Here is a 57671-nt window from a genome sequence, read left to right as displayed (position 1 = left end):
GGGCGAGGGTGGGCGCGGCCGCCACTCGTTCGTCGTCGACGGGTCTCTCGCCGACCGGCTCCGCGCCGCCGGCCTCTCGCCGTTCGCCTACCGAGCCACCATGTTCGGCATCTGGCTGACACGGCTGCACCGCACCGAGGAGGTGGTCCTCGGCATCCCCTTCCTCAACCGGCCGGCGGACCACCACAAGGACATCCTCGGCCAGTTCGCCAACACCCTGCCGCTGCGGTTCGCGGCACCCGGTGAGCGGACGGTGCGGGAACTGGTCACCGCGACCCAGGACGCGATCCGTGCGCTCCGGCCACACGAACGGCTCTCGCTGGGCGACGTCCTGCGCGAACTGCCCACGCCGGCCGAGGGCCCCCGCCAGCTCTTCGACGTGACGGTCTCCTACCTGCGCTGGCCGCGGCCGGCACCGATACCGGGCGTCGAACGGCAGACGGCCATGATGGCCCCCTCGCACGAACAGGACGCCCTGGGCGTCATGGTGTCCGACTTCGACGACACGACCGACGTCCGCATCGACCTGGACTACGCCCTCGACGTCTTCGACGAGGACCTGCCCATCGCCTCGGTCGCCGGCCACCTCTCGACGCTGATGGAACACGGCGTGGACATGCTGGACCGGCCCGCATCGGCCGTCCCGATGCTGCCGCCCGCCGAACACCGGGACCTCACCGCGGTGCGCAGCCACGGTCCGCAGGTGCCCTACGCGGACCAGGCCACGCTCCACGGCCTCTTCGAGGAGCAGGCGGCCCGCCGCCCCGGGCAGACCGCCGTCGTCGGCTCCACGGGCGAGACCCTGACCTACGCCGAACTGGACGAGCGGGCCAACCGGGTGGCCCGGGCCCTGCGCGACGAGGGCGTCGGCCCTGACGACCGGGTCGCGGTGATGATGGAGCGGGGGCCGCTGCTGCTGGTGGCGCTCCTCGGCACGCTGAAGTCCGGCGGCGCCTACGTACCGGTGGACCGCGGCTACCCGGCCGAACGCGTGCGGTTCCTGCTGGAGGACAGCCGCGCCAAGGTGGTGATCGTGGACGGCGACGGACCCACCGCCGGCGCGCCCGCAGGTGCGAAGGTGCGGCACGTCGAGGAGCTGCTGCGGGGCAGCGGCGCCCCGCTCGCACCGCTCGCCGGCCCGCGCGATCTGGCCTACGTCATCTACACCTCCGGCTCGACCGGCCGGCCCAAGGGCGTGATGGTGGAGCACCACAGCGTCGTCAACCGCCTCGCGTGGATGCAGCGCCGCTATCCTCTCGGCGACGGCGACGTCCTGTTGCAGAAGACGCCGGTCTCGTTCGACGTCTCGGTGTGGGAGCTGTTCTGGTGGGCCGTCGAGGGAGCCGCGGTGGCCCTGCTGCCGCCCGGCGGCCAGCACGATCCATGGGAGATCCTGCGGACCGTCCGCGAACGGCGGGTCAGCGTCGTGCACTTCGTGCCCTCGATGCTCGGCCCGTTCCTCGACCTGCTCCAGGCGTCACCGGAACCGCGCGAGGGCTTGCGCTCCCTGCGGTACGTCTTCTGCAGCGGCGAGGCCCTGCCGCCGGAGCGGGTCGAGCAGTTCAACGGCATCTTCGGCGTATCCGGGATATCCGGCGCGGAGTCTCCCGTACGGCTGGTGAACCTGTACGGACCGACCGAGGCCACGGTCGACGTCTCGTACCACGACTGCCCGGGCGATCCCGCCCTCGGCGTCACGCGGGTCCCGATCGGCCGGCCGATCGACAACACCCGACTGTACGTTCTGGGCCCCGGCGATCTGCCCCAGCCGGTGGGCGTCGCCGGTGAGTTGTGCATAGGCGGGGTCGGTGTCGCCCGGGGGTACCTGGACCGCCCGGAACTGACCGCCGAGAAGTTCGTCCCCGACCCGTTCGTACCGGGCGGCCGTCTCTACCGCACCGGCGACCTCGCGCGATGGCTGGCGGACGGCACTCTGGAGTACCTCGGGCGGATCGACGGCCAGGTCAAGATCCGGGGCAACCGCGTGGAGCTGGGCGAGGTGGCGGGCGCCCTGCGCGCGGTCCCCGGCGTCCGCGACGCCCTCGTCGTGGACCACACCACCGCCGCTCGCGGCACCCACCTCGCCGGCTACTACGTCGCCGACGCCGCCATCGACCACGCGCGGCTGCGCGAGCTGGTCGGGCGGACGCTGCCGGCGTTCATGGTCCCGACCCACTTCGTACGGATCGACGCCGTTCCGCTGACCCCCAACGGAAAGGCCGACCGGCGCGCCCTGCCCCCGCTCCAGGACACCGCGGACCCGGCCACCGGCCGGCGGCCGCGCAACCGCACCGAGGCCGCCCTGGCCGAGATCTGGGCCAGGGTGCTGGACCGGGAGACCGTCGGCGTCCACGACGACTACTTCACGCTCGGCGGCGACTCGATCCTCATGCTCAAGGTGCGCGCCGAGGCCGAGGCACGGGGCCTGCGCTTCTCCCTCACCGATCTGCTCCGCAACCCGACGGTGGCGGGGCTGGCCACCTGTGTCGAGAGCCGGACCGCGCCCGGGAGCGACGGCGCCCCCGCCCCGTTCGCCCTCGTGTCCGGCGTGGACCGGGCCCGCCTGGAAGGCGCCGAGGACGCCTGGCCACTCACCCGGCTCCAGCTCGGCCTGCTCTACCACAGCCGCCGGCACGAGACCTCCGCCACCTACAAGGACGTCTTCCAGTACACCCTCGAACTCCCCTGGGACGAGGGCGCGTTCCGTCGCTCGTTCGACAGGCTGGTGGCACGCCACCCGGTGCTGCGCTCCGCCTTCGACCTGGCGGGCTGCTCCGAGCCGTTGCAGATCGTCCGGACGCAGGCGCCCGGTGGCCTGGACGTCGTCGATCTGCGCACGCTGGACACCGCCGCGGCCGACGCCGACGTGCGCGCGCACGTCGAGGAACGCCGCCGCCACGCCTACGCCTTCGAACGCGCGCCGCTGTACCTCCTCCGGGCACACGTCCGGCCCGAGGCCGTCGACCTGGTCCTCAGCTTCCACCACGCACTGCTCGACGGCGGCAGCGTGGCGAACCTCGTCCGGGAACTCCTCCAGGACTACGCGCACGACCTGGGGTTGGGCATCGACCCCGTCGACGGCACGGCGTCGCCCTCGGCGGCGGCCTACGCACAGGAGGAGCGGGCCGCCCTGGGGTCCGCGGAGGCGCGGCAGTACTGGAAGGAGAAGTTGGCCGGCTGCGAACCCCTCCATATCGAGGCGTTCCGGGCGCACCTGCCCGGCACCGACCACGGTCCGGCTTCGCACCGCGTCGACCTGCCCGACGAACTGGTCGCTCAGGTACGGCAGTTCGCCGCCACGCACAAGCTGCCCGTGAAGTCCGTGCTCTTCGCGGCGCACTGCCTGACGCTGGCCGTGTTCGCGGGGGGTGCCGGGACCGCCGGGTCTGCCGACCCCCGCGACGTGACCACCGGACTGGTCACCCACGGCCGGCCCGAGCTCGCCCACGCGGAACGCACCGCCGGACTCTTCCTGAACACGGTGCCGCTGCGTCTCCCCCTCGCGCAGGCCACCTGGCTGGACGTGGCGCGCGAGGCCTTCCGGCAGGAACAGGACGTCCACCCCCACCGCCGCTACCCGCTGAGCGCCATCCAGGAGGACCACGGCGGCTCCGTCCTGGACACCGCCTTCAACTACGTGCACTTCCACCAGCTGTCCGAGGTCTTCCGCCTGCCGGGCGTGCGGCTGCGGGACTTCCGCACCTGGGAGGAGACCAACTTCCGGCTCCTGGTGAACGCGGTCACCGAACCGGACGGCGGACGTGTGTGGCTGCGGATCGACTGTGACGGCGACGGGTTCTCCGCCGACCAGGCCCGCCTCTTCGGCGACGGGTACCGGAGGATCCTACGGAGGATGGTGGAGGACCCGGACGCCGAGCCCGACGTGGCCTTCCTCGCCGACCGGCCGGTCCTCGCCCGGTCCACGCCGCATCCCACCGTCGTCGAACTCTTCACGCGGCAGGCCACCCGCACCCCGGACGCCACGGCCCTGGCGAGCGGGGAGGAGCGGTGGAGCTACGCACGGCTCGCCGAGGCGGCCGACCGGGTGGCCCGGCGGCTGTGCGCGCTCGGCGCCCCGCCCCGGGCCCGCATCGGGATCGCCATGGACCGCTCACCGCAGACGATCGCCGTGATCCTGGGCGTCCTGCGGGCCGGGTGCGCCGTGGTGCCGCTGGACGTCGGCTACCCCGCCCAGCGGCTGGCCACGATGCTGGAGGTGGCCCGGCCGTTCCGCGTCATCGCCCACGCTCCGCACGCCCACCTCGTCGACGACCCGTCGCTGCTGCTGCCCGCCGAGCCGGTCAATGAGCCCATCACCGGGCCGTTCAGCGGATCGATCAACGAGTCGATCACCGGACCGGTCGTGGAGCTTCCGGCGGAGATCCCCGCCGACAGCACCGCCTACGTGCTGTTCACCTCCGGCTCCACCGGCCGGCCCAAGGGCGTGGCCATGCCGCACCGCTCCCTGGCCGGCCTGGTCGCCTGGCAGACACGCGCCATCAGCGGTGCCCCGGGCGGCGCCACCCTCCAGTACGCGCCGCTGAGCTTCGACGTCTCCTTCCAGGAGATCTTCTCCACGCTGTGCTCCGGCGGCACGCTGCACCTGGTGGGCGACGCCGAACGCCGCGACATGCCGTCGCTGCTGCGGCTGATCGACCGCGAGGGCATCGAACGGGTCTTCCTCCCCTATGTGGCGCTCCAGCAACTGGCGGAGACCGCACAGGCGTTGGGCATCACCCCCGGTGCCCTCCGGGTGCTGATCTCCTCCGGTGAACAGCTGCGCGTCACCCGGGAGATCCGCCGGCTGTGCGCCGCGCTCCCGGGCGCCGTTCTGGAGAACCAGTACGGTCCGACGGAGACCCATGTCGCCACCGCCCACACCATGACCGGGGACCCGGCCGCGTTCCCCACGCTGCCCCCGATCGGGCGCCCCGTCGACGGCGCCGAGGCACACGTGCTGGACGACCGGCTGCGCCCGGTGCCCGCCGGAGCCCGCGGCACCATCCACCTCGGCGGCAGCTGCCTGGCCGACGGCTACGAAGGCCGGCCGGACCTCACCAAGGAGCGCTTCGTCCCGCACCCCTTCGCGGACCAGGGCCGGATGCTCTACGACACCGGGGATCTCGGCGTGGTGCTGCCCGACGGGACGATCGCATACGCCGGCCGGGCCGACACCCAGGTCAAGGTGCGCGGCTTCCGCGTCGAACTCGCCGAGGTGGAGCTGGCCGTCACCGACCTCGCCGGGCAGTACCCGTGCCTGCGCGACGCCGCGGTGGTGGCCCGGCAGCACGAGAACGGCGAGTGCTTCCTCGCGGCCTTCCTCGTGGGCGAAGGCACCGGCACGGAGCTGACCGGCATCCGCGAGCGGCTGCGCACCGCGCTGCCCGACCACATGGTGCCCTCCCACCTGCAATGGGTGACGCACCTGCCGCTGACCCCCAGCGGGAAGCGGGACGACGCCGCCCTGCGCCGGGTCCCGCTCACCGCCACCGCCACCGCCGGCGCCGAGGCCACCGGAGCCGAGCCGCGCGACGCCTATGAACGCGTGCTGTCCGAGATGCTGGCGGACCTGCTGCGGCGGCCCGCCGTCGGCGTGCACGACAGCCTCTTCGACCTGGGCGGCACCTCACTCACCGCGATGCGCCTGGTGGTCCGGATCGAGCAGCGCTACGGCGTCAACATCCCGCTGTCGGAGTTCATCGCGGCCCCCACCGTGGCCGGTCTCGCGGCGCGGCTGCGCACGGGCGACGCGGTCGCCGCGTTCGACCCCCTGGTGCCGATCCGGCCGGAGGGCACCCGCCCGCCGCTGTTCATGGTCCACCCCATGGGCGGCAACGTGCTGTGCTACGTGCGCTTCGCCCGGCACCTCCCGGACGACCAGCCGCTGTACGCGCTCCAGGCGGCCGGGGCCGACCCCGGCACCACGCCGCTGGGCACCGTCGAGGAGATCGCGGAGAGCTACCTCGCGGCGCTGCGGAAGGTGCAGCCGCACGGTCCGTACGCCATCGGCGGGTGGTCCTTCGGCGGCTTCGTCGCCTTCGAGATGGCCCGCCGGCTGCGGGCGTCGGGCGAGCAGGTGGCGCACCTGGTGCTGCTGGACACCACCGCACTGACCCAGGGGCAGCGCCAACGCCACGACGACGACGCGCTGTTGGGGTGGTTCTTCTGGGAACTGCTCTGGTTGGAGCGGGGCGGCGACTCCCCGATGGAGGTCATACCCGACGAACTGTCCACGCTGGAGGAGAAGTTCGACTTCATCGCCCGTCTCGCGACCGACGCGGGCGTGCTGCCGGCCGGTAGTTCGGGGGCCGTCATCCGCCGGCTGTTCCGCGTCTACCGGGCGAACTGGCGGGCCGCACTGGACTATCGGCCCGAGGTCGGGGACCAGGGGCTCACCCTGATCCGCGCCGCGGAACCGCTGCCGGACGTCCTCGCCGCGATGCACGGCGCGGCCGGCAGCCGCCACGCGGACAGCACCAACGGCTGGCGCGAGATGACCGACGGCCCGCTCCAGGTCATCGGTGTGCCCGGCGACCACCTCACGATCATGGAGGAACCGTACGTGGAGCATGTGGCGAGGACGGTCGCGGACCTGCTCGGCTCCGGCCCGGACGGATCCCTCAAGGAGAACTGACCGCATGTCAAGCATGTCGAGTACATCCAGCACGTCGAGTACGTCCAGCACTTCCAGGGAGCAGCCCGTGAAGGCGATCGTCATCGGAGCCGGTATCGGCGGACTGACCTGCGCCGTCGCACTCCGGCGGGTCGGGATCGAGGTGGCGGTGTACGAGCGTGCCACCGAGCTGCGGGCCGCCGGTTCCGGGCTGTCGGTGATGAGCAACGCCGTCGCCGCGCTCGCCACGCTGGACATCGACCTCGGCCTGGAGAAGCGCGGCCAGGTCGTCACCTCCTTCACGGTCATGGACCACCGCGGCCGGGAGATCAGGGACCTGCCCTTCAAGGAGGTCTGCGAGGAGGTCGGCGCGCCCAGCGTCTGCCTGAGCCGCTCGGACCTCCACGAGGCCCTGCTGGAGGCGGCCGGGGACTGCCCGGTCCACCTGGGCGCCGCCGCGACCGGCTTCGAGACCGACGACACGGGCGTCACCGTCCGGTTCGCGGACGGGCGTACGGCGCACGGCGACCTGCTCGTCGGTGCCGACGGCTTCCACTCGGCCGTGCGCGGCCAACTCGTCGGGCCGGAGACGTCCGAGGACAGCGGCTACGTCTGCTGGCTCGGCATCGTCCCGTTCCGCCACCCCGGTCTCGCCCCGGGCAGCGTGCGTCACTACTGGGGCAGCGGACAGCGCTTCGGTCTCGTCGACATCGGCCACGGCCGCTACTACTGGTGGGGCACCCAGAACATGCCCGCCGCCCGCTCGCACGCCTGGGACGGCACCAAGGACGAGATCGCCGGGGCCTACGCGGGCTGGGCCGACGAGGTGCGGGCGGTGATCGAAGCCACCCCACCCGAGGACATCCTCGCCGTGCCCTCGCGCGACCGCACGTTCCTGGAGCGTTGGGGAGAGGGCCCGGTCACTCTGCTCGGCGACGCCGCACACCCCATGCTGACCACCCTCGGCCAGGGTTCGGCCATGGCGATCGAGGACGCCGTGGTCCTGGCGCACACCCTGGCCGAGCCCGGGGCGTGCGACGACCTGCCGCTCGCCCTCCGGACGTACGAGGACCGCCGCCGCGACCGGACCCGGGCCATGGTCGGCGCGTCCCGTTCGATGAGCGACCTCGAACAGGCCGACACCCCCGAACAGCGGCAGGTCCGGGACGACTTCTTCCGGCTGACGCCCCGGGAGGAGCTCGCCCGCCAGAACGCCGAAGCCCTCACCTTCCCCGGCGTCCCGGACCCCGAACCCCGCGTCCGTCGGAACCTCAGCCCCCTGGAGCGCTGGTACTGGATCGCGGACCGGACCTCACCGCTCAACGGAGTCGTCCGGGCCCGGCTCCACGGCCCCCTGGAACTGCCGCTGCTGCGCCGCGCCCTGGACGTCCTCCAGGCCCGGCACCCCTTGCTGCGCGTCGCGATCAGTGGCGACGAGGAGGGAGCGGCCGCCGCGTTCCGTCCGGTGGGCGGGCGGCCGATCCCGCTGCGGCACGTCCGGGTGCCGGCCGCGGACCCGGCGGCCGACGCGCGGTGGGAGCGCGAGGTCGACGAGCACGAGCTCGCCGAGGGCGTCGACTGGCGCACCGGCCCGCTGGTGCGGGCCGCCGTGATCACGCGGGAGGGCGTCGAGCGCGGGGCGGCCGTGCACGACCTGCTCCTCACGGCGACGCACTGCATAGCCGACGGCATGACGGGGCTGTCCCTGCTCAGGGAGTGGATTGACATCGCCGCCCGACTCAGCGCCGGTGAGCAGCCGTCACATACGTCGCACCGGGCGCTGCCCGCCGCGGAGGACCTGCTTCCGCACCACCACCGGGGCGAGGCCGGTGCCGCCGGTCTCACGGCCCTGATGGAGCGTGACGAGGAGGAGGCTCGCCGGCTGCGGCCACGGCGGGTCGTCCCCAGCCGTCCGGTCCCCTTCGACCGGCGACGCACCCGGATGGTGCACCGGTCCCTCACCGCCGGGGAACTGGAGCTGCTGGTGGGCGCCTGCAAGCGGCACGAGGCCACGGTGCACGGCGCCCTCGCCGCCGCCATGGTGACCGCCGTCGCCCAGGAGGCGGGGACGGCGGAACCCGCCCACTTCTCCATCGGCTCCCCGCTCGACTTCCGCGCCGAGCTGGAACCGGCCGTCTCCCACGACGAGGCCGGCACCTACGCGGCCACCCTGCCCTCCCGCGTCCTGTACCAGCCCGGTACGCCCCTGTGGCCCATGGCCCGCGCCATCAGCCGGGACCTGGCGGACCGCCGGAAGCGTGCGGAACACCTGTCCCTGGTCAACCTGCTGGATCGGGCGGGGCCCAGGACGTCGGCCGACGGTGAGGCGTTCATGCGCTACCTGGACGAGCAGGGTCCGCTCAACCTGTGCCTCTCCAACCTGGGCCGCTACGACGTCCCCGACCAGGTGGGCCCGTGGCGCGTCTCCGACACCCAGATCATCGCGGGCATCTCGGTGACCGGCGCCCTCGTGGCAACCGCCCTCACCAGCCACGGCCGACTCGCCTGGAACTTCAGCTACATCGAGGGAGTCGTCCCGGCACCGCGCGCCCACCACATCGCCGACGCGTCCGTACGCACCCTGCTGTCCGCCGTGTCGGACTAGGCGGATGGGGGAGTGCCTCCTGTGCCTCCCCCGTCTCCTGCGTCTCCTATATCTCCTGCGTCTCCTCCGTCTCCAGCGTCTGCTGCCGACCGGCGGCAGCCGCGCACCCCACCACAGATCCACAGAAAGAGAAGGAATTGTTAAACCGTCAGCCCAAGCCCCTGCCTCCGGCCGGACGCGCCGTCGTCATCACCGGTGCCTCCTCCGGGCTCGGAAAGGAGTGCGCCATCCGGCTGGGACAGCGCGGCTTCCGCGTCTTCGCCGGAGTGCGCACGGTGGAGGACGGCGAGAGGCTGTGCGCCGAGGCGCCCTCCGCGCGGCTGCGGCCGGTACGTCTGGACGTGACCGACGAGGAGTCCCTGCGGGCGGCCGCCGCCGAGGTCGCCGGGTCCGTGGGCGAGCAGGGTGTGTGGGGGCTGGTGAACAACGCCGGTACGTGCCTCTCGGCACCCCTGGAGTGCGTACCGCCCGAACGGCTGCGAGCGCAGTTGGACACCAATGTCGTCGGTGCCCTCGCCGTCAGCCAGGCGTTCCTGCCGCAGCTGCGCCGGAGCCGCGGGCGCATCGTCAACATCTCCTCGGGGCTGGGCAGCATGGCGATCCCCTACCTCGGCGTCTATGCCACGGGGCAGTTCGCCAAGGAGGGACTGAGCGATGCGCTCCGCCGCGAGCTGCGGCCCTTCGGCGTCTCGGTCTGCGTCGTGAAGCCGGGCGCCATCGCGACCCCCATCTGGGGCAAGGTGCGGGAGGCCGGCGAGGAGTTCCTGAACGGGGCCCCCGAGGACGTCGCCGGCCGCTACCGCGCCTCCTTCGAACGGTTCCTGCGGATGAACGAGCAGCGGGCGCAGTCGAGCACCACACGGCCGGAGGACTACGCACGCACCGTCTTCCGCGCACTGACCGCCCACCGGCCGCGTACCCGCTACTGCGTCGGCACCGATGCGCGGGCGGCCGCAGCGCTGTCGCGGCTGCTGCCGGACGCCGCCCTGGACCGCGTCCTCGGCGCGGTCACCAAGGCCCAATAGGGCGGGGCGCATCCCCCGGCCACGCCGGCCTCTTCAGCCACGCCGTCCCGTCAGGCACGCCGTCCCCGCCAGCCACGCCGTCCCGTCAGGCACCCCGTCCCGTCAGGCCGGCATGACGATCGCCGTCACCACCAATCCCGCCTCGACCAACCACCCGCCGCTGAACTCGGTGAGCTCGCCGCCCTTGACCCGGGGGCCGGGCACGAGGAGGCGGGCGGTGAAGGTGGCGTCCGTGGGGTCGAGCGTGAGCAGTGCGTCCTCGAAGCCGAGCCAGCGGCGGGCGAGCGGGTACCACGCCTTGTAGACGCTCTCCTTGGCGCTGAACACCAGACGGTCCCAGCAGATCTCGGGCTCCAGGGTCGCCAGGTGGCGGAGCTGGGCGCGCTCCTCGGGGAGGGTGACGAGGTCTATCACCCCGGGGTCCTCGATGGGCTGGTTGGGCTCCGCGTCCAGGCCGACGGTCAGCACGTCCCGCGCCGGGGCCACCGCGGCGGCGCGGTAGCCGGTGCAGTGCGTCATGGCGCCGACGACGCCGTCCGGCCACTGCGGCGCCCGGTCGGTCCCCGGGAGCAGCGGCCCGGGGGCGATGCCCAGCCGGGACAGCGCGGCGCGGGCGCAGCCGCGTACGGTGCCGAACTCCCGCTGGCGTTTGGGCACCGCGTTCTCCACCAGTGCCCACTCCTCCGGGTACATGTCGGACAGCGGGGCGTCCTCGAAGGCCTCGGCGGTCACCACCGGCGCGGGCAGCAGCTTGTCGATCATGCGCGGGTCCCGGCGGCGTCGGAGGGGACCGCGGCCGGCGCCGGCAGGATCTGTACCGGCCGTCCGGGTGCGCCGGAGCGGCGCCGCCACTCCCGCGGGTAGCCGAGCGACACCTCCTGGTGCGGCACGCCGTCGCACACCAGCAGCCGGGGGATGTGCAGATGACCGTAGACCACGGTGGCGGCGCGGAACCGACGCGGCCAGTCGGCGGTGGCCTCCGTACCGCACCACAGGGCGAACTCCGGGTACCACAACGGTCGGGTGGGTTCGCGGACCACCGGCCAGTGGTTGACGAGCACCGTGGGCAGCTCCTCCGGTACGGCGGCGAGCCGGGCCTCGGTGGCCGCCACCCGGGCCCGGCACCACTCCTCCCGCGTCGGGAAGGGGTCCGGGTGCAGATGGAACTCGTCGGTGCACACCACCCCGGCCTGCTCGGCGTCGGCGAGCGCCTCGTCCTTGGAGGTCAGCCCCGGCTTGCGGAAGGTGTAGTCGTAGAGGAGGAAGAGCGGGGCGATGACCGCCGGGCCGCCCGTGCCCTCCCAGACCGGGTACGGGTCCTCCGGGGTGAGCACGCCCAACTCCCGGCAGATGTCCACCAGATGGTCGTAGCGGGCCACCCCGCGCAGCTGCACCGGGTCGTCCGGTGGCGTCCACAGCTCATGATTGCCCGGCACCCACACCACCTTGGCGAACCGGCTGCTGAGCAGGGTGAGCGCCCAGCGGATGTCGGAGACGTACTCACCGACGTCACCGGCGATCAGCAACCAGTCGTCGGCGGACTCCGGCTTTAACCCCTCGACGATCTCCCGGTTCTCCGCATAGCGGATGTGCAGATCGCTGACGGCCACCAAGGTGCCGCCCGCGCCGCTCCGTCCGGTGTCGGGAGCGGGAGCGGGGGCGGTGGTGGGCAGCGGGGCGGGGCCGGCGGCGCCGGGCGCGAGGGTGCGGATCTCGTAGGTCACCCTCGCAGTAAAGACGGTGCGCGGGTGAGAGTGAAGGGTGGGGCCGCGGGCGTGGGCGTACGTCACCGCCCTGGTGGCGTCGACCTCGGCGCGCCGCCGCGCCGGATCCGGGCGGCCAGCCACAGGTCGAACCGGTCGTCGGGGTCGTCGAGGCGGCGGCCGGTGAGGTCCATGGCCTTGTCGAGGCGGTTGCGCACGGTGTGCCGGTGGACGCCGAGGCGCCGGCTGGTGGCGTCCCAGGCGCCGCCGGTCTCCAGCCAGGCCGCCAGGGTGGCGATCAACTCCTCGCCGTTGTCCGCGAGATCGAGCGGGCCCAGCACGGTGTCGGCGTAGCCCTGAAGCGTGCGGCGGTCGGCGAGGTCGAGCAGCAGCCGGCTGGCCTGGCTCTGCCGGGCCTCGGCCGGCTCGCCGCCGGCCCGGCTGACGGCGAGCAGCCCGGCCGCCTGGCGCAGTGAGACCCGTACCGCCTCGGGAGCGATGGCCGGGCCGATGCCGGCCGGAGCGCCCGGCGCGAAGCGGGCCAGTACATCGCGGACGTCCAGGTCCTCACCGACCACCGCCTCGATGAGCCCGCCGGCCGCGCCGCCGGCGCCCGCGTCCGTGACCCGGACCAGTCCGCCGGGCATCGCCAGCGCCAGATCGGCGGCCATCTCCTGCGCGGCTGCGGCGGCTGCGGCGGCTGCGGCGTCGGGGGTGTCCGGGACGTCCGAGGCGTGCGCGGCGGCTGCGGTGTCCGCGGTGCCCGGGGCGCCGGCCGCCGGCTCCACCACGACCCCCCGTACCCGTTCGCTGGTCAGCCCCGCCGAACGCAGCAGGTCCCGGGCCCGGGCGGGGGTCGGGGCCTCCTCGGCCAGCAGGTCCGACAACAGGGCTGACCTGCGGCGACGCTCAGGCTCATCACGCAGGTGACGGCGCTCCAGCTCCAGCGAGAGCAGTGAGACCAGACCGGGGACGACCGAGCGGGCGGCGTCGTCCGGGCGTCCGGTGAGCAGCAGCAGGCCGCGCAGCCGCCGCGCGCCCAGCGGCTGCACCTCCCACTGCTGCCCCCCGATCGTGCCGGACGCGCTGCCGCGCAGCCCGCGGGCGGCGACCCGCTCGATCAGATCGTGCGCCCGCTCCAGCGGAGGGTGCGGCTCCGGCCGGCCCGCCGCCAGCAGCCGCCCCAGTGGATCGAGCACCGCGGCGCCCACACCGGTGGCGGCCGTCCACTCCGCCAGCATCGGCCGCAGCCCGTCACCGGCGGCCGCGGCGGTGAGCCGCCGCTGGGTGGCGAAGGCACGGTGCAGCACCGCGCGCTGTTCGTCGGCCCGTGCGTCGAAGACGGCCTTGGTGACGGCGATGAACGGCACCTCGTCCGGCACCGTCAGCAGTGGCAGGCCCGCCTCCTCGGCCGCCGTCACCAGCGGCTCCGGGGCCTGCTGGTAAGGCAGCCCGTGCCCCAGCCCGAGCGCCAGACAGGCCGCCCCGCCCTCGGCCACGTCCCGGACGTACGCCCGGCAGGCGGACGGCTCCATCGGCAGCAACAGGCCGATGGTCATCAGGAGTTCGCCGCCCTGAAGCCACTTGCCCGGCACCAGCAGGTCCGAGACGGTCGCCGCCTCGATCGTGCGGGCCAGCAGCGGTGGTGGCACGTCGTAGGTGACCGACAGACGGAGATCGGGCCGGGCGAGGAGGTCGGAGATACGCAGCGGCATAGACACAGTGTCCATCACCTCTCCACGGGATGGACGATCAGGCGATCGAACCGCCGCGAGGGCGCCCGCCGCATGGGCGACGGTCGTAAGACGCGCCGGAGAGGTGCGCGCCGCTATGGTCGAGAAGGAGGGGCACGGCGGTAAAGAGGGGTAGGTACGGAGGTAGAGGGCGGATACGGCGGGCACGAGGAGGATCGGATCGATCCCGCTCCCGGACGTTCGGGTCCGAGGGAGGTGAGCGCGGTATGCGGGTGGCGTTTCTGGTGGCCCCTCGGGGTGCCGAACAGCGCGAGCTGACCCGGCCGTGGAAGGCGGTGACCGCGGCGGGCGGCAACCCCACGCTGGTCTCCACTTCAGCCGGGAGGATCCAGGCGTACCACCACCTGGACAGGGCGGACACCTTCCCCGTCGACCTGACCGTGGACGAGGCGACCGCCACGGACTTCGACGGCCTGGTGCTGCCCGGTGGGTTGGCCAATCCGGATGCGCTGCGCCTGGACAGCCGGGCCGTGGCGTTCATCAGGTCGTTCTTCGACGCCGGAAAGCCGGTGGCCGCCATCTGCCATGCGCCGTGGACGCTGGTCGAGGCCGATGTGGTGCGCGGCCGCACGCTCACCTCCTGGCCGAGCCTGCGGACCGACATCCGCAACGCGGGCGGCACCTGGGTCGACGAACAGGTCGCGATCTGCACCAACGGTCCCAACACGCTGATCACCAGCCGCAGACCGGGCGACCTGGACGCCTTCTGCGCGGCGTTCCTCGCGGAGTTCTCCCCTTAGGGGACGCCTCCTCCCGGTGCGGGGACGCCTCCTGGGAGCCGCACGGTATCCCCGGCCGGACACCCGACACCCGACACCCGACACCCGACACCCGCTACGGCCCGAGGACCACAACCGACTCCGGTGGCAGCCGCAGCACGCCGTCCGCACCGGGCAGCCGGGCCTCGGGCCAGCCGGCCAGCGCCTCCAGTCCGGTGGCCGGCGTGCCGAGCGGAATCGCGGCCGTGGCCCGACGCCCGAGGTTGACCGCCACCCGCACCGGCCCGCGCCGCAGCAGCAGCCAGCGGCCGTCCTCGTCGTGGCGCACCTCGGTGTGGCGGGGGTCGGGGTCGGTCAGCACCGGCAGCTCATGGCGGAGTGTCAGCAGCGTGCGGTACCAGGCCAGCAGCGAGCCATGGGGTTCGCGAGCCGGTTCGGTCCAGTCCAGGACGGAGCGGTCGCGGGTGGCCGGGTCCTGCGGATCCGGCCAGTCGGCGCTGTCGCCTGCCCACTCGTGCGCGGCGAACTCCCGCCGCCGCCCGGCCCGTACCGCCTCCGCCAGCTCCGGATCGGTGTGATCGGTGAAGTACTGCCAGGGCGTGGTCGCCCCCCACTCCTCGCCCATGAACAGCATCGGCGTGAACGGCGAGCACAGCACCAGCGCGGCGGCGCAGGCGAGCAGCCCGGGGGAGAGGCCCGCGGCGAGCCGGTCGCCGAGTGCCCGGTTGCCGACCTGGTCGTGCGTCTGGGCGTAGGCCAGCAGTCGGTACGCGGGTGTGGTCCGCAGGTCGAGCGGCGCGCCGTGCACCCGGCCGCGGAAGCTGGAGTACGTACCGTCGTGGAAGAAGCCGCCGGTCAGCGTCTTGGCGAGGGCGGCGAGCGGGGCGCGGGCGAAGTCGGCGTAGTAGCCCTGGGATTCTCCGGTGAGAGCGGAGTGCAGGGCGTGGTGGAAGTCGTCGTTCCACTGGGCGTGCAGGCCGTACCCGCCGCTCTCCCGCGGCGCGGTGGTGCGGGGGTCGTTCTGATCGGACTCCGCGATCAGGAACAGCGGGCGCCCCAGCCGGCCGGCCAGTGCGTCCACCGCCGCGGACAGCTTGGCGAGAAAGTGCGGGGTGCGGTCGTCGTGCAGCGCGTGGACGGCGTCCAGCCGCAGACCGTCGAGCCGGTAGTCGCGCAGCCAGGCCAGCGCGCTCCCGATGAAGTAGCCGCGCACCTCGTCGGAGCCCGGGGCGTCCAGGTTGACCGACGCGCCCCAGGGCGTGTGGTGGGTCTCGGTGAAGTACGGCCCGAAGTCCGGCAGGTGGTTTCCGGACGGGCCGAGGTGGTTGTGCACCACGTCGAGGACGACGCCCAGACCGAGGCCGTGCGCCGCGTCCACGAACCGCTTCAGCCCGTCGGGCCCGCCGTACGGCTCGTGCACCGCCCACGGTGCCACCCCGTCGTACCCCCACCCGTGGGTGCCGGGGAACGGGCAGACCGGCATCAGCGAAACATGGGTGACGCCCAGGTCGGCGAGGTGGCGCAGCCGTGCGGCCGCGGCGTCGAAGGTGCCCTCCGGCGTGTACGTGCCGACGTGCAGCTCGTAGAGGACCGCGCCGGGCAGGGGCCGGCCCGGCCACGGATGCCGCCACTCGAAGAGCTCGTGCTCGACGACCGCGGCGGGGCCGCCGGGGCCGTCCGGCAGCCGGGCGGCCCGCGGATCGGGCAGCGGAGGACCGTCGTCGAGCCGGAAGGCGTAGCGGTCGCCGTCGCGGGCCGGAGCCCGCGCGCACCACCAGCCCGCGCGGTCGCCGTCGGGCTCCATCGGGACCGGCGGTTCGCCGGCCCGAGGCCCCGCCCCTCCCTTCGCCCACTTGAGAGCAACCCGCCCGGCCCTCGGTGCCCACACCTCGAACAGCACGGCCGTCCTCCTCCGTCGGCTCCCGGTCCAGACGACCCAAGCATGCCGTCCCTCCGCCGCACAGCCCGACGTGGCGACACGGGCCCACAACGCGCCACCCCGCTGCGCCGTTCAGGCCGGCCGCAGATGGCGGCCCGATCGGCGTGTCCCACGCGACGGCGCCGCGCGCACACCTCGCCTGGACAGCGGCTCGCGGCAGCCGGACAATCACGGCATGACTTCGCTGGAGTTCCCTGCGCACGCGGCGCGTCCGTCGGACGCCGACCGGGACCGCGCCCTCGACCTGCTGCGCGACGGCGCGGCGCAGGGACGCCTGTCCCAGGACACCTTCCTGCGCCGCCTGGAACTCGTCCTCGGTGCTCAACAGCAAGTCGAACTCGACCTGGCCACTGCCGACTTGGCCAGTCGAGGCAAGGTCCAGGGGATGCTGCTGCGGATGGTCGGCCGGGCGTCGGCCTTCCACATCCGGGTGCGCCGCGCCTGGCGGACGGAACGCTTGCCCAAGCTGCTGCTGCCCGAACCCGGCCCGCTCCCGCTGCTGATAGGGCGCGCCCCCGGCGTGGGCCTGCGCCTCAACCACGAGACGGTCTCCCGCGCCCACGCCGAACTGCGCAGCGCCGGCAAGGGCTGGGTGCTGCGCGACCTCGGCTCCACCAACGGCACCTGCGTCAACGGCCGCCGGGTGGTCGGCGAGGTCCCGGTCGGCCCCGGCGACCACATCACCTTCGGCCACGTCGACTACGTCCTGACGGAGCGCTAGGCGCGACTGAGGCGACAGAGGCGACTGAGGCGACAGAGGCACAGAGGCACAGAGGCGACTGAGGCGGCGGGGCGACAGACGCGCCGGGGCGCCAGGGAGACCGCTCGCTCAGCGGGACGCCGGCGAGCCGGGGGACGTCGCCGACGGTGTGCCGGAAGCGCGCCCCGAACCAGGACCCCGGACCGGCGCCGTCGCCGCCTCCGCCCGCACCGGCCGATCCCCCGACGGATACGACAGCCACACCCCCTCACCGTGCGTCAGGCCCGGCAACAGCCCCTCCATCCACTGCACATGACGGGCCGGTAGTACGCCGCTGACCAGCCATGACCGCTGTCCTCCGGAGGGCTCGGCCAGTTCCGCGCCGAGCGTCGCGAGGCGGGCGGTCACCGGCGCCAGTGTGGCCGGCGGGACCTCGGCCTCGAAGGCGTGGTACGGCTCGTAGACCCGGGTCCCGGCCCGTTCCAGGGCCTGCCGCAGCACGACGGGGGTGACCGTGCGGAAGTGGCCGGCGGTGCTGACCGGGCCGATGAAGCCGGAGCGGGTCAGCACCACCCGGCAGTCCGTCACCGCCATACCGTCCGGGCCCCGCTCCAGGGTCGCCAGGACGGTCTCCTCGACGGCCTGGTGGAAGCCGTGCGGCAGGGCGCCCAGCTCGGTCTCGTAGGCGAAGACCGGGCCGGAGCCGCGGGCGCCCGGCTCGACGCGCAGCCCCACCGTGGCCCAGGGGCCGGTGTGGCCGCGCCGGGCGATCTCGTGGCACGCCTCGCCGACGCCGCACGGCCGCACCACGCACACCACCCGGCTCGGCGCGAACGTGGCCTCGATGCCGTGGTCCCGGCGCAGGGTCTCCGCGAGGACCTCCTTCTGCACCTCGCCGTGCAGCAGCACCGAGGTCGCGCCGTCCGCTGCCGGGCGGACCTGGAGCAGCGGATCCTGGTCGGCGAGCGCCAGCAGGGCACCGCGCAGGGCGGCGGCGCGCGCCCGGTCCTGGGCGTGGACGAGGGTTTCCAGGGTGGGGGAGGGAAAGAGGACGGTGTCGGCGGGAGTCCCGTCGGGCAGGCCGATGCGGTCGCCGGTACGGACGCCGGGCAGCCCGCGGAGCACCGCGATGTTGCCCGGGGTGAGCGGCCCGCCGACGCCGGGCGGCCGGCCGATCACATCGAGCGAGGCGATCCGGCCGCTGAGCGGTGCACCGGTGTTCCGCGCGGCGCCGGGCCGGTACAGCTCGATCCGCTGGCGGGGCCGCAACTCGCCCGCGTAGAGCCGGACATGGGCGGTGCGCTCGCCGTGCGGCGGCTGGTGGACGGCGAAGACGGTGCCCCGCGGCTCGGCGCCCGGTCCGGCCGGGGCCGGCGGGATCAGGTGGACCATGCCGTCGACGAGCGCGCCGACCCCCTGCCCGCCCAGTGCGGAACCGAAGTACACGGGGTGCAGCGAGGCGTCGGCGGTGCGGGCGGCCAGCGCGGCCCGCACCTCCTCCGCGGTCGGCGGTGGCCCGTCGACCAGCCGGGCGAGGATGCCCTCGTCCGCCTCGGCCACCGCTTCCGCGAGCCGCTCGCGGACCCGCGGGTCCGCAAGGGCGTACGGCGCCGAGCGCGCCCGCGCGGTGCCGAGGCCCGTCACGGACGTCATCGGTACGGCGACCGGGGTCAGCAGCCTGCCGATGTCCGCCAGCAGCGCCTCGCCCCGGGCGCCGACCCGGTCGATCTTGTTGACGAAGAGCAGCGTCGGCAGCCGCAGCCGATGCAGCGTCCTCATCAGCACCCGGGTCCTGGCCTGGACGCCCTCCACCGCGGAGAGCAGCAGCACGGCGCCGTCGAGCACCCCCAGGGCGCGCTCGACCTCGGCGATGAAGTCGGAGTGACCAGGGGTGTCGATCAGATTGACCTGGACCCCGCCGACGGTGAAGGAGGCCACCGCGGAACGGATCGTGATGCCGCGCTGCCGCTCCAGCTCGCCGGTGTCGGTACGGGTGTCGCCGGCGCCCACGCTGCCGAGCCGGTCGATGGCACCGGTGTCGAACAGCAGCCGCTCGGTGAGGCTGGTCTTACCCGCGTCGACGTGCGCAAGGATGCCGATGTTCAGGGTGTGACGGATGTGCATATGTGGTCGAGTCCTCGAAAACTGACGTCCGGTGGGGGCGTTGAGTAGTTCCGAGGAATCGGCGCATTCCGTGCTCCTGAGTGGGGGTGTGCGTACGGCGCCATGCTCGCAGACCCGTGCGGGACCGCAACCGAATAAATCGGCGCCGCTCAGTGCTGGTGCAGCCCCCGGCCCGCCAGGGTCAGGAACGTCTCGCCCACCGCCTCCGAGAGCGTCGGATGGGCGTGGATCTGCTGGGCGACGTCCGAGGGCTCGGCGTCCCAGGCGACCAGCAGCTGGCTCTCGGCGATCATCTCCGAGACGTTCGGCCCCACCATGTGCACGCCCAGGACGGCCCCGGTGGCCTCCCCGCCGGCACCGTCCGCCGCCACCACGACCTTCACCACCCCGCCCTGCCCGTACACCATTCCCTTCGCGAGGGCGGTCAGCGGCAGGGAGTTGACCTTGACCTCCAGGCCGCGGGCCCGCGCCTCGGCCTCGGTCAGCCCGACCGAGGCGGTCTGCGGCGAGGAGTACGTCACCCGGGGCACCGTCGCGTAGTCCACCGGCCGGGACGGGATCCCGGCGAGCGTCTCGGCGACCAACAGGCCCTCCGCGAAGGACGCGTGCGCCAGGCCCAGCGACGGGGGCGGCAGCAGGTCGCCGACCACGTGGATGCCGGGGACGGCGGTCTCCAGCCGGGACCAGTCGGCCGGCGGCACGAAGCCCCGCTCGTCGGTGGCGAGCCCGGCGGCCGCCGGCTCCAGCCCCTCGGTCACCGGCACCCGGCCCACCGCGACCAACAGTCGCTCGGCCTCGACCACCACGTCCTCGCCCTTTGCGGTCCGGACGGTGGCCCGCACCCCGTCGTCCAGCAACGTGGTCCCGGTGAGCGTGGCGCCGGTACGGACCGTGATGCCGCGCCGCTTCAGCCCGCGCGCCAGATGGCGGCTGACGGCCTCGTCCTCCAACGGAAGCAGCCGGTCCGCGGCCTCGACGAGGGTGACCTGGGCACCCATCGAGCGGTGGAACGAGGCGTACTCGACGCCGATCGCACCTCCGCCCAACACCAGGACGGATCGCGGGAGTTCGGCCGCGAACAGCGCGTCGTCGCTGGTGACCACCCGGCGCCCGTCGGCGGTGAGCCCCGGCAGCATCCGCGGTCGGGAGCCGGTGGCCAGCACGATGCCGCGCCGGGCGGTGAACCGGCCGGCGCCCTCGACGACGACCGCACGGGGACCGGCCAGGCGCGCGCTGCCGTGGACGACCCGTACGCCCGCCGCGGCCAAGTGGCCCACCACGCCCTGGTGGTTGCGGGCGACGATGGTGTCGCGGGTGGCCACCAGCGCGGACCAGTCGACGGAGTCCACGGTGGCCCGCAGGCCCCACCGCTCCCGTGCCTCGGCGACCCCGTCCACCAACTCGCCGGCGTGCAGCATGGCCTTGCTCGGGATGCAGCCGCGGTGCAGACAGGTGCCGCCGACCAGATCGCGTTCGGCGAGGACCACCCGCAGACCGAGCGAGGCGGCGCGGAGCGCCGTGCTGTAGCCGCCGGTGCCGCCCCCGATGATGATCACGTCTGTTTCGCTCATATCGGCAAGCCTGGTCCCACCTGCGGTGATGAGTCCAAGGCAATGTTTCTATGGAGGTCATGAGCGCTGTGCATCACGCGCCGGAGGAGGGCGGGGAATGAGCCTGCGGCAGATGGAGTACCTGGTGGCGGTCGTCGAGGAGGAGTCCTTCACCCGCGCCGCCGAGGCGCTGCACGTCACCCAGTCCGCGCTCTCGCACCAGATCAAGGCGCTGGAGCGGGAGGTCGGCGGCCCGCTGCTGGAGCGGCTGACCCGCGGCGTGCGGCTGACCGCGATGGGCCGGGCCTACTTCCCGCACGCCGAACTCGCGGTCCGCAGCGCCCGGCAGGCCCGCCGCGCCGCGCTGGCCGCGGGCGGCGCGGAGACCGGCGAGCTGCACATCGCGGCCGTGCACGCGCAGGCCGTCGGGGTCCTGCCGGCGGTCTGCGCACGCTGGGCCGAGGAGCACCCCGGCGTTCAGCTGGTGCTCCACGAGTACGCCACCACCGAGGAGCTCTACGAGCACATGGCGCGCGGCGTCGCCGACATGGCGCTCGGCCCGCGCCCCGAGGGCTGGCCGGGGCCGGTCACGGTCGTGGGGCGGGAGCGGATCGTGCTGGTCGTCCCGCACGGCGACCCGCTCGCCGCCAGGGAGTCGGTGCGCCTGGCGGAGCTGGCGGACCGGCCGTGGGTGCGCTGTAGCCTGGAACCGGTGCTGGACGGGCGGCGCTGGCTGGACCTGGAGTGCGAACGGGCCGGCTTCACCCCCCGTACCGCCGTCCGCACCCAGCACAGCTCGACCGCGGTCAGGATGGCCGTCGCGGGCGTGGGCGTCCTGCTCACCGCGGCCCATGAACTCACCGGTATGGACTGTGCGCAGGTGCCCACCGACCCACCGTGGCGCCGGGACATCACGGTCTTCTCGCGGGTCGAACTGACCGGTGCCGCCGCGGAGTTCGTGGCACTGCTGGGCGAGTTCGCGGAGCGCGGCGAGCAGTGACGGTCCACAACGTCCGTGTTGGGGACGGGAACTGACGAGATATCACTCACGCACCAGCAGCGCCACCGGATACGTCGCCAGCAGCTCGCTCAGCCCCACCGCCTCGTCGCCCGGCAGCGTGCGCCCGGTCAGCAGCTCGCGCCAGGGGCTGCCCGAGGGCAGCCGCAGCCTCGTGTCCCACCACCCGCCGGTCTCCGCCAGGCGCAGCGACAAGCGGGTCACCGCGGTCAGCACCCGCCCGCTGCGGCAGAACGCCACGCAGTGCTCGGCCGCCGGCCCCTCGGCGTGCACCGGCTCGTACGTCGCCGCGGCACCGAACCACTGCGGATGGTCGCGGCGCAGCCGCAGCGCCGCGGCCGTCAGCCGCAGCTTCTCCGCTGACAGGTCGTCGGGCGCCGCGCACGGTGCCGTCCCGCCGTCCAGCGCGGCCAGCAGCTCCGGCCGGAAGCGGGCGGGCCGCCGATTGTCCGGGTCGACCAGCGCCGCGTAACCGACTTCGGTGCCCTGGTAGAGATCGGGGACGCCCGGCATGGTCAGGTGCAGCAGCGCCGCGCCCAGCACGTTCGCGCGGACGAACGGGGTGAGGTCCGTGCCCAGCTCCGCCAGCGGAGCGGCCGGGGGACCGCACGGCCCACCGCGGACGAACTCCGCCACCGCCTCCTCGTAGTCTGCGTTCCGCTCCGTCCACGAGGTGCGCAACCCGGCCTCCCGGACGGCCTTGAGCACCGCGGGCTCCACCCGCTCCCAGCCGACTGCCCCCGCCGCCGGGCCGTCCGTCGTCCCGCCCAGGCCGAACACCGTCTGCCAGGCCGTCCAGGACACCATCGGATCCGCCGGGCCGACACCGTCCACCCCGCCGGCGCCGGCCCCGCACACCGCCTCGTCGGCCAGCCCACCGAGCACGTCCCGCCACCGGTCGGGGCACTCCGACAGCACCGCGATCCGCGCCCGGACGTCGGCGCTGCGCTTGGTGTCGTGCGTGGAGAGCACTGTCCCGGTCACCGGCCAGTCCCGCTGGATGCGGGCGCAGAACGCATGGAACGCCTCCGGGTCGAGCGCCGGCTCCCCGGGGTCGCCGCCGACCTCGCAGGCCGACAGCAGCACGGGGTAGCGGTAGAAGGCGGTGTCCTCCACCGACTTGGCGTGCAGCGCGGAGGCGGTCTGGGCGAACCGTGCGGCGAAGTCGGCGCGGTCCGCGGCGCCCAGGGCGCCGTCGGCCGGGGTGGCGCCGTCCGCCGGCAGGCCGAGCGCAAGGGCGTGGACCACGTCCACCGCCCGCGCCTCCTCGGGCACCCGGAACGTGCCGCGCGCCCGCTCCGCGGCCCGGCCCAGCATCACCGCGTCCACCGTTGCCCGAGAGTCGTCGGCGGCGTACGGCCGGTACACCGGCAGCCGCACCAGCAGCTCACGGATCGCCTGCCGCAGCGCCCAGGGGGCATGGTCACCCGGCAGCGGGTCGCGCCCGGTGATCCGGACCGCGGTCCGCACCAGGCGCTCCACCTCCGCGGCCAGATCGTGGGTGACGACCTCGTACGCGGCCCGGCGCACCGTCTCCTCCCAGTCGCCGCCCTCGTCGGCCAGTGGGGTGACGAAGTCCCGGTAGTGGGAGAAGAGCCGTCCGACGCCCTGCGGGCAGACGAACAGCCCGTCGACGTGCCGGAGGGCGTCATAGCCCGTGGTGCCCGCGCAGGCCCAGCTCTCGGGGAGGTGCTCGTCACCGGTGAGGACCTTCTCGACGACGGTCCAGCGGCCGCCGGTCGCCTCGTGCAGCCGGGTCAGATAGCCGCCGGGGTCCGCCAGACCGTCCGGGTGGTCGACGCGCAGCCCGTCGATGACGCCCTCGTCCATCAGCCGCAGCACCGTGCCGTGCGTCGCCGAGAAGACCTCGGGGTCCTCGACGCGCACCCCGATGAGCTCCGAAATCGTGAAGAAGCGCCGGTAGTTGAGCTCGCTGCGGGCCAGCCGCCACCAGGCGAGGCGGTACCACTGGGCCGCCAGGAGGAGCGGCAGCGGCAGCTCCTCGGTACCGGGACGCAGCGGGAAGGCGTGTGCGTGGTAGCGCAGCAGCCCCTCCCCGGGGTCGACGACGAAGTGCTGCGCCTCGTCGCCGAGCCGCCCGTGGAGCACCGGCAGCAGCACCCGCCCGCTGTGCCCGCCGTCCCAGTCGACGTCGAACCACCGCGCGTACGGGGACGTCGGCCCGTTGCGCAGCACGTCCCACAGCGGCCCGTTCAGCGCCACCGGCTCCGGCACGGCCATGTGGTTCGGCACGATGTCGACGACCAGCCCGAGGCCGTGCGCCCGGGCCGTCGCGGCCAGCGCCCGCAGCCCCTGCTCGCCGCCCAGCTCGGCCCGGACCGCCGTGTGGTCGACCACGTCGTAGCCGTGCGTGGACCCGGGCACCGCCTCCAGCACCGGCGAGAGGTGCAGATGGGAGACGCCCAGTGCGGCCAGATGGGGGACCGCCCGTTCGGCGGCGGCGAACGGGAAGTCCGGCTGGAGTTGCAGCCGGTAGGTGGCGGTAGGCGGCGGACTCGATGGCTGCGTCATGGGAACACCCGTACCCCGCGGGGAGCCCGTTGTGTCATCGGCCGCGTACCGAAACTCCGCATCGCCCGCACCGCCCCGGGCCGCGCCGCCGCCACCGTCACGCCGGCCGTTGCAGCACCAGCAGGCTCCGGTCGGTCAGCGTCAGCCGGTCGCCGGCCTTGACCTTGGCGCCGCCGCCGTCCGCCGCCCCCCGCGGCCGGTCGGTGTCCACGACGACCTGCCACTGCCGGCCGAGGTGTTCGGGAACCATGAACTCCTGCTCCTGGTCGTGGGCGTTGAACATCAGCAGGAACGAGTCGTCGGTGATCGGCTCACCGCGCGGACCCGGCTCGGAGATCGAGCTGCCGTTGAGGAAGACCGTCAGCGACTTGGCGTGCACCGACTGCCAGTCGCGCGGACCCATCTCCCGGCCGCCGGCCGTGAACCACGCGATGTCGGACAGCTCGTCGCTGGTGCCGTCCAGGGGGTGGCCCTGGAAGAACCGCCGCCGTCGGAAGACCGGGTGGTCGCGCCGCAACCACACCATCCGGCGGACGAACTCCAGCAGTTCCAACCGTTCCTCGTCGCCCCAGCGGGTGCCCCCCGCCCCGCCCGTCCCGTCGGAATCCGTCACCTCGTCAGACTCGTCGGCCTCGGCAGTCTCGTCCGCCTCGGCCGTCCCGGACACGTCTGCCGCCCCGTCCGGCTCGTAGGACGCGTGCGACGCGCCGCCCGCGCCCTGCCCGGGTTCCGGCCAGCGCACCCACGACAGCTCGGAGTCCTGGCAGTAGGCGTTGTTGTTGCCGTCCTGGCTGCGCCCGAACTCGTCCCCGTGGCTGAGCATCGGCACGCCCTGCGACAGCATCAGCGTGGCGAGGAAGTTCCGCATCTGGCGGGCCCGCAGCCGGCGCACCCCGGGGTCGTCGGTGGGGCCCTCGACGCCGCAGTTCCAGGACCGGTTGTGGCGCTCCCCGTCCCGGTTGTCCTCGCCGTTGGCCTCGTTGTGCTTGTCGTTGTACGCGACCAGGTCGTGCAGGGTGAAGCCGTCGTGGCAGGTCACGAAGTTCACCGAGGCCAGCGGTCGCCGGCCGTCCTCCTGGTAGAGGTCCGAGGAGCCGGCCAGCCGGGAGCCGAACTCCGCCAGGGTGCGCGGCTCGCCCCGCCACAGGTCCCGCACGGTGTCCCGGTACATCCCGTTCCACTCGGTCCACAGCGGCGGGAAGTTCCCCACCTGATAGCCGCCCTCACCGACGTCCCACGGCTCGGCGATCAGCTTCACCTGGCTGACGACCGGGTCCTGGTGCACCAGGTCGAAGAACGACGACAGCCGGTCCACCTCGTGGAACTGCCGGGCCAGCGTGGCCGCCAGATCGAAGCGGAAGCCGTCCACGTGCATCTCCTGCACCCAGTAGCGCAGCGAGTCCATCACCAGCTGGAGCACGTGCGGGCTGCGCATCAGCAGCGAGTTCCCGGTGCCGGTGGTGTCCATGTAGTACTGCCGGTCCTCCGACAGCCGGTAGTAGGAGGCGTTGTCCAGCCCCCGGAAGGACAGCGTCGGGCCGAGGTGGCTGCCCTCGGCCGTGTGGTTGTAGACCACGTCGAGGATCACCTCGATGCCCGCCTGGTGCAGCGCCCGCACCGCCGTCTTGAACTCCAGCACCTGCTGCCCGCGGTCGCCCCAGGACGCATAGGCGTTGTGCGGCGCGAAGAACCCGATGGTGTTGTAGCCCCAGTAGTTCGTCAGCCCCGCGTCCACCAGCCGGTGGTCCTGGACGAACTGGTGCACCGGCATCAGCTCCAGGGCGGTCACCCCGAGCTTCGTCAGATGGTCGATGATCGCCGGGTGTGCCAGCGCCGCATAGGTGCCGCGGAGCTCCTCGGGGAGCTCCGGATGGCGCATCGTCAGGCCCTTGACATGGGCCTCGTAGAGCACCGTCTCGTGGTACGCGGTGCGCGGCGGACGGTCGTCGCCCCAGTCGAAGTACGGATTGACCACCACCGACGCCATGGTGTGCGGCGCCGAGTCGAGGTCGTTGCGCACTTCGGGGCGGCCGAAGTGGTAGCCGTAGACCGCCTCGTCCCAGTCGATCACGCCGCTCATGGCCCGGGCGTACGGGTCGAGCAGTAATTTGGCGGAGTTGCAGCGGTGCCCGCGCTGCGGCTCGTAGGGGCCGTGCGCCCGGAAGCCGTAGCGCTGCCCCGGCATCACCCCCGGAAGGTAGGCGTGCCGCACGAAGGCGTCGCTCTCGCGCAGCTCGACGGCGGTCTCCGAACCGTCGTCGTGCAGTAGACACAGCTCGATGCGGTGCGCGGCTTCGGAGAACACCGCGAAGTTGGTGCCCGCCCCGTCATAGGTGGCACCCAGCGGATACATCTGTCCCGGCCAGACCTGCATGCGTAGACTCTTCCACTTTCTCGTCGGGCGCTGCGGCGACTCCACGACACACGTCCGCGGACCGAAGGCAAATCCTTCCCCACCTTGTCGCAACCTGTCGCACACACCGGTCTTTTCACGCGATCTCCGCTGAATGGTGGGCAACCTGTCGCGATGTCGGATCGTCCTACAGGTCGTCCTACTGGAGGACCGACGGGGGAACCGAGATGCATGTCACGGAACGTGACAGCAGGGGGGTACCGTGCGCAATCTGATGCACCGCCACCTCGGCAAGGTCGTCGCGGGCACCGCCATCGCGCTCACCGGCACCGCCGTCATGGTCGCGATCACCTTGCCGTCCGACGCCGGCGCCACCGACGGCACCGGACGCCGACCCGCCGCGGCCGGCGCCGCCGCACCCGGGCGCGACCCGGGAGCGCCGCCGCCCGGTGTCGTCGAACGGGCCCGCACCCAGGGCGCGCACGGCGTGGGGCGCGATCCGCTCACCGACGACGAACTCCGACGCGCCCAGGACCTGGCGCTGCCGCGCGCCCGGCGCGGCGCCGCACGGGACGTCACGGGCCGGTCCGGGCCCGAGCCGCTCACCACCGACCTGGCCGAACTCGCGCCGTCGGACGCCGGGGCGGCCGACCCGCCGCGCCGGGCCCTCGTCGCGTCCTACGACTACGCCGACGACAGCTACCTCACCACCACGGTCAACCTCACCACCTCGACGGTGGAGTCCAGGGACGTCCAGCACGGGGTACAGCCGCCGCCCGGCCACGACGAGGCGGTCGAGGCGGCCCGGCTGCTGATCGCCGACCCGCTCGGCTCCGGGCTGCGCCAGGACTACCGCGACGCCACCGGGCGCGACCTCACCGGCCCCGACCCGCTCGCCGTCACCGGATTCGTCTACCGGGGCCGAGCCGAGGGCGATGCGCCGGGCGCCCTCGCCGCCTGCGGCGACCACCGCTGCGTCCGGCTCTTCACCAAGATCAAGAACGGTCCGTGGATCGACACCCGTCGCTTCGTCATCGACCTCAGCGCCCGCACCGTCGCCCGCCTGGGCTGACCGCGCCCTCCGGTCGTCCGACCCTGCTTCGCACAGGAGCCGCAACCATGCCCGTACGTCGCACCACCGGCACCCGCATCCGTCCCCCGCACCGGCGCGCCGCGCTCGCCGCCGCCCCGCTGCTGCTCGCCGGGACGGCCCTGCTCGCCGGCCCGGAGGCGCAGGCCGTCCCCGAGGCGCCCGCCCCGACCGCACCCGCTCCTCGTTGCAGCGCCCCGTACCGCATCGACCAGACGCTCGACGGCGGCACCGTCTGGCGGATGTGCTGGCACTACGAGGGCCACGCCGGCCTCGTCCTGGACGACGTCTCGTACCAGCCCAAGGGTGAACCCGCCCCGATCAAGGTGCTCACCAGCGCCAAGCTCGCCCAGATCCACGTCCCCTACGACGATGGGAAGAACGAGTACGACGACCTCACCGGCCAGGACTTCGCCCAGGGCCTCCAGAAGCTCGACCCCGCCGAATGCCCCGGCGGCACCATCAAGACCGTCAAGGTGCCCGGTGCCTGGGACCCCGCGCACCCGAACGTCAGCGGTCTGTGCGCCACCACCCGCGCCCGCGGCCACGCCTACCGGAAGGGCCCCTACCCCGGCGAGGACGCCCCGACCTACCAGCTCCAGGGCAAGGACCTGCTGCTCTACACCGTCAACAAGGTCGGTTGGTACGAGTACATCACCGAGTGGCGGTTCTCCGGCGACGGCACCATGACCCTTCAGGTCGGCGCCACCGGCACCGTCTCCCCGAGCGACTACGACGCCGGCGACGGCCGCGGCATGCCGATCGGCAAGGGCGCCAAGGACTACGCCACCAGCCACAGCCACAACGTCTTCTGGCGGCTCAACTTCGGCCTGGACGGCTCCTCCGCCAACAAGGTCGAGCAGTTCGACTCCGCCACCACCACCCGGCCCGGCGGCCGCACCGCCACCATCCGCACCACCCGCACCCCCGTCACCCGGGAGTTGGCCGGGGACGCCGGCCCGATGCGGTGGTGGCGCGTGGTGAGCGACCGGGGACGGAACAAGGACGGCCATCCCCGCTCGTTCGAGATCGTCCCGGGCCGCAGCAGTAAGTACACCGGCCGCAGCTACACCCAGCACGACATCTATGTCACCGACTACAACACATGCGAGCAGTTCGCCAGCAACAACCTGGCCAACTGCGGTGCCCACGCCGGACGGAGCGTCGACACCTGGGTCAACGGCCAGCCGCTGAAACACCCCATCGCGTGGGTCAACATCGGGTTCCACCACATCGCCAGGGACGAGGACCAGGAGCCGATGCCCGTGCACTGGCAGGGCTTCCAACTGGTGCCACGCGACGTCACGGCTATGAATCCGCTCACTCCGCCCGCGCTGTCCGGTCACAACGGGCACTACGGATAAGGGGAGTTGGTAGACGACTCGACCCATCCTGCTGCACCGTCTCCCGCACCGCAGTAGTCTGCCTTGATCGTTGACACGGGGGTTCGGAAGGCGGTGGCAGGTGAGCGGCGGGCTGGAGTTGCCCCCTGGTGACGAGAGTCATGAGGGTCATGAAGGCGGCTCCGTCGACGCACCGCCCGGCGCGGTGTCCCTGGCACGGCCGTTGGAGATCGGGGCGGAGCTGGACTGGGGCGCCGACGCCTGGAGCGAGGTGCGCACCCGTGCCCGCCGTGCCGGACGCGCCTACATCTGGCTGAATCTCGTCGAGCAGCGGCTGCGGGCGGTGGTCTCGGCCGTTCTGCGGCCCATCTACGAGCCGGTGCACGGCGACGAGTGGGTGATCGCGGCGGCCGGCCCCGCCGGGCAGGAGTGGGTGCAGCGCGCGGTCGCCGTCCGCGAGGTCAGCCGCCGCAAGGGCTACCTCCTCGACCCCGCGGACGACAACATCGTCAGCTTCCTGACGCTGCCGCAACTCCGTGAACTGATGGTCCAGCACTGGCCGTGCTTCGAGCCGTACTTCGACGACCGTCGCGACGTCGAGCTGGCCCTCGACGAGCTGGAGGTCGCCCGCAACATCGTCTCCCGCAACCGCGCCCTGTCCGAGACCGTGCTCGCCCAGGCCGAGCGCGCCTCCGCCCGGCTCCTGGACCTCCTCGGCTCCGGCATCGGCACCCGGATCTCCGGCCGGCTGCCCATCGACGCGGTGGAGGACCTGGTCGGCGACCGCTACGCCGACGTCATCGGCGTGCACCCCGACCGGGTGCGGTTGCAGCGGCAGCTCCCCGCCGAGGACCTCTTCGGCGGCGCCCGGCGGCTCGACGCCGTCGGCATAGGCCTGAACCTCCTCGTCCAGAACTACTCCGGCCGCCGCCTGGTCCGGCTCGCCGAATCGGGCTGCCGGGTCCGGCTGCTCTTTCTCAACCCCGCCAGCAGTGCGGTCCGCCGCCGGGAGCGCGAAATCGGCCTCAAGAAGGGCGAGATGAGCCGCTCCATCGAGATGAACATCCTCCACATGCGGCGGGTGCGGGCCCGGCTGCGCGACCCCGGAGCCTTCGAGATCCAGGTCTTCGACGAGACCCCGCGCTTCACCGCGTACCTCGTCGACGGGGACGGTCCCGACGGGATAGCCGTCGTCCAGCCCTACCTCCGCAAGAGCCGCGGCATGGAGTCGCCGGTCCTCGTCCTGCGCGGCGGCGGCCGCGAGGTCGTCCGTCAGGACGCCCGGGACGGACGCGACGGCGACCACGGCCTCTTCGAGACCTACCGGGAGGAGTTCGAAGGCATCTGGGCGGATTCCCGGCCGGTTTCCTGATCGTCTCGTACGGTTGTTCGCATGTACTTCCGGGTCCTCTCCGCGCTCGACGTGCGCTCCGCCGACGGCCGCCCCGTCCCCGTCCCGGAGACGAAGGTCCGGGCGCTGCTCGCCGCCCTCCTGGCGCACCGCGGCCGACCCGTCTCCACGTCCCGGCTGGTGGAGCACCTGTGGGGCGCACGGCCGCCGGCCAACCCCACGGCCTCCCTCCAGAGCAAGGTCTCCCAGCTGCGCCGCGCCCTGGACACCGCGGAGCCGGGCGCTCGCCGACGGGTGACGGCCATGCCGCCGGGCTACCGGCTGGACATCGCCGCCGAGGCCCTGGACGCCGGCCGCTTCACCGCGCTGACCGCCCGCGCCCACGCCTGCGCCGACCCCCGGGAGCGGGCCGCACTGCTCGGCGAGGCCCTGGAGCTGTGGTCCGGACCGGCGTTCGGCGGGTTCGCGGACCACGACCTGGTGCGCCCGGTGGCCGCGAGCCTGGAGGAGCAGCGGCTGACGGCCCTGGAGGAGCGCGCCGCGGCACGCCTGGAACTGGGCGAGCACACCCCGTTGACCGGTGAGCTGGCCGGGCTGGTGGCCCGTCACCCGCTCCGGGAACGGCTGCGCGCCCTGCACCTGACCGCCCTGTACCGCACCGGCCGGCAGAGCGAGGCGCTGGCCGCCTACGGCGAGATCCGCGCCCGGCTCGCCGACGAGCTGGGCGTCGACCCCGGACCCGAACTCGCCGCCGTCCACCAGGCGATCCTGCGCCAGGAGCCCTGGGAGGCGCGCGGTACCGGGCACCCGGGGAGCGGCGAGCCGGCGGCGACCACCGTGACCGCCCGCCCCCGGACCAACCTCCCCACCCCGCTGACCGCGCTCCTCGGCCGCCAGGACGCCGTCCGCCGGATCGGGGAACTCCTCGGGGACACCCGTCTGGTGACCCTCACCGGCCCCGGTGGCGTGGGCAAGACCCGCCTGGCCCTGGAGACCGCGGGCCGGCTCGCCGACGCCTTCCCGGACGGTGTCTGGCTCGTCGAGCTGGCGGCGCTGCGCCGCCCGGACGACCCGGCGGGCGACCGCGCGGAGAAGTGCACCGCCGCGCAGGTGGCCGAGGAGGTGCTCGCCGTCCTCGGCATACGGGAGGGCGCCGCGGCCGGGCCGGTGGCGGAGCGCCTGGTCGGCGCGGTCCGCGGCAAACGCCTGCTGCTCGTCCTGGACAACTGCGAGCACGTCATCGAGGCGGCCGCCGAGGTCACCGCCGAGCTGCTGGCCGCCGCCCCGGAGCTGCGGACGCTGGTCACCAGCCAGGAGCCGCTGGGGCTGGCGGGCGAGGCGGTCCGGAGCGTCCCGCCGCTGGAACCGGCCGGCGCCGCCCAGCTGTTCGCGGCCCGCGCGGCCGCCGCCGACCCCGGCTTCGCCCTGGACGCCGACACCGCACCCGCGGTGGCGGAGATCTGCCGCCGCCTGGACGGCATCCCGCTCGCCCTGGAGCTGGCCGCCACCCGCGTCCGGGCGCTGGGCGTACGCGAGCTCAGTGCCCGGCTGGACGACCGGTTCCGGCTGCTGGCGGCCGGACGGCGCGGGGTGCCGGCCCGCCAGCAGACCCTGCGGGCCGTGATCGACTGGAGCTGGGAGCTGCTGCCCGACCCCGAACGCACCGTGCTGCGCCGCCTGGCGGTCCAGGCGGACGGCTGCACCCTGGAGGCCGCGGAGGTGGTCTGCGCGGGTGACGGGGTGGCGCGGGACGAGGTGCCGATCCTGCTGGCGCGCCTGGTGGACCGGTCGCTGGTGGCGGTGTCCCGGACACCGCACGGACTGCGCTACCGCCTCCTGGAGACGGTCGGCGCCTACTGCCTCGACCGGCTCCGGGAGGCCGGCGAGCTGGCCGCGGTGCGCCGGCGCCACCACCGCCACTACACCGAACTGGCCGAACGCGCCGCCCCGTTGCTCTACGGCACGGCACAGCGGGAGTGGCTGGAGCGGCTCGACCAGGAGGCCGCCAACCTGCGGGCCGCGCTGGACGGTTGGGTCCGGGAGGGGGCGGCGGACCGAGCGCTGCGGCTGGTCGACGCGCTGGCCTGGTACTGGTTCCTGCGCGGCCGGCTGGCGGAGGCGGGCCGTTCCCTGGAAGCGGCGCTCACGGCCTGCGAGGGGGCGGCCGGCCCGGTCCCGGAGGGCCGCCGGCTGCGGGTGACCACCTGGCAGGTCGGGACGGCCTCGCTGGCGGGCGGCGACACGGACCCCGTGGCCCGGGCCGATGCCGTCCTGCGCCGGTACGCGGCCCACCACGACCCGCGCGACCGGGCCTGGGCCCAGTGGTTCCTGGGCTACGCCCAAGTGGGCCTGGGCGACCCGGCGGTGGCGGCGGAGCGGATGTCCGGTGCGCTGGCGGCCTTCCGCGCGCTCGGCGACCGGTGGGGCACCGCCGCGGCGCTGAGCAGCCAGGCCCTGGGCGCGGGCGGCGGGGAGCTGCCCGCGCGGCGCCGCGCCGCCGAGGAGAGCGCCGCCCTCTTCCGCGAACTGGGCGACCGCTGGGGCCAGTTGCAGGCCGGCGATGCGCTCGGTGCGATTGCGGAGATCACCGGTGACTACGACCGGGCGGCCCGGCTCCACCGGGACGGGCTGCGGATCGCCGAGGAGCTGGGCCTGTGGATCCAGGCCTCGTACAAGCTCTCCGGGCTGGGCCGGATCGCGCTGCTGACCGGCGATCCGGCGGGCGCCCGGGACTTCCACGAGCGGGGCCTGCGGCTGGCGGCCGAACAGTCCCATCTGCGTGGCGAGATGTTCGCCGAGTGCGGACTCGCCCTCGGCGCCCGGCGGGAGGGCCGCCTCGACGACGCCGAGGCGCACCTGCTGCCCTGGCTCACGTGGTGCCGGGGCCGGGACGGCGACCCGGGAACCGCGTTCGTCCTGGCCGAGCTCGGCTTCCTCGCCGAACTGCGGGGCGATGCGCCGGCCGCCCGCCACCGCCATCTGGAGGGCTTCGCGGCGGCCCGCGCCACCGGCGACCGGCGCGCCGTCGCCCTGGCGCTGGAGGGCCTGGCCGGTGCGCAGGCGCTGGCCGGGCACTGCGGCTCCGCGGCGCGGCTGTTGGGCGGCGCGGCGGCGGTCCGTGCCGCGGCCGGGGCGCCGCAGCCCGCCGCGGAGCGCGGCGACGTGGCACGCAGCACGGCCGCGGCCCGTGCCGGCCTGGGCGAGGCGGCGTTCGAGGCGGCGTTCGCGGCGGGCGCGGATGCGGCAACGGAGGACCTGGTGGCGGAGGTGACGCAGGGGGCGGAGCCCTCCGGGCCGGCGACGAAGGCTCCCGCAACGGCGGCTCCGGAGGCTCCTGCAACGACAGCTCCGGAGGCTCCGGCGACGGCGGCTCCGGCCCCGGCTCCGGCTCCGGCTCCGGCCCCGGCCTTGGTGGTCTCGCCCACGGCGCCCCGGTGAGCCCCCTGCTGTCGTGCCCGGACGCCCGGCCCGGGGGATTGTCAGTGGTGCGTGGGAGAGTGGGCGAGCAACGGGGGAAGTACCACCGAAGGAGGCCGCATGAGCGAGCGTTGCACGGGAGTACCCCTGGTCGAGGACCGGGGGAGAGGCGCGGGACGGTGCGCGGCGGGCGAGTGCGGGGCCGGGCGGAGCGAGGTTTCGGCATGAGTTGGCATCAGGAGCTGCTGGTCGGCTTCGACCTGGAGACCACGGGCACGGACGTCGAGCAGGACCGCATCGTCACCGCCGCTCTGATCCGGTTGGCGGGGGACGGCCGGGCGGTCGGGCAGCAGACCTGGCTGCTCGACCCGGGCGTGCCGATCCCCGAGGAAGCAGCGGCCATTCACGGCATTTCGACCGCATATGTCCGAGAAAACGGTCGCCCGCCGGCAGCCGCGATAGAGGAGATCACCGAGGCGCTGGCCGACGCCCTGCGCGCGAACATCCCGCTGGTGGTGATGAACGCCCGCTACGACCTCTCCCTCCTGGACCGCGAGTGCCGGCGCCATGGCATACGCACCCTGACCGAGCGGCTCGGGCACGCCCCCGCGCCGGTCATCGACCCGCTCGTCCTCGACAAGCACGTGGACCGCTACCGCAAGGGCAAGCGCGCTCTACAGGCGCTGTGCGGCCACTACGGCGTCCGGTTGGAGGGGGCGCACGAGGCGGGCGCAGACGCGGCCGCCGCGGCCGGCGTCGCCCGGCGCATCGGGGAGCGGTATCCGGCCGTCGCTCTGCCCTCGCCGCGCGCGCTGCACGCCCTTCAGGAGCAGGCCGCCGCCGAACAAGCCGCCTCGTTCCAGGCGTACTTGCGGCGCTCCGGCGATCCCCGGGCGGTGGTCGAGCCGGCCTGGCCGCTGATTCCGTACCAGGCGGGGGTCTGACCGGCACGGGCAGCGCCGGCCCCGGCGCGGAGCCGGGCCGGTGCCTCAGACCGCCGGGCTCAGAACGGGTACCACCGCACCGTCGCGTCCTTCTCGCGCAGTGAGGCGATCCGGCGCCGGAACTCCTTGTGCGCCGCCGCGTTACCGGGCGCGTGTTGGGAGACCCAGGCGCAGCTGGCCGTCTCCCGGGACCCACGGAGCACGGCACAGCCCTCCCAGTCCCGTACGTCCCATCCGTACACCGACACGAAGGTGTCGTAGGCGTCCGGCGCCAGGCCGTAGCGGTCCCGGCTCAGTGCCATCACGACCAGATCGTGTTCGCGCAGATCGGAGGAGAAGGTCTCCAGATCGACCAGCACCGGCCCGTCCGGTCCGACGTGGACGTTGCGGGCCAGCGCGTCACCGTGGATCGGCCCGCGGGGCAGATGCGGTTCCAGTGCGGTGGCGGCCGCCGCGAAGGCGTCCCGTCGGCCGCGCAGGTACTCCGCGTCCGATGCCGGCACGGCGTCGCCCGCCAGCCGCAGCCAGCGCTCGACACCGTCCAGCAATTCACGCCGGGGGAGCGTGAACGGCGGCTCCGGCAGGGCGTGGACGAGCTTCAGCAGCGCGGCGAGATCGTCCGGGCCGGCGGGGCGGACCGCCTCCGGCAGCCGTTCCCAGTAGGTCACGGGGTGCCCGTCCACCAGCGTGGCCACCGGCTCCGCGGCCCGTACGGCCGGCACGCCCTCGGCCGCCAGCCAGCGGGCCACACCCAGTTCCCGCTCGGCGCGCGCCAGGAGTTCGGCGTTGCGACCCACCCGTACGACCGGGCCGCGGTCGCCGAGGGCGAAGACGGCGTTCTCGCCCAGCGAGAGCAGTCGGGCGTCGGCCGCCGCATCCAACCGCCCGGCGGCGGCCAGTACGCCCCGGGCGCGCGCCTCCGTGAAGGGGACGGGGCTCGGTTCGGTCATGGTCATGCCTCCTGCGGTGCGCTGTGGCGACCAGTGTCGCAGGTCCGCGAGGCGCCTCCGGCGGGGCGATCCGCCCGGAATCCGCCAGGAATCCGGCCGGGACCTTGACTGCTGTGACGACCGTCACGACGATGACGCGAGCGGCGGGGGACGGGGGAGCGCGATGGCAGCAGCGTCGACGGCGGGAACACCGGGCGAGGAGCCCCTGTCGTGACGCTGGTGACCGCGCCGCGGCGGTCCACCGCGGCGGACGCGCGACGCACCGCCCGGCCCCGCGGCGACCACGGCGCATGGTTCCTGGTGCTCCCCGCGCTGATCCCGATCCTGGTCCTGAGCGTCGGGCCGCTGCTCTACGGCATCGGGCTGGCGTTCACCGACGCCCAGTCGGGGCGGACCCAGGCCGCCCGGTTCATCGGCCTGCTGAACTTCTCCGACCTGTTCCAGGACTCCCTGTTCTGGGACTCCTTCCGCATCGGTCTGGTGTGGGCCTTCGGCGTCACGGTCCCGCAGTTCCTGCTCGCCCTCGGACTGGCCCTGCTGCTCAACCTGAACCTGCGGCTGCGCTGGCTGGCCCGTGCGCTGGCGATCATCCCGTGGGCGATGCCGGAGGTCGTCGTCGGCATCATGTGGCGGCTGGTCTACCACGCCGACGCGGGCATCCTCAACGAGACGCTGCGCGGCCTCGGCCTGTCCGCGGCCGACGGTCGGGACTGGCTGAGTGGACTGGCCAGCGCGCTGCCCGCGGTCATCGTTGTCGGGGTCTGGGCCGGGATGCCGCAGACCACCGTCACCCTCCTGGCCGGCCTCCAGAGCGTGCCGCACGAACTGCACGAGGCCGCCGCCATGGACGGCGCCGGCGCCTGGCGCCGCTTCCGCGCGGTCACCTGGCCCGCCCTCAGACCCGTCGCGCTCGCCGTCACCGCGCTCAACTTCATCGGGAACTTCAACTCCTTCGCCCTGGTCTATGTGCTGACCGACGGCGGCCCCGGCGGCCGGACCCGACTGCCGATGCTCTTCGCCTACGAAGAGGCCTTCCGCTACGGGCAGTTCGGCTATGCGGCCACGATGGGCCTGGCGATGGTGGCGGTGATCTCGGTCCTGCTGGCCCTCTACCTGGTCGGCCGGCTGAAGGGGGATGACGACGCATGAACCGCCGCCCGAACCTGTCGCGCACCGCCGGCCGCACCGGCCAGTACGCCGCGCTCCTGGCCTACCTGCTCTTCCTCGCCCTCCCGTTCGTCTGGCTGCTCTCCACCGCCTTCAAGACCCCGCGCGAGCTGGCCCGCGTCCACCCCACCTGGATCCCCGAGGCGCCGACCCTGGAGAACTTCCGGCAGGCGTTCGCCCAGCAGCCGCTGCTGGCCGCCGCGGCCAACAGCCTGCTCGCGGCGGCCGCATCGGCGGTGCTCGCCATCGTGCTGGCGACCCCCATGGCGTACGTCCTGGCCCGCGTCCGCAACCGGCTCTCACGGGCGGCCACCGGCTGGGTCGTGGTCAGCCAGGCGTTCCCACTGGTGCTGGTGATCATTCCGTTGTTCCTGATCCTGAAGGGACTGCATCTGGTGGACTCCCGGTTCGGCCTGGTCGCGGTCTACGTGGTCTGGTCGCTGCCGTTCGCCCTGTGGATGCTGACCGGCTACGTCCGGGCCGTGCCGGTCGAGTTGGAGGAGGCCGCGGCCGTGGACGGCGCGGGCCGCCTCCGGACGCTCGCCTCGGTGACCGCGCCGCTGCTGGCACCGGGCATCGTCGCCACCGCGCTGTTCGCCTTCATCACCGCCTGGAACGAGTTTTTCTTCGCCCTGGTCCTGCTCAAGTCGCCGGAGAAACAGACGCTGCCGGTCGTCCTGACCCACTTCCTCGGGGCGGAGGGCGTCGCCGACCTCGGCCCGCTCGCTGCGGCCGCGCTGCTGGCCACCCTCCCCAGCCTCTTCCTCTTCGCCGTCATCCAACGGCGGATCACCGGCGGGATGCTCGCCGGGGCGGTGAAGAGCTGATGCGCGACGGCAACGGGGCGCTCCCGACGTCCGGCGTCCGCCGCCGCTCGCTGCTCGCGGCCGCCACCGCGCTGCCCGCCGCGGCCCTGCTGCCCGGGTGCTCATCGGGCGGCCGGCGCCGCTCGGCCGACGGCCGGATCACCCTGCGCTTCCAGTCGCTGGCCTGGCAGCGGGACTCCGTCAAGGCCACCACGCACCTGGTCGCGGAGTGGAACCGACGCCACCCGAAGGTCCAGGTGCGCTACGTCCAGGGCTCCTGGACCACCGTCCACGACCAACTCCTGACCTCCTTCGAGGGCGGCGAGGCCCCGGACATCATCCACGACGCCTCCGACGACCTCGCGGACTTCGCCTACGGGGGCGACCTCGCCGATCTCACGCCCCTCCTGCCACAGCGCCTCCGGCAGGACATCCCGGAGCAGAGCTGGCAGACCGGCACCTTCAACGGGCGGATCCACGGCGTCCCGTTCCTCCAGGAACCGCGGGTGCTGCTCGCGAACCGCGGTCTGCTGCGCCGCTCGGGCGTCCGTATCCCCACCCCCGAACACCCTTGGACCTGGCCGGAGTTCCAGGATGCGGCGCAGCGGTTGACCCGCGGCGCCGAGCACGGCGTCGCCTGGCCGCTGAAGGAGCCGGTCTCGGCCACCCTCAACCTCGCCCTGTCCACCGGTGGCCAGGTCTTCCACCGCCATCCCGACGGCACGGTGGAGGCCCGCTTCGACGCCGTCGACCAGGTCGTCCCCCGCCTCATCCACGACCAGGTGAACGTCGACCGCAGCGCGTCCCGTACGACGCTGGGGATGGGCGGATCGGACACCCTCCCAGGCTTCTTCGCCGGGCGCTACGCCATGGTGCCGCTCGGCTTCTCCTACCGCCAGCAGCTCGTCCAGCAGGCACCCGAGGGCTTCGACTGGACGGTGCTGCCGGCCCCCCGGGGCACCGGCCTCGACCAGGGGGTGAGCCCGCAGACCCTGTCGATCGCCGAGGACTGCCCGTACAAGGAGGAGGCGATGGCGTTCATCGACTTCCTGCTCCGGCCGCCGAACATGGTCCGGCTCGCCCTCGGCGACTGGATGCTGCCGACGGGGCAGGAGGCCCTGGCGGACCCGGCGCTACGGGTGGCGCGCCACGACTGGGCGACCGGCACCGCCCTCGCCGGCTCCCTGCGCTCCGCCCCCGCCCAGTCCGTGCGCGGCTACCCGGAGTGGAAGGACAAGGTCGCAACGCCGGGCCTCCAGGAGTACTACAGCGGCGCCATCGACCTGGACACCCTGCGGAAGCGGTTGGTCCGGGACGGCAACCTGGTGCTCGCGCGCTACCAGCGCTGAGGGATCGCCCGCCGCCGGTCGGCTGTGTTCATAAACGTTCATGAACGCGTGTAACTCTCTATTGCCTTTATGTAAACGGAGTTGAGTCACTCCACTTCAACTGGTCACCTTCTTTGACCAGTTCTGTGTGACTTCTGCAATTTTGCAGGATTGTTGTTTATCTCACACGGCGGGGTCTCGCTTGAATTGAACTCATCAATCAGACAGTGTTTCGAGCCAGCCCGACGCGGATTCTCCTGCGTCCACGGGCTGTTGGCGCAACGCCTTCCCCCCACATCACCAAACGAGGAGAACCCTCGCAATGGCTCACAAGCGTTCCAGCAAGAAGCGGCTCGTCACGGCGATAGCCGCAGCCGTCGCCGCAACTGGTATCGCCACTGTCACCGCGGTCACCGCGGGCGCCTCACCGGCCCCGGCCGAAGGCAAGATCTACGGAGCCGAGGCCAAGGGCGCCGTGAACGGCAGCTACATCGTCATGCTCAAGAAGTCCATCCGTACCGCGCAGAGCGGTGACCTTGCCGCCAAGTACGGCGGCAAGGTCAAGCGGACCTTCTCGTCCGCGATCGACGGCTTCTCGGCGAGCGGCCTGTCCGACGAGGAGGCCAAGCGCCTCGCCGCCGACCCGGCCGTCGACAAGGTCGTCCAGAACAAGAAGTTCCACATCGACGCCACCCAGGACAACCCGCCGTCGTGGGGCCTGGACCGCATCGACCAGACGGACACCAAGGGCGACAAGAAGTACAACTACCCCGACAGCGCGGGTGAGGGCGTCACCGCGTACGTCATCGACACCGGTGTCCACATCAGCCACAAGGACTTCGGTGGCCGCGCCTCGTACGGCTTCAACGCCGTCGACGGCAGCGACAAGGCCGAGGACGACAACGGCCACGGCACCCATGTCGCCGGCACCATCGGCGGCGAGGCGCACGGCGTCGCCAAGAAGGTCAAGATCGTGGCCGTCAAGGTCCTGGACGCCCAGGGCTCCGGCACCACCGAGCAGGTCGTCGCGGGCATCGACTGGGTCACCAAGAACCACAAGGGTCCCTCGGTCGCCAACATGTCCCTCGGTGGTGGCGTCGACGAGGCGCTCGACGCGGCCGTGAAGAAGTCCATCGACGCCGGTGTCACCTTCGGTGTCGCGGCGGGCAACGAGTCCTCCGACGCCGGTCAGAGCTCCCCGGCGCGAGTGAAGGAAGCCATCACGGTGGCCTCCAGCACCGACAAGGACGAGCAGTCCGACTTCTCCAACTACGGCAGCGTGGTGGACCTCTACGCCCCGGGCTCCGACATCACCTCGGACTGGAACACCGGCGACGACGCCACCAAGACCATCTCCGGCACGTCCATGGCGACCCCGCACGTCGTCGGTGCCGCCGCGGTCTACCTGGCGGACCACAAGGACGCCAAGCCCGCCGACGTGGAGAAGGCGTTGACCGACGGTGCCACCCCCGACAAGATCAGCAACCCGAGTCAGGGCACGCCCAACAAGCTGCTGAAGGTCGTCGAGTAACCACCTCGCCCCGTCAGCTCCACACGCCGGCCGTCGCGCTCGCCCCCACGGGGCGCGGCGGCCGGCGTCGTTGCGTGCCGACCCGTGTAGACACTGTCTACGCGACCTGGTAGACAGTGTCTATGAGTGAACGCGCACCTGCCCCCGCACCCGACCCCGCACAAGACCCTGGCCTGCGCACCCGGTTGGTCGAGGTCGGCATCGAACTGGTCACCGCAGAGGGCGTGCAAGCGCTGTCCCTGAGGGAGATCGCCCGCCGGGCCGGGGTCTCCCACGGCGCCCCGCGCCGCTACTTCCCCACCCACCTGGACCTGCTCTCCGCCATCGCCCGCCGGGGCTTCGCCGCATTGGGCGCCCAGGTCGCGGACGCGGTCGACGGCAGCCAGGCGGGCCCGCGCGCCCAGTTGACGGAGCTGGGCCGGCGCTACCTCGACTTCGCGCGGGACAACCCCGGCATGTACGAGCTGATGTTCCGCCATGACCTGTTGGAGAGCCATCGGCTCGGCCTCCGGGAGACCAGCATGCCGCTCTTCCGGGTCCTGATCGACCTCGTCACCCGAGTACGGCCGCCGTCCGGACGGGAGCCGCAGGCGGTGGCGGGCGCCCTGTGGGCGAACCTGCACGGCATCGCCCAACTGTGGGGCTGGGGAAGCCTCCAGCTCGCGACCGGCGCCGACGACATCGAACCGCTGCTGCACGCCGCACTCGACGCACACCTCGGACCGGAGGGGCGATGAGCACCCTCCGCCACCGACGCCTCACGCTCGTCGGGAGCATCACCGGGGCCGTGATCGTCGCCCTGGACGGCACCGTGCTGACCGTCGCCCAGCCCACCCTGCAACGGGATCTGCACGCCTCGTTCGTGCAGGTCCAGTGGTCCAGCACCGGCTATCTCATCGCCGTGGCCAGCCTGCTCGTCTTCGCCGGCCGGCTCGGCGACCGGTACGGCCACCAACGGGTCTTCGCCCTGGGGAGCCTGGGATTCGGGGCCGCTTCCGCCGGCATCGGCCTGGCGCCCGGCGTCGGCTGGGTGATCGGCCTGCGCGTCGCCCAAGGCGTCTTCGGGGCGTTGCTCCAGCCGGCGACGCTGGGGATGCTGCGCGCCGCGTACCCGCCCGACCGGCTCGGTATGCCCATCGCCCTGCGGACCAGCGCCATCGGGCTGTCCGCCGCCGCGGGCCCGGTCATCGGCGGTGCGCTCGCCGCCCAGTGGGGCTGGCGGGCGGTCTTCTTCCTGAACGTGGTGCCGGCGCTGGCGATCGGCCTACTGGCTCTGGCGGTGCGCATACCGGTGGCCACCGACGGCCCGGCCATCAGCCCGGCCGCCAGTCCGGCCGCCAGCCGGGCCACGCCTCGCCGACCCCAGCTCGACCTGCCCGGCGCCGGCCTGCTCGCGCTCACCCTGGTGTGCCTGGTCCACACCCTCGTCGCCGTCCCGGAGACCGGCTGGACCGCGATCACCGTGCCGGGATCGGTCGTGGCGGCGGTGGCCTGTGGCGCGTTCGTCCGCCACGAACGACGCACCGCCGGCCCCCTGATACCCCCGAGCGTCCTCGGGGCAGGCCCGGTCGCCCCCGCACTCGCCGTCCTTCTGTCGGCATCGGCGGCGCTGTTCGGCACGCTCTTCGTCAGCACCTACTTCCTACAGAACGTCCTGCGGCTGGACCCGCTCCAGAGCGGCCTGCGGGTGCTTCCGCTGGCCGTGATGATGGTGCTCAGTGCACCGCTGTCGGCCGTGGTTCAGCGCCGGTACGGCCCGCGCCGGACGGCCACGGCAGCGATGGCCCTCCTCGGGGCGGGCATCCTCGTCCTCTCCCAACTGGACCGCTCGGCAACGGTGTTGGCGCTCTCCGCGGGCTTCCTCCTGCTCGGCGCCGGCTTCGGCACCGTGATGGTCACCGCGACCGCCGTGATCGTGCGCCATGCTCCGGTCGAGGACGCGGGCGTGGCCGGCGGGCTCCAGCAGACCGCGATGAACATCGGCCCGACACTGGGCGTCGCCACGGCCACCATGCTGGCCGGCCTCACCCCGGCCAGGGCCGCCACGCTCTCGGCCCTGGCGGCCGTCGCCGCCCTCGGCGCCCTGGCCGCACTCCGCCTCCCCACCTCCCGGACCGCCAACCTGCCACGCACGTCGCGCAGTTATCCACAGGAGGTCGCCTCCGCAACCACGCCGGACGCCCCCTCGCTACCGTCGGTGACATGCACGGAGGACTGCCGTTCATCGGCATCAGCACCATCGTCTACGCCCTGATCGGGCTGCTCACCGTCGTGGCCAGCGCGATCCGCACCAGAGGGGGAACGCACCATGCACACCGCCACCGCCACCGTCCCGGGGCGTGTCATCACACTCCCGTCGTTCGCACGGAGGGCAGGGCCTGGCGCCTGTTCCCGACGAGGAAGCGGTGACGGAGTCGGGGCGGGCGACGCGGTCCGCCGAGGGGGCGTCGTGCCATGACATCGATGAGACGGGGCGCCGAAGCGCCGGCGAGGCTTTCGGGACGGGAGCAAGAGCAAGGGTCCCTCCCTCATGCGAGGAAGGGACCCTTCGTGGAGCGCCCGGCAGGCCTTGCACCTGCATCTCCCACCGGTTGGTGGACGTCTTTCCTTGGACCACAGACGCGCGACTCCGTCCCGGAGGACCGGAGCTTCATCATGATCATACACGATTTCCGGAGTGGCTTGTTCCTGCTCTTCGGGCCTGCCCGACGCCGGGGGATGCGGCCTGCGGCGCGGCAGTATCCCGGTGCGGAGGCGCGCTCGCCACCGTTTTGAGGAAGGTCCGCCCGTCCCAGTGGCAATCTGACTGCTCGCCAACTCCCTTACGGCATATGCCGATACGCTCCCGCGGGTCGTCCTACGATCTTCTATTCCCACGGGTTGAGGGTGCTAATGGTCCGGAAGAAGTCGTTGCCCAGATTGCCTTCCGTGGCGGTGTACGCGTGGTGCATACCAGTAGTCGTGGCCGTGATCTTGGCAAGTCTGATCTCGCCCCCGGCGCTCACCGCGACGGTATGGGTCGGCGTTACGGCCGTGATCGCGGTGGCCGGCGCGGCAGGCGTGGCCGCACACCGGAGTCAGCAGTTCGTCGATGTGCAGCAGGCCGCCCAGGCGCACAGGACTGCGGTGGCGCGGCAGCAGGAGGCGACCGCACGGCTGGCCGACAACCTGGTGCCGGACATGCTGATGCGCATGCGTCTGAACGAGGCTCCCGAGGAGGTTCTCAACTGGCTCAAGGCACGGTGGGCGGACTCGTACCGCGGTCTGCCCCCCGAGTTCCAGGCAGCCCACTGGTCGGTGCTGCGCACGGTGATCGATGCCGTGGACGCCGAGGAAGGACTGAGGGACTCGGCGCAGCGGTCGCTGGTGAACCTCTCCCGGCGGGTGCAGGCCATCGTGCACCAGCAGGCCCAGGAACTCCGCGAGATGGAGGACCGCCACGGACGGTCTCCCGGTGTGTTCGGTGACCTGCTACGGATCGACCACAACACCGCGCTCATCGGCAGGCTCGCCGACTCCATCGCCGTCCTCGGCGGTGCCCGGCCGGGCCGCCAGTGGAACCGGCCGGTGCCGCTCTACAGCGTGCTGCGTGGTGCGATGTCCCGGATCGTCGGCTACGAGCGGGTCGACCTGAGCCCTGCCACGGACGTCGCCGTCATCGGTCCCGCCGTCGAGCCGTTGATCCACGCGCTGGCCGAGATGCTGGACAACGCGACGCGCTACTCGCCGCCCCACACCCGTGTCCACCTGACGGCGGCGGAGGTGCAGTCGGGGATCGCGGTGGAGATCGAAGACGGCGGTGTGGGCATGAGCGAGCCGGCCCGTCGACGGGCCGAGCAGATGCTCGAACAGGCGCAGCAGGGCATCGACCTGGGCGACCTGGGCGAGAGCCCGCGGCTCGGTCTGGCCGTGGTGGGCAGGCTCGCTCAGGCCTACGGGTTTCAGGTATCCCTCCGCAAGTCCGCCTACGGCGGTGTACGGGCGGTGCTGATCGTCCCTCAGCAGTTGATCACCACTGTCGCCGAGGCTTCGGGTGTGGCGCACGGGATCGGCACCTTTTCCGGCCCCCGGGTGGCCAGCCCCTCGCAGCCGCTGCTCCCGCGCCAGGCCGCACGGCCGCAGGCGGCGATGCGCGACACCGACACGTCGCCGGTGGTCGAACGCACCGCGAACGGTCTTCCACAGCGGCGGCGCAGAACGCGCGTCGTCGAGCCGGAGGCACCGGTCGGCCGTACACAGCAGGCGGAACCAGGACCACAACGGGCGCCGGGAGAGTGGCTGGTCGCGTTCAAGGACGGCCTGACGGGCGACGGCAACAGCGGTAGCGATGACGCCGCCGCGCCGAGAGGAGAACAGTGAATCAGGGTCAGGCCAACCTGGACTGGATGCTCAAGGATCTGGCGGAGAGCGTGCCGCAGACCCGCAACGTCGTGGTGTTGTCCGCGGACGGGCTGCGCATGGGGCAGCACGGCGGCGACACCGACGCGGCGGACCGCCTGGCCGCCGCCTGTTCGGGGCTACAGAGCCTGGCGAGTGCGGTGGGTGCCGAGCTCCCGCAGGCGGGCAGGATGAAGCTGGTGGTCATCGAGATGGAGGGTGGGTTCTTCTATCTGATGGCCGCCGGCGCGGGGGCCTACCTCGCGGTTCTGGCCGACGAGGGCGTGGACGCCGGCTTGATGGGGCAGCGCATGCGGGACCTCATCATCCGCCTCGGAGAACACATCACGAGCCCGCCCCGCAGCGACGGGCCGGCAAGGTGAGCGTTTCGGACCAGGACGGGATGGATGAGCTCCCCGAGCGCCTCTACGTCATCACCGGCGGCCGCTCATCCGCCTCCAACCGCCTTGACCTCGTGACGCTGATCATTGCCAGGACCGGTCCGACGGTGGGGATCCAGCCCGAGCACGCAGCGATCCTGCGGCTGTGCCAGTCCCCGCTCTCGGTGGCCGAGATATCCGCCTACACCGGCCTGCCGGTGAGCGTTGTCACCGTATTGATCAGTGATCTTCTGGACGAGCAGCGGGTGCTCACGCGTGCACCTGTGCCGCCCGCAGAGCTCCCCGACATCTCACTTATCGAGAAAGTGATCGATGGACTTCAAAAACTCTGAGCCCGCGCTCACGGCGCCGCTCAGTGAGGAACGGCTGCCGCACACGGCGTCGGCCGCGGTCAAGATCGTGGTGGTGGGCGGCTTCGGGGTCGGGAAGACGACCCTGGTCGGCTCGGTGAGCGAGATCCGGCCGCTCACCACCGAGGAGACGATGACCCAGGCGGGCGTCGGCATCGACGATCCCGCGGGCGTGGAGCGCAAGACGGCAACCACGGTCGCGATGGACTTCGGCCGGATCAGCATCACCGACGAGCTGGTCCTGTACCTGTTCGGCACCCCCGGGCAGGAGCGGTTCTGGTTCCTGTGGAACGGTCTGTTCGAAGGGGCCCTGGGGGCCGTGGTGTTGGTGGACACCCGCCGCTTGGAGGTCAGTTTCGATGTGATGGGACGCCTGGAGGAGAGCGGAGTACCCTTCGTCGTCGCGGTCAACTCCTTTGCGGGTTCCCCGGTGTACTCGTTGGACGAGCTCCGTGCCGCTCTCGACCTTCCCTCGGGTGTGCCCCTGCTGGCCTGTGATGCCCGGCGCCGTGACTCCAGCCGCGACGTCCTGATGACCCTCATGCACTACCTCCACTCGCTCGTTGTAACGGAGACCTCATGAGCACGCCTCCCCTCCCGCCGCCGGGGTGCCCGGCCCACGGCCTCGGCCCGTACGGTGTACAGCGCCTCTACGGCGCGGATGCCGAGCGCGACCCGATGGCCCTGTACGAGAAACTCCGCGCGGAGCACGGCACGGTGGCGCCCGTTCTGGTACACGGAGACCTGCCGGCCTGGCTGGTCCTCGGCCACAGCGAGAACCTGGAGGCGGCCCGCAACCCCAGCCGCTTCGCCCGTGACCCGCGCTTCTGGCGCGCCGCGCAGGAGGGCACGGTGGTTCCCGAGGAACATGCGCTGGGACCGTTGGTGACCTGGTGGCCGGTGATCAATTTCAATGACGGTCCGGTGTTCGAGCGGTTGCGAGGCGCGGTGCTGGAGTCCCTCCAGCGCTTCGACCGGCGCGGGATCCGCCGTTATGTGATGCGCTTCGCCAACCAGTTGATCGACGACTTCGTGCTGAACGGCCGGGCCGACCTCGTGACGGAGTTCTCCAGCCAGTTGCCGATGCTGGTGATGACGCAGCTGATCGGAGCACCGGAGGAACACGGCCCCAGGCTCGTCCGGGCGGTCCCCGACATGCTGGAGGGATCGGAGAGCGCCCTCGAAAGCGATCAGTACGTCACGGGCATGCTGCACCAGCTCGTGGAGATCAAGAAGGCCGAACGCGGCCACGACCTCACGTCCTGGCTGCTGGACCACCCCGCGGAGCTGACGGACATCGAGGTCCTGGCGCACGTCCGGGTGGTCCTGGTCGCGGCCTACGCGACCACGGCCAATCTGATCGCGAACACGCTGCGCATGGTGCTCACCGACCCACGCTTCCGCGCGAACCTCTCGGGCGGCCGCATGACGCTGCCGGACGCGCTGGAGCAGGTGCTCTGGGACCAGCCCCCGATCAACACGGTGCTGGGCCGCTGGGCGACGGCGGACACCGTGTTGGGCGGACAGGAGATCAAGCGCGGCGACATGGTGCTGCTCTCCCTGGCGGCGGGCAACGTCGACCCCGAGATCCGCCCGGACCTGTCCCAGCCGGTCCACGGCAACCGCTCCCACCTGGCGTTCAGCGCCGGCACGCACGAGTGCCCCGGCCAGGACATCGGCCGTGCCATCGCCGACACCGGCATCGAGATGCTGCTGGCGCGCCTGCCCGACATCGAGTTGACCGTCGAGGACTCCGAGCTCCGGCGCCGGGGCACGTTGATGTCCCAGCAACTCGTGGAACTTCCGGTGGCGTTCACCCCCAAGCGCCCCGGCGCCGCGGCCCCCGTCGCGGACTCCGCGCCCGGTCCGATGCCGTCCTCGGTGTCCGCCACGGCCGCTCAGACGGCGCCACCGGCCCGTCCCCGGCGGCCGTGGCTGGCGCGCCTGCTGCGCCGGCGCTGAACCCGATCCCCGGAGTGATGAGGGCCCGCAGGTCGTCGCTGCGGGCCCTCACTCATGCCGTGTACAACCGGTGTCCGGGACGGCTCACCGTTCCAGCTGCTGCCACCACCAGGACAGTGCCGGCACCGGAGGTGGCTCGGTGCCCGGAACACTCGGGGTGTCGCTCCAGACGATCCCGAACGACGCCCCTTCGACGGGCAGTTCGTTGCGGTTGCGGGGACTGGCGTAGCGGGGAGCGAGGTTCTGCCATGCGATGCTGCCGGCGATGTAGTCCTCCAGCGCGTGGAGGTAGCGGCGCAGCGGTTCGTCCGCACCCCGCGCGAGCTGCGCGCGCAGCCTCACGAAAAGCGTCATCACCCGGTCCCGCAGGCCGACCGCCTCGGCGAGGGCGTCCCGGGGCGCACAACCACGCTCGTGGGCAAGGACGTTGACCAGGTTCTGTTCCCAGGGCTCCTGGTCGTCGTCCTTGTTGTAGGAGAAGAGGTCGTTGTCGGCGCTGACGATGAATCCGGCCGCGTCGGTCAGGGCCTGGACCGGGGCCGCGTAGAGGTCGTCGGGCGGGAGCCGGATCTCGTTCGCCGCATCGGCCCATGTGAGGCTGAACCGGGTGCCGTTCGCCAGCGCTCCGAGGCCGGCGTAGTCGTTGAGACTCGGCATCGTGCCGCGTTCCGCGTTGGCGGTGCGCCAGCCGGCTCCGATCAGCCAGTCCCGGGCCCCCTCCGTGAACCTGCGGAGCTGGAACGGCGTGAGCAGGTCGCGGGTGCGGGTGACGAGGTCGTCGAGGGCCGCCGTGAGCGGCCCGGGAGGAAGCAGGGCGGAGCCGGGCGCCTCCAGGGCCCGGGCGAGTCGGGCGCCGTGGTCGGTGATGTCGACGGTGCTGGCGCTCACGGGCCCGGAGTCCTGCCAGTCGTCGATCGCGTTGGCCCAGTAGTTCCACAGGGTGAACGTCAGCACGTGCTCGACCTCGCCGAACGGAATGATCCGGCAGGAGAAGTCGGCGCTGTGGGTGGCCAGACCCCAGGCGCGCTCGGTGGCATCGGGATAGATGCCGAAGGCGTCGACCCACTCCGTGGCCCACTGCTCGATCTCTTGTGCCTTGGGGTGTAGGGAGGCGTCGAAGGGGCAGAAGAACGGCGGGAGTTGCCAGCCGATGCGGGAAGGATGACCGTGTTCGAGGATCATGATCGGCCGCCTCCTAGTCTGAAGAGCAGGAGCCGGGTCTCGACTGCGTGGTCACGCCAGATGCGGAACAGCTTGCCGTGCGCGATGGCGCTCTCCTGAAGCCGCTCCCGGGACCACGAGGCGGGTGGTCCGCCTTGCTCTATGCGGGTCAGCTCGGCGGTGTTCCACGCCATGGACTGCAACCAGAACTCGCTGACGCCGTCCGTGACGTCCTCGTCCTGCTCCAGCTCGAAGCCCGCTTCCTTCGCGGCGCTGATGTACTCGGTGAGGGTGCCCAGTCGCGTCTTGTAGTAGCCGTTGATCCAGTCGACCCATTCGGGACGGCAGATGAAGTGCTCCTGGATGCCGAACCAGCCACCGGGTCGCAGGGCTCGGGCCACGACCTGGAACAGCCGTTCGCGGTCCATGTAGCCGGAGCTCTCGTTGGCGTACGCGGCGTCGTACCGGCGCTCCTCGGACAGGTCGTGGATGTCCCCCAGGCGTACGGTGACGCGCTCGCTGACACCGGCCTCGCGGGCGAACGCCCCGATGACCTCGACGTGCTCGGCCGCGACGGTGAGGCCGGTCACCCGTGCGCCGTGTTCCTGGGCCCAGTAGAGGGCGCCGCCGCCCAGTCCGCAGCCGATGTCGAGCAGGTGTGCCGGGGACGGGCTGCCGGACCCCCACGAGCGGGCCGCGTGGTCCACGATCGCCTCCTGGGACGCGACGATCCGGCGTTTGAGGACGCGCTGGGGGACGGTCGTGTTGAGCCGGACGACCGGGTCGAAGAGGCCGACGTGGAAGTGCACGCGCGGGCCCGGGCCGTATTTGTGGAGTATGTCGGCCGTCTTCCGTCGGTAGTACCGCGGCACCGCGGCCTCGTCGAACGTCTGGCCAGCCGTTCTCGGTCGAACGGCTAGGCCGTCTGGTGTCTTCATGGACTCTCCGGGGCGTACTCGGGTAGGGGGGTGGGAGACCGGTCGACACTGCCCAAAATTGGCCATGACAATTCCGCTTTGAATCATTGCGCCGTCAGGCGATACTCATTCGTGATCGCGGAGTTGCGCGCTGTACCGGTGCCCAGGTGATTCAACTGCACGGGGCCCGGCCGCGTTACTGTGGCGCCGGTGACGACAGTGAGCATTGAGCCAGGTGTTGACTGTCTGCCGGCAGGTGGTTCCCACAGCCTCCACGTCCAGAATGTGGCTGGGACACCCGTTTCGCGCGAACCGGTGGAGTGCTGTTGCGGCGTCCAGCGTAGTGATTTCGCGCGTCAGGGGAAGGCTTGGAACCGTCGCAGGGGGCCGGCCCCGACTCTCCGAAGCCCGGCCCGCGGCTTCGCTGTGACGGCTTTCACCACCCCAACCTGCCCATGTCCTCGGCGGATTGGGAGGATCCGGGAGATCAGCCGGCCTGGCTGGCGGCCCGCAGCGGGCATCCGGTGCCGATGCGCGCGTCGAGGTCGGCCCGCAGGGCGGCGAGTTCGGCCATCCGCGCGTCGATGACCCGGATCTTCTCCTCGAACAGCGCGGACAACGCCTCGGCGGAGTCCGGCGCGTCCCGCAACTCCGCACCGTGGCGGGCGATTTCGGCCAGCGAGAAGCCGAGCGCCTGCGCAGTGCGGACGTAGTGCAGCCAGATCACCGTCTCCGGCGGGAAGTCGCGGTAGCCATTGGCCAACCGTCGACCGGTGACGAGACCGATCTTCTCGTAGAAGCGAATGGTGTCCCTGGACGTGCCCGCCTGCGCGGCCAGTTCCCCGATGCGCATGCCCCTCCACCGGACCGTGGACTTGACCTTGGAGAGTACTCCACTGTTTACCGTGAGGCGTCGCTGCCGTGAGACCAGCAGGAGCCTCGTCATGATCCGTCCGTACGCCCCTTCCCGCGTCGCCTATCTACGCCTCGTCCGCGCGAGTGCCTGGTACGACCTCGTCGTCACCGCGGGTTTCGCGACGCCGTGGACGTACCCGCTGCTGCACGACGTGCTCTCGTCGCTGGGCAGCGCGTTCGATCTGGGCGCCCTGCCTCCCCTCGACCCGATGCAGATCCTGTACGCGAATCTGATGGGTTCGGTCGTGGTCGTCTGGGCACTGCTGCGGATCATCAGGCCACTGCCGGTGCACGGACTGCTGGACGGCGTCGCGCGCACGCTGTTCGCCCTGTGGCAGGCGTATGCGCTGGCCCACGGTGCGACGCGGGTGCTGTGGCTCTTCTTCGCCGTGGAGGCGGCGTTCGGTGTCGTTCAGCTGCTGCCGTGGGCGCGGGCGCGACGCGGTGACCTCGACGGCTTCGCCGGCACGCACAGCCAGGCGAGGCCTGCGGCGATCAGGTAGGCGAGCGCGCCGGCGGCCATGCTGACGTGCAGCCCCGCGCCGTAGTCGGTGGCCGTGGCGAGCAGGGTGCCGCCGAGTGCCACGCCGGTGGCGCTGCCGATCTGGCGGGTGGTGTTGAACAGGGCGGACGCGACGCCCGAGTACCCCGGGGGCGCGGCGCCCATCACGGTGGAGGTCGAGCCGGTGAGGGCGAAGGAGGTGCCGAACCCCGCGGCCATCATCGGGGCCACCAGCAGCGGATAGGGCGGATCGGTACCCGCCGCGGCCCAGCCCGCCAGCCCCAGGGCGGCCAGGAGCATGCCGGAGACCACGAGCGGACGATCACCGGTGGTACGGGTCAGCCGCCCGGACAGGACGGAGGCGAACATGGTCATCGCCACCGCCGGAAACAGGGCCGCCCCTGTGCCCAGGGCGCTGAAACCGCGCTGGTGCTGGAAGTCCAGGCTGGCGGTGAACACCATGCCGTAGAAGCCGAAGTTGAACAGCAGCCCGATCGCGGCTCCGCCGCTCGTCGCACGCGAGCGCAGCAGGCTCGGCGGCAGGGCAGGGGACCGGGCCAGCCGCTCGCGCACCACCAGCGCGGCCGCGGCCAGTGCGGACAGGCCCAACCCGGTGAGCACGGCCGGATCGGACCAGCCCCGACGCCCGGCCTCGTTGAGTGCGGCCGTCAGCAGCGCCACCGTTGCCACGACCGCGCACTGCGCCGGCCAGTCCAGGGCCCGGGCGGCGTGCCGCGGTGAGGGCGCCACATGGCGCACCGTCAGCACCAGGCAGGCCACGCCGACCGGCAGGTTGATCAGGAACACCCACCGCCAACCCGCGGTGGAGACCAGCAGCCCGCCCAGCAACGGTCCGGCGGAGGCAGCGATGCCCGCCATCGAACCCCACAGCCCGAAGGCCCGTGAGCGTACGGCGGGCGCCGGGTAGGCCTGCTGGAGCAGGGCCAGCGAACCGGGCACGATCAGCGCCGCGCCGAGCCCTTCCACCAGCCGGGCGGCAACCAGGAACGGAGCGCTGGGCGCGAGCGCGCACGCGGCCGAGGACACGGTGAAGGTGGCCACGCCCGTGCAGAAGACCCGACGGTTGCCCAACCGGTCGCCCAGCGCCCCACCGGTCAGCAGGAACCCGGCGAAGACCAGGGTGTACCCGTCGGTGATCCACTGGATTCCGGTGAGCGACGCCGACAGGTCCCGGCCCACCACCGGGACGGCGACGTTGATGATCGTCACGTCCAGGATCACCATGAAGTACCCGGCGCACACCGCCAGCAGCGGGGCCGAGGACCGTCGCCCGGATCGCCGGGTCGACTCAGGAGGGGGTGCGGACCCACCGCCACCACTGCCACCGGCCGCGTCCGCGCACTCCACGTCGCCCACTCCGTCCCGTCCGCGGAGGACCTCCACCACACAGCACAGTAAGGTGCAAAAGGTCCATATCGCGGGAACCGGGCTGGCTCACCCTGTCACCGGTGGCCCGGCGGGCCCGATCGCGTTCGGGCGGCTCGCCCGGCGTGCTCTCAGGCGATTCCGCGCTTGGCGCGTTCGGCGTCGATGAACTCGTCGGTGAGTTCCTCCGGATCCACCGTGTACCCGGGGTCGTGGAGGTCGTCGTAGTCGTCCCCGCTGAGGGGCAGGCCGAGCTCGGCGAGCTGGGCGGAGAGGACGGCGAACGCGGCCTGTTCGTCGGGCTCGTCCTGGTACTGCGCGATGTCGGCGGCGCACGCCTCGGCGAGGGTGCTGCCGGCCATGCTCCAGTAGGTGAACTCGGTGTCGAGCTCGATGAGGGGCCAGGGGGCGTCCGCCGGTTCGTCGGGGTGCAGCCAGTAGCCGATCCAGCCCTTGCCACCCTCTGCGACGAGCTTGACGTACGCGGCCATCTTCGCGGCTCCGGCGTTGATGGCCTGCATTTCGGGGTCGGCGAGCTCCTTTTCGTTGAGATAGCCGGTGTCGAGGAGCGGGTGCAGCTTCCCGGATTCGAAGAGGGTGATGCCGAGCAGGGCGCAGAGTTCGGTGCGGCCCTCCCACTGCGCCACCAGCATCGTGCGCAGGTCGTCGGGTATCGGCCGGCCGTCCAGTCGCTCGCGGGAGAACTCTGCGAGCCGCTCTTCGAACATGGTCCCTCTTCACCGATCGAGGCAGATGACGGGACGACTCTAACGGCATCCCCGCTGCGCCTCCCATGTGGTTCCGGAGGTACCCGGTCCGGCCACGACGCGGCGACCGAGGCGAGGGACGGGGCCGAGGGCACGTCGTAACCACCCATGCCATACGGCCGAGTTGGTAATCCGTACCGGGTCGTCGACCTGTAGGCGGAGTCGCTCCTCGTTCGCTCGGCGGACCGGGCCGGTCCTCCGGCAGGAAGCGGGCGGCATCGGCCCCGGACAGCATGGCGACCATGACTGTTGATGTGGTTGACGCGTGCGTCGGTCTGCTCCGCCGCACGGTGTTCAGGCCCGCCCGGCCGGCGCCCGCGGGACTCGTCGTACGGCTGGCCGTGGGCCTGGCGACCGCCGGGATGCTGGTGTACGCCGGGCAGAAGGTGTACATGGCGGTGCGTGGCGAGATCGGCATGCCCGGGAGCCCGGCCCCTGACTCCGTGCAAGCACAGTTCACCGACGCCGCGTTCGCCCAGGCGGTCAACGCCTCGCTCGGGGTGGTGGCGGCGTTGGTGGCGTCGGCGACCGTCATGCGGTGGGGATCCCGCATCCCGCGGTGGATGCTGCTCTGCGCCCTGGCGCTCGCCTTCGTCATGCAGTCGCTCGGGGCGGCGATCACCGTCCGGCGTGCGGGCCTCGGTCCGGCGCACCTCGGCGGGGGCGCTGTGCTCGACGTTCTGTGGGGCGGCAGCCAGCTCGCGGCATGGCTCGTGCTGACGGTGTCCTATTTCGCGCGTACGCGCAGGACCGGCATCCGCCCGACCAACGGGAGCGCTCCGGCGGCCACCTCTCGCGTGCGGCCGGCAGCAGCCTATGGAGCCTTCGCCTGCTCGCTCGCCTACGGTGCGATGAAACTCGACTGGGCATGGGGCGGTGAATTCCTGATGAGGCAGACCCCGTTGCCCCGTGCCGCCGGGGAGGACTTGCTGCGCCACGCCTCCGGCGCGGTCGTGCAGCACTGGGCTTCCGTGGCGCTGGCCCTGGTGGGCATGGCGGCCGCGCTCCACCTGTCCGGCCGCTTCCGGCCGCACGGGAAGGTCCGCCGCGGGGCGCTGCTGATGGGCGCCTGGGCGGGGTGCGCGCTCATGGTGCTGCGTGCGGTCGGGGCCCTGGGCTACGGGTTCGTCAACGACCTGCGCGTGTTGACCGACCCCGCTCTGGTCCCTCCGGCATTCGCGGATCTCGCGCGCTCCCACGCCCTTTGGGACCTCGTCCTGTGGTCGCCGTACTGGCTGCTGTTCGGCGTGTGCTGGGGTGTTGCGGCCCTGCGGTACCGACGCCGGGCAGCCGCGGGGGGCAACTCGGCCGCTGTCGAAGCCCGTTATCCACAGGAGGCTTCCTCCGGAACCGCCTGAGGGGCGATCCCGCTACCGTCGGTGACATGCACGGGGGCTGCCGCTCAGGAGCGTCAGCACCATCAGCCACGGCCTGATCGGCTCGACCGTCGTCGCGGTCGGCGCGATCCGAACCACGGGGGAGTTCCGACATGCACACCATCACCGTCATCGTGCCTGCGCACAACGAGGAGGAAGGGTTGCCGGCCACGCTGGAGTCACTCGCACGGCAAACGGTCCGGCCCGACCGCATCCTGGTCGTCGACGACGGGTCCACGGATCGCACGGGCGAGGTGGCGGCATCACATGGCGTGACCGTATTACGCCCGCCCCGCAACCTCGGCAGCAAGGCCAAGGCGCAGAACCACGCCCTTCCGCACTGCACCACCGATCTCGTGCTCGCCGTCGACGCCGACACCGTGCTGGCGCCGGACTACATCGAGACCGTCGTTCCGGTCTTCGACGACCCGGCCGTCTCGATCGCCGCCGGCACGGTCCGCACCCGCCACACCCGCACGGTTTGGGAACGCGGACGCTCCACCGAGTACCTCTTCGGCTTTCACTGGCACCGCCCCATCCAGGCCCGCGCCAACAGCCCCATGGTGTGCTCCGGTTGCTGCTCGGTGTTCCGGCGCGACGACCTGGTCGCCTTCGGCGGGTTCCCCGAGCGGACCGTCGTCGAGGACATGGACTACACCTGGTCCCAGCAGATCGCCGGTCGCCGCGCCGTCTACGTATCGGACGCCGTCGCCCTCGCCGCCGACCCTGAAGACCTCACCTATCTGCGCAAACAGGTCTGGCGCTGGATGGCCGGGTTCTGTCAGAACGTCCGCCTCCACTGGGGCCGTCTGATCACCCACAAGCCGCTGCTGGCGCTCTGGGTCCTGCTGGCCCTCTTCGAGATCGTCAGTGCCCCGCTGTGGTGGGCCACCCCGTTCCTGGCCGCCGCGACCACCGATCAGCCGCTCGCCGTGACCGTCACCTGGTGGGTCGCGACCGACCTCCTGCTGACCCTCCCGCCCCTCCTCTACGCCGCGCACCGCCGCAGACTCCGCCTCTCCGGAGTGCTGTTGAACGTCCCCTGCGTCTACGCCACCAAGGCCGTCAACCTCGTCTACGCCTGGAAGGCCCTGGTCGTGGAGTTGCTGCTCGTGCCGCTGCATCTGTCGCGCGGGCTGACCGTCTATGAGAAGGGGCGGGCCGACACCCCGCCGGGACGGGTCGCGGCCGCGGGGGCGGGGTGACCTCCGATGCCCCTCGGCTGCCGCCTTGGACGACGGTCTGGCTGCGCACCACGGCCGGCTGACACCCGGGTCCGTCCGGCGCCGGCCGTCGGACGGGCCACCCCGCCGGCAGCGGCGGCCGTCCCTCAGGCGGTCAGGGCCGACAGCTCCCCGTGGGCGCCCGCCAGCACCGACTGGTCGTACCGGCGCAGCAGCAGCCGGGCCAGCTCGGGGGCGTCGCCCAGAACGGGCGCGAGGACGTCGGCCCGGGCCTCGCGGGCCCCGGCGACGATCCGGTCCGGCAGGAAGCCGGGTGCGATGACGTACGGGGCGACCGCCACCCGGTGTACGCCCTCGGCCCGCAGGGCCCGCACGGCGTCGGCCGTGCGGGGCAGAGATGCGGAGGCGAACGCAGGTCGCACGGCACACCAACCAGCGGTGTGCCGCCACTCCCGCGCGATTTCAGCGATCACTGCGATCGCCTCCGGGTCGGAGGAGCCCGCCGAGGCCAGCACGACCCCGGTCGAGCGACGGTCGCCGGGCCGTAGCCCGGCCTCGGCCAGCCGGCGCTCCAGCGCGCCGGTCAGGAGGGGAGACGGGCCGAGCACCTCGGCCTGGCGGACGGTCAGCCGCGGCAGTCGTGCGGCGGCCTCCCGCAGTACCGCCGGGATGTCGGACTTCGCGTGGAAGGCCCGCGTGAGCAGCAGCGGCAGCGCCACCACGTCCCCAACCCCCTCGGCCGCCAGGCGCTCCAGCACTCGGGGCACCCGGGGCGCGTTGAAGTCCAGATGGCCGACCTCGACGCGCAGCCCCGGCCGCAGCGTCCGGACCCGTGCACAGAGCGCGGACACGGTCGCCGCGTGCCGCGGGTCGCGGCTGCCGTGGGCGACGACGAGGAGAGTGGGGCGTGGGTCCATGGCGCGGTCCGAGGTCAGCTCTTGACGAGGAGGCCGCGGCTGCGCAGCACCCGTCGCTCGATCGGGGCGAAGATCAGCAGCTCGATACCGATGCCGACGACGAGGATCAGCAGGATCGCGGCGAGCACCCAGGACATGTCCTGGAGTTCGCGGCCCTGCTCCAGCAGCTGGCCCAGTCCGGTGCCCAGATCGGCCGCGTTGACGATGAGTTCGGCGGCCATCAGCGAACGCCAGGAGAACGCCCAGCCCTGCTTGAGACCGGCGAGGTAGCCGGGCAGCGCGGCCGGCAGCAGCACATGCCGCACCCCGGCCAGCCCGGTCGCACCGATGGTGCGACCGGCCCGCAGGTAGAGCGGGGAGATCTGGTCGACGCCCGCCACCAGGCCGTTGGCGATGGACGGGATGGCGCCGAGCAGCACCACCGCGTAGATCGTGGCGTCGCTCAGCCCGAACCAGATGATCGCGGCCGGGACCCAGGCCACGGACGGCAGCGACTGTAGACCGCTCAGGATCGGCCCGATCGCGGCCCGCACGGCCTTGACCCGGGCGACGATCAGCCCGAGGACCGTACCGATGGCCACCGAGGCGAGAAAGCCCAGGGCGCCGCGGGAGACGCTGGTCCACACGAAGCCCAGCAGGGTGCCCTCCAGCCACTTCTGCTGGAGCGAGTGGGCGACGTCCACCGGGCTCGGCAGCAGATAGTGCGGCTTGAGCTCGAAGTGGTAGGCGAGCTGCCACAGGGCCAGCACGATCGCGATGGCGACGAGCGGCGGGAAGGTCTTGGACGCGGCGGTGCGCAGCCACGGCTGCCGGTCGACGACCGTGGACTCCAGGGCGTCGAGGCCCGCCTCCAGACCGGCGATGTCGCCGCCGGCACCGCCCTTGGCGACGGGA

Annotated in this window: 41 protein-coding genes (2 of these 41 only partly in view); 25 read left to right on the top strand and 16 right to left on the bottom strand. The window is 72.6% G+C overall.

Annotated features, from left to right (window positions below):
- From AB0C96_RS14240 to AB0C96_RS14230, 3 genes are all read left to right on the top strand, one after another.
- A protein-coding gene (locus AB0C96_RS14240) for an amino acid adenylation domain-containing protein (RefSeq protein ID WP_362917085.1) crosses the window boundary here: on the top strand, window positions 1-6634 show its 3' portion. It extends 713 nt beyond the left edge of the window; 6634 of the gene's 7347 nt are visible here — the last part of the coding sequence; the start codon falls outside the window, past its left edge; it ends in the stop codon at window positions 6632-6634.
- A gap of 67 nt (window positions 6635-6701) precedes the next feature.
- Window positions 6702-9218 (top strand): FAD-dependent monooxygenase, encoded by a 2517-nt coding sequence (locus AB0C96_RS14235; RefSeq protein ID WP_362917083.1) that lies wholly within the window; start codon window positions 6702-6704, stop codon window positions 9216-9218.
- A 137-nt stretch (window positions 9219-9355) separates the two neighbouring features.
- Window positions 9356-10243, top strand: a complete 888-nt coding sequence (locus AB0C96_RS14230) for an SDR family oxidoreductase (protein WP_362917081.1) — start codon at window positions 9356-9358, stop codon at window positions 10241-10243.
- Between the two features lie 102 nt (window positions 10244-10345).
- Here the strand turns inward: AB0C96_RS14230 and AB0C96_RS14225 are convergent, their stop codons facing one another.
- The 3 genes from AB0C96_RS14225 to AB0C96_RS14215 form a co-directional block, all read right to left on the bottom strand.
- A complete protein-coding gene (locus AB0C96_RS14225; protein WP_362917079.1) occupies window positions 10346-11005 on the bottom strand; it encodes a 4'-phosphopantetheinyl transferase superfamily protein in 660 nt (219 codons plus the stop codon).
- Window positions 11002-11916, bottom strand: coding sequence for a metallophosphoesterase (locus AB0C96_RS14220; protein WP_362917114.1), 915 nt, complete (start codon window positions 11914-11916; stop codon window positions 11002-11004). Before AB0C96_RS14220 ends, AB0C96_RS14225 begins: the two co-directional genes overlap by 4 nt.
- 113 nt (window positions 11917-12029) lie before the next feature.
- The gene (locus AB0C96_RS14215) at window positions 12030-13676 is read right to left on the bottom strand and encodes a PucR family transcriptional regulator (protein ID WP_362917077.1); all 1647 of its coding nucleotides are present in this window, start codon (window positions 13674-13676) and stop codon (window positions 12030-12032) included.
- A gap of 230 nt (window positions 13677-13906) precedes the next feature.
- Between AB0C96_RS14215 and AB0C96_RS14210 the strand changes: the two genes are divergently transcribed.
- Window positions 13907-14440, top strand: a complete 534-nt coding sequence (locus tag AB0C96_RS14210; RefSeq protein ID WP_362917075.1) for a type 1 glutamine amidotransferase domain-containing protein — start codon at window positions 13907-13909, stop codon at window positions 14438-14440.
- Window positions 14441-14534: 94 nt separating this feature from the next.
- Here the strand turns inward: AB0C96_RS14210 and treZ are convergent, their stop codons facing one another.
- Window positions 14535-16319, bottom strand: coding sequence for a malto-oligosyltrehalose trehalohydrolase (gene treZ, locus AB0C96_RS14205; RefSeq protein ID WP_362917073.1), 1785 nt, complete (start codon window positions 16317-16319; stop codon window positions 14535-14537).
- A 214-nt stretch (window positions 16320-16533) separates the two neighbouring features.
- Between treZ and AB0C96_RS14200 the strand changes: the two genes are divergently transcribed.
- The gene (locus AB0C96_RS14200) at window positions 16534-17079 is read left to right on the top strand and encodes a DUF1707 and FHA domain-containing protein (protein WP_362917071.1); all 546 of its coding nucleotides are present in this window, start codon (window positions 16534-16536) and stop codon (window positions 17077-17079) included.
- A gap of 108 nt (window positions 17080-17187) precedes the next feature.
- On the opposite strand, the gene otr(A) is transcribed toward AB0C96_RS14200, so the two are convergent.
- Window positions 17188-19182 carry a tetracycline resistance ribosomal protection protein Otr(A) gene (otr(A), locus tag AB0C96_RS14195; protein WP_362917069.1) on the bottom strand — a complete coding sequence of 665 codons (1995 nt, stop codon included), beginning with the start codon at window positions 19180-19182 and terminating at the stop codon, window positions 17188-17190.
- Window positions 19183-19331: 149 nt separating this feature from the next.
- Window positions 19332-20753 (bottom strand): dihydrolipoyl dehydrogenase, encoded by a 1422-nt coding sequence (gene lpdA, locus AB0C96_RS14190; RefSeq protein ID WP_362917067.1) that lies wholly within the window; start codon window positions 20751-20753, stop codon window positions 19332-19334.
- A gap of 97 nt (window positions 20754-20850) precedes the next feature.
- On the opposite strand from lpdA, the gene AB0C96_RS14185 reads away from it, so the two are divergent.
- Window positions 20851-21732, top strand: a complete 882-nt coding sequence (locus AB0C96_RS14185) for a LysR family transcriptional regulator (protein WP_362917065.1) — start codon at window positions 20851-20853, stop codon at window positions 21730-21732.
- 42 nt (window positions 21733-21774) lie between these two features.
- Here the strand turns inward: AB0C96_RS14185 and treY are convergent, their stop codons facing one another.
- Together treY and glgX are read right to left on the bottom strand one after the other, a co-directional pair.
- Window positions 21775-24282 carry a malto-oligosyltrehalose synthase gene (gene treY / locus AB0C96_RS14180; RefSeq protein WP_362917063.1) on the bottom strand — a complete coding sequence of 836 codons (2508 nt, stop codon included), beginning with the start codon at window positions 24280-24282 and terminating at the stop codon, window positions 21775-21777.
- A 97-nt stretch (window positions 24283-24379) separates the two neighbouring features.
- The gene (glgX, locus tag AB0C96_RS14175; protein ID WP_362917061.1) at window positions 24380-26656 is read right to left on the bottom strand and encodes a glycogen debranching protein GlgX; all 2277 of its coding nucleotides are present in this window, start codon (window positions 26654-26656) and stop codon (window positions 24380-24382) included.
- Between the two features lie 241 nt (window positions 26657-26897).
- On the opposite strand from glgX, the gene AB0C96_RS14170 reads away from it, so the two are divergent.
- The 5 genes from AB0C96_RS14170 (at window position 26898) to AB0C96_RS14150 (ending at window position 34780) form a co-directional block, all read left to right on the top strand.
- A complete protein-coding gene (locus tag AB0C96_RS14170) occupies window positions 26898-27707 on the top strand; it encodes a Tat pathway signal sequence domain protein (RefSeq protein WP_362917059.1) in 810 nt (269 codons plus the stop codon).
- A 47-nt stretch (window positions 27708-27754) separates the two neighbouring features.
- Entirely contained in the window at window positions 27755-29089 is a 1335-nt protein-coding gene (locus tag AB0C96_RS14165) for a copper amine oxidase (protein ID WP_362917057.1), read from the top strand.
- Window positions 29090-29189: 100 nt separating this feature from the next.
- Window positions 29190-30440, top strand: coding sequence for an SAV2148 family HEPN domain-containing protein (locus AB0C96_RS14160; RefSeq protein WP_362917055.1), 1251 nt, complete (start codon window positions 29190-29192; stop codon window positions 30438-30440).
- A gap of 21 nt (window positions 30441-30461) precedes the next feature.
- The gene (locus AB0C96_RS14155) at window positions 30462-33857 is read left to right on the top strand and encodes a BTAD domain-containing putative transcriptional regulator (protein WP_362917053.1); all 3396 of its coding nucleotides are present in this window, start codon (window positions 30462-30464) and stop codon (window positions 33855-33857) included.
- A gap of 203 nt (window positions 33858-34060) precedes the next feature.
- Window positions 34061-34780: an exonuclease domain-containing protein gene (locus tag AB0C96_RS14150; RefSeq protein ID WP_362917051.1), complete on the top strand. Its 720-nt coding sequence runs from the start codon at window positions 34061-34063 to the stop codon at window positions 34778-34780.
- Window positions 34781-34839: 59 nt separating this feature from the next.
- Here AB0C96_RS14150 and AB0C96_RS14145 read toward each other — a convergent pair whose 3' ends face one another.
- On the bottom strand, window positions 34840-35730 hold the full coding sequence (locus AB0C96_RS14145; RefSeq protein ID WP_362917049.1) for an aminoglycoside phosphotransferase family protein: 891 nt from the start codon (window positions 35728-35730) through the stop codon (window positions 34840-34842).
- A 210-nt stretch (window positions 35731-35940) separates the two neighbouring features.
- Between AB0C96_RS14145 and AB0C96_RS14140 the strand changes: the two genes are divergently transcribed.
- The 11 genes from AB0C96_RS14140 (at window position 35941) to AB0C96_RS14090 (ending at window position 47652) form a co-directional block, all read left to right on the top strand.
- The gene (locus AB0C96_RS14140) at window positions 35941-36879 is read left to right on the top strand and encodes a sugar ABC transporter permease (protein ID WP_362917047.1); all 939 of its coding nucleotides are present in this window, start codon (window positions 35941-35943) and stop codon (window positions 36877-36879) included.
- Window positions 36876-37724, top strand: a complete 849-nt coding sequence (locus AB0C96_RS14135; protein ID WP_362917045.1) for a carbohydrate ABC transporter permease — start codon at window positions 36876-36878, stop codon at window positions 37722-37724. Before AB0C96_RS14140 ends, AB0C96_RS14135 begins: the two co-directional genes overlap by 4 nt.
- Entirely contained in the window at window positions 37724-39052 is a 1329-nt protein-coding gene (locus AB0C96_RS14130; RefSeq protein WP_362917043.1) for an extracellular solute-binding protein, read from the top strand. The genes AB0C96_RS14135 and AB0C96_RS14130 overlap by 1 nt, the downstream gene beginning before the upstream one ends.
- A gap of 301 nt (window positions 39053-39353) precedes the next feature.
- A complete protein-coding gene (locus tag AB0C96_RS14125; protein ID WP_362917041.1) occupies window positions 39354-40562 on the top strand; it encodes a S8 family peptidase in 1209 nt (402 codons plus the stop codon).
- Window positions 40563-40684: 122 nt separating this feature from the next.
- Entirely contained in the window at window positions 40685-41299 is a 615-nt protein-coding gene (locus tag AB0C96_RS14120) for a TetR/AcrR family transcriptional regulator (RefSeq protein ID WP_362917039.1), read from the top strand.
- The gene (locus AB0C96_RS14115; RefSeq protein WP_362917037.1) at window positions 41296-42816 is read left to right on the top strand and encodes an MFS transporter; all 1521 of its coding nucleotides are present in this window, start codon (window positions 41296-41298) and stop codon (window positions 42814-42816) included. Before AB0C96_RS14120 ends, AB0C96_RS14115 begins: the two co-directional genes overlap by 4 nt.
- A gap of 638 nt (window positions 42817-43454) precedes the next feature.
- The gene (locus AB0C96_RS14110; RefSeq protein ID WP_362917035.1) at window positions 43455-44921 is read left to right on the top strand and encodes an ATP-binding protein; all 1467 of its coding nucleotides are present in this window, start codon (window positions 43455-43457) and stop codon (window positions 44919-44921) included.
- Between the two features lie 26 nt (window positions 44922-44947).
- Complete coding sequence (locus AB0C96_RS14105; RefSeq protein ID WP_362917112.1) at window positions 44948-45322, top strand: roadblock/LC7 domain-containing protein; 375 nt, start codon at window positions 44948-44950, stop codon at window positions 45320-45322.
- Window positions 45323-45342: 20 nt separating this feature from the next.
- A complete protein-coding gene (locus tag AB0C96_RS14100) occupies window positions 45343-45672 on the top strand; it encodes a DUF742 domain-containing protein (RefSeq protein WP_362917033.1) in 330 nt (109 codons plus the stop codon).
- Complete coding sequence (locus tag AB0C96_RS14095) at window positions 45653-46273, top strand: ATP/GTP-binding protein (RefSeq protein WP_362917031.1); 621 nt, start codon at window positions 45653-45655, stop codon at window positions 46271-46273. Before AB0C96_RS14100 ends, AB0C96_RS14095 begins: the two co-directional genes overlap by 20 nt.
- A complete protein-coding gene (locus AB0C96_RS14090; protein WP_362917029.1) occupies window positions 46270-47652 on the top strand; it encodes a cytochrome P450 in 1383 nt (460 codons plus the stop codon). Before AB0C96_RS14095 ends, AB0C96_RS14090 begins: the two co-directional genes overlap by 4 nt.
- Before the next feature lie 84 nt (window positions 47653-47736).
- Here the strand turns inward: AB0C96_RS14090 and AB0C96_RS14085 are convergent, their stop codons facing one another.
- The 3 genes from AB0C96_RS14085 to AB0C96_RS14075 all read right to left on the bottom strand — a co-directional run bounded on the left by AB0C96_RS14085 (window position 47737) and on the right by AB0C96_RS14075 (window position 50583).
- Window positions 47737-48834: a hypothetical protein gene (locus tag AB0C96_RS14085; protein ID WP_362917027.1), complete on the bottom strand. Its 1098-nt coding sequence runs from the start codon at window positions 48832-48834 to the stop codon at window positions 47737-47739.
- Window positions 48831-49751 carry a methyltransferase domain-containing protein gene (locus AB0C96_RS14080; RefSeq protein WP_362917025.1) on the bottom strand — a complete coding sequence of 307 codons (921 nt, stop codon included), beginning with the start codon at window positions 49749-49751 and terminating at the stop codon, window positions 48831-48833. Before AB0C96_RS14080 ends, AB0C96_RS14085 begins: the two co-directional genes overlap by 4 nt.
- A 466-nt stretch (window positions 49752-50217) precedes the next feature.
- Window positions 50218-50583 carry a MerR family transcriptional regulator gene (locus tag AB0C96_RS14075; RefSeq protein WP_362917023.1) on the bottom strand — a complete coding sequence of 122 codons (366 nt, stop codon included), beginning with the start codon at window positions 50581-50583 and terminating at the stop codon, window positions 50218-50220.
- A gap of 91 nt (window positions 50584-50674) precedes the next feature.
- On the opposite strand from AB0C96_RS14075, the gene AB0C96_RS14070 reads away from it, so the two are divergent.
- Window positions 50675-51148: a hypothetical protein gene (locus AB0C96_RS14070; protein WP_362917021.1), complete on the top strand. Its 474-nt coding sequence runs from the start codon at window positions 50675-50677 to the stop codon at window positions 51146-51148.
- Here AB0C96_RS14070 and AB0C96_RS14065 read toward each other — a convergent pair.
- Window positions 51058-52392, bottom strand: a complete 1335-nt coding sequence (locus AB0C96_RS14065; protein WP_362917110.1) for an MFS transporter — start codon at window positions 52390-52392, stop codon at window positions 51058-51060. The two genes, AB0C96_RS14070 and AB0C96_RS14065, sit on opposite strands and share 91 nt — an antisense overlap.
- 272 nt (window positions 52393-52664) lie before the next feature.
- Window positions 52665-53261, bottom strand: coding sequence for a hypothetical protein (locus AB0C96_RS14060; protein ID WP_362917019.1), 597 nt, complete (start codon window positions 53259-53261; stop codon window positions 52665-52667).
- A 281-nt stretch (window positions 53262-53542) separates the two neighbouring features.
- Between AB0C96_RS14060 and AB0C96_RS14055 the strand changes: the two genes are divergently transcribed.
- Both AB0C96_RS14055 and AB0C96_RS14050 read left to right on the top strand, forming a co-directional pair.
- Window positions 53543-54658, top strand: a complete 1116-nt coding sequence (locus tag AB0C96_RS14055; RefSeq protein WP_362917018.1) for a DUF3995 domain-containing protein — start codon at window positions 53543-53545, stop codon at window positions 54656-54658.
- Window positions 54659-54789: 131 nt separating this feature from the next.
- Window positions 54790-55881, top strand: coding sequence for a glycosyltransferase family 2 protein (locus AB0C96_RS14050; protein ID WP_362917016.1), 1092 nt, complete (start codon window positions 54790-54792; stop codon window positions 55879-55881).
- 125 nt (window positions 55882-56006) lie between these two features.
- Here AB0C96_RS14050 and AB0C96_RS14045 read toward each other — a convergent pair whose 3' ends face one another.
- Both AB0C96_RS14045 and AB0C96_RS14040 read right to left on the bottom strand, forming a co-directional pair.
- On the bottom strand, window positions 56007-56777 hold the full coding sequence (locus AB0C96_RS14045; protein WP_362917014.1) for a sirohydrochlorin chelatase: 771 nt from the start codon (window positions 56775-56777) through the stop codon (window positions 56007-56009).
- A gap of 14 nt (window positions 56778-56791) precedes the next feature.
- Window positions 56792-57671 carry the 3' portion of an ABC transporter permease gene (locus tag AB0C96_RS14040; protein WP_362917012.1) on the bottom strand. The gene runs 71 nt beyond the window's last position, so the window shows 880 of its 951 coding nt (coding positions 72-951); the start codon falls outside the window, past its right edge — the gene reads right to left on this strand; its stop codon occupies window positions 56792-56794.

The organism is Streptomyces sp. NPDC048506 (assembly GCF_040651315.1).
GTDB lineage: Bacteria > Actinomycetota > Actinomycetes > Streptomycetales > Streptomycetaceae > Streptomyces.
The sequence above is the reverse complement of the archived record's forward strand: the minus strand, read 5'-3'. Positions and strand labels throughout refer to the sequence as shown.

Coding starts and splice junctions, on each gene's coding strand:
- AB0C96_RS14225 (WP_362917079.1), bottom strand. CDS start 11,005: ATGATCGACAAGCTGCTGCCCGCGCCGGTGGTGACCGCCGAGGCCTTC.
- AB0C96_RS14215 (WP_362917077.1), bottom strand. CDS start 13,676: ATGGACACTGTGTCTATGCCGCTGCGTATCTCCGACCTCCTCGCCCGG.
- AB0C96_RS14210 (WP_362917075.1), top strand. CDS start 13,907: ATGCGGGTGGCGTTTCTGGTGGCCCCTCGGGGTGCCGAACAGCGCGAG.
- AB0C96_RS14200 (WP_362917071.1), top strand. CDS start 16,534: ATGACTTCGCTGGAGTTCCCTGCGCACGCGGCGCGTCCGTCGGACGCC.
- lpdA (WP_362917067.1), bottom strand. CDS start 20,753: ATGAGCGAAACAGACGTGATCATCATCGGGGGCGGCACCGGCGGCTAC.
- AB0C96_RS14185 (WP_362917065.1), top strand. CDS start 20,851: ATGAGCCTGCGGCAGATGGAGTACCTGGTGGCGGTCGTCGAGGAGGAG.
- treY (WP_362917063.1), bottom strand. CDS start 24,282: ATGACGCAGCCATCGAGTCCGCCGCCTACCGCCACCTACCGGCTGCAA.
- glgX (WP_362917061.1), bottom strand. CDS start 26,656: ATGCAGGTCTGGCCGGGACAGATGTATCCGCTGGGTGCCACCTATGAC.
- AB0C96_RS14165 (WP_362917057.1), top strand. CDS start 27,755: ATGCCCGTACGTCGCACCACCGGCACCCGCATCCGTCCCCCGCACCGG.
- AB0C96_RS14155 (WP_362917053.1), top strand. CDS start 30,462: ATGTACTTCCGGGTCCTCTCCGCGCTCGACGTGCGCTCCGCCGACGGC.
- AB0C96_RS14150 (WP_362917051.1), top strand. CDS start 34,061: ATGAGTTGGCATCAGGAGCTGCTGGTCGGCTTCGACCTGGAGACCACG.
- AB0C96_RS14145 (WP_362917049.1), bottom strand. CDS start 35,730: ATGACCGAACCGAGCCCCGTCCCCTTCACGGAGGCGCGCGCCCGGGGC.
- AB0C96_RS14135 (WP_362917045.1), top strand. CDS start 36,876: ATGAACCGCCGCCCGAACCTGTCGCGCACCGCCGGCCGCACCGGCCAG.
- AB0C96_RS14130 (WP_362917043.1), top strand. CDS start 37,724: ATGCGCGACGGCAACGGGGCGCTCCCGACGTCCGGCGTCCGCCGCCGC.
- AB0C96_RS14125 (WP_362917041.1), top strand. CDS start 39,354: ATGGCTCACAAGCGTTCCAGCAAGAAGCGGCTCGTCACGGCGATAGCC.
- AB0C96_RS14120 (WP_362917039.1), top strand. CDS start 40,685: ATGAGTGAACGCGCACCTGCCCCCGCACCCGACCCCGCACAAGACCCT.
- AB0C96_RS14115 (WP_362917037.1), top strand. CDS start 41,296: ATGAGCACCCTCCGCCACCGACGCCTCACGCTCGTCGGGAGCATCACC.
- AB0C96_RS14110 (WP_362917035.1), top strand. CDS start 43,455: ATGGTCCGGAAGAAGTCGTTGCCCAGATTGCCTTCCGTGGCGGTGTAC.
- AB0C96_RS14105 (WP_362917112.1), top strand. CDS start 44,948: ATGCTCAAGGATCTGGCGGAGAGCGTGCCGCAGACCCGCAACGTCGTG.
- AB0C96_RS14100 (WP_362917033.1), top strand. CDS start 45,343: ATGGATGAGCTCCCCGAGCGCCTCTACGTCATCACCGGCGGCCGCTCA.
- AB0C96_RS14095 (WP_362917031.1), top strand. CDS start 45,653: ATGGACTTCAAAAACTCTGAGCCCGCGCTCACGGCGCCGCTCAGTGAG.
- AB0C96_RS14090 (WP_362917029.1), top strand. CDS start 46,270: ATGAGCACGCCTCCCCTCCCGCCGCCGGGGTGCCCGGCCCACGGCCTC.
- AB0C96_RS14085 (WP_362917027.1), bottom strand. CDS start 48,834: ATGATCCTCGAACACGGTCATCCTTCCCGCATCGGCTGGCAACTCCCG.
- AB0C96_RS14080 (WP_362917025.1), bottom strand. CDS start 49,751: ATGAAGACACCAGACGGCCTAGCCGTTCGACCGAGAACGGCTGGCCAG.
- AB0C96_RS14075 (WP_362917023.1), bottom strand. CDS start 50,583: ATGCGCATCGGGGAACTGGCCGCGCAGGCGGGCACGTCCAGGGACACC.
- AB0C96_RS14070 (WP_362917021.1), top strand. CDS start 50,675: ATGATCCGTCCGTACGCCCCTTCCCGCGTCGCCTATCTACGCCTCGTC.
- AB0C96_RS14065 (WP_362917110.1), bottom strand. CDS start 52,392: ATGGTGATCCTGGACGTGACGATCATCAACGTCGCCGTCCCGGTGGTG.
- AB0C96_RS14060 (WP_362917019.1), bottom strand. CDS start 53,261: ATGTTCGAAGAGCGGCTCGCAGAGTTCTCCCGCGAGCGACTGGACGGC.
- AB0C96_RS14055 (WP_362917018.1), top strand. CDS start 53,543: ATGACTGTTGATGTGGTTGACGCGTGCGTCGGTCTGCTCCGCCGCACG.
- AB0C96_RS14050 (WP_362917016.1), top strand. CDS start 54,790: ATGCACACCATCACCGTCATCGTGCCTGCGCACAACGAGGAGGAAGGG.
- AB0C96_RS14045 (WP_362917014.1), bottom strand. CDS start 56,777: ATGGACCCACGCCCCACTCTCCTCGTCGTCGCCCACGGCAGCCGCGAC.